Genomic DNA, 57671 nt, shown 5'->3' with positions numbered 1-57671 from the left:
AATCGCCCAGCGTCATTTCCTGCCAGAACCGCACCGACAGGCGGGCGGCGTTAGGGGCCAGGCCCAGAATGTAAAAGCGCGTGGCTGGATCGACGGTTACGGATGCCCGTTCCACCGGCATCCCCTTGGCCAGCTTTTCCAGCGCGTCGCCGACCTTGCGTGCCTCCTGCGCATCGGTCGGGATGTCGTCATCCTCATCCGCGAACCGGGGGGCCAATGCTGCACCGGCCAGTGCTTCCGCCTCCCTGGCGACCGCGATGCCCGACGCATCGGCCCAGAAGGCGACGGAGGTATCGCCCACCTGCACCCGGTTCTCGCTGCCCTTGGCCAACAGCGCGTTCAGCGCCGTGCCATAGCCGAAGGCCGCCGCTTCCGACACCGGCGCATTGCCGCCCTGTTCCTTGGCGTAGGAGGTAAAGGCATCCAGATTGAACGACACCAGCGAGGCGCCGGAGCTTTGTGCGCCCCAGACCCCCTTGATGGCCGGATGCAGGCGGGCAGCGGGGGCCTGTTCGCCCGTGACCAGACACATCTGTTTGTCGCTGGCGGTGGCCGCCAACTCCCGACGCCAGATTTCCTGCGCGGCGGGGCGTTCATGCAGGAACTGGCCGGGATAATCCTCGTCCAGCGCGAAGACGATATTCTGGTCCAGAATCTCCGTATCCCAGCCCTGATCCGTAAATGCATCCGGGTTCCAGGCCCGCAGAAAGGCCAGCAGGGCCTGCAGGCCGGGATCATCGCTTTGGCCCAGGGCCGCCTCATGCTTTTCCCGGAACGCGGCCAGATGCGCGGGATAGGTGGCAAGCCCGCCGCTGGCCTTGTCCTTGCCCAGCCCTAGCACGAATTTCGTATTGTCCCACAGGAAGAAGGCGCGGGGCGTCACGCCGGGCCGTTTGAAACTGGCGGGGACGGGCAGGGGCGTGGGCGGGCGCTTTTTATCGGTGCCGCGCAGATCATCGGGCGGGCGGGACAGGGTGCCATCCCGGTTCAGCACCAGACAGAAGCCGATGCCCTCGGTGGTGAAGCCGAAGGGCGGGGCCGCCCCCTCGGCCAGCAGCCGGTCATAATGCCGGTTCAATGCCACCAGGATGGTCATGACCGCACCTCCCCGCTATGCCGGTCCGGGACACTCAGCACGCCGTCGGAAAGCTGCGCCCGGAAGAACAGCGGCACACAACGGTCGTCGCAGCGATGCCCGCCCGGATCGCCATGGTGATCCATGTCCAGCAGCATCCAGCCCAGATCCTTGTCGGCCTGTTCCGCTGGCAGATTGTGGGCGGGGACAGGGTCGGTCCATAGCTCGAACGACGCCGGAAATTCCCGCGACCCGAAACAGGGTTGCTGGAAACATTGCCCGGTGGCGGCGCGGCGGTTGAAGATGTCCAGATGCTTGCCGGGATTGTCATCCGGCCCGGCCCGGTCGGTCATCTCGAAATGCGCTTCGATGATGTAATCCACATCGCGCAGCAAGGTGGCGGCCCGCTGCTGCCGGTCCTGATCGGCGCGGGTGTAAAGGTCGGTGACATGCCCGGCCTTCATCGCCTGTTTCACCTTGGCCACCGGCACCTTGGATGCCACCTCATTGCGGCGGATCGACATGAACTGAATGGGATTCAGCACATGGATGCGATCCACAACCCAGGTGATGGCTGGTTTCCAATGCACCGCCTCCAGAATGCCGCGCGCGGCAGAAGGTGTCAGGATGTCGTAGGACACCCTTTCCACCTTCATTTCCGGCCTGGAGAAACAGGCAAAATCACCCCGCACGCGCAGTTTCACGCCGAATGGCATTCGCCTTTTCCTCCCCTCACATGAATCCATTGCCAATGTCCCGATAAGTCGGATCATCCCAACGCAGACCCGCCTTCGCGTCATAGAGATCGCTGTTGGTCAGCAGCACGAACTGATCCCCGTAAAGGTCGGGCCGCACATACTCTGCCGCCTTCGCCTCCCGCAGCTTGTCCCGCGCCCTGATCGGCACCTGCACCATGTAGGGCTGGAGCTGGCGGGCGATGGCACCGGGGGAGGAGACATAGGAGAGGTCGCTTACCAGACCGGCGATCTTCTCCGCCGCTGGCTTGTACGGCACGATCACCGGGGCCTGGGCATCGTCGATCAGGCGGAACAGCCGGGCCACGGTTTCATAGGGGAACAGCAGCGTGTCGGCCCGGTCATCCAGCATTTTCAGGATGTTATGCTTGTCCAGCGCCCCGGCCAGCCCCTTTCTCCAATAAAGTTCCTGGAAATAGGCACGGATGGCATCCAGGCCCAGCGGGTCATCGGTGCGCGACAGCACCCGGGCCGCCGTGTCGGCGAAGACCTTCAGATCGGCGGGCGGGCGGTGGCCTTCCTCATCCGCCGGATTGAACAGCAGGACACGCCCGCCCTCGCGCCCATGTTCGCCATGGCGGTTACAGCGTCCTGCCGCCTGGGCCACGCTGTCCAGCCCAGCCAGCGCCCGCATCACCAGCGGAAAGCTGATATCCACGCCCGCTTCCACCAGGGAGGTGGCGACGACGCGCACGGGCCGCTGTTGCGCCAGATCCTCCCGGATGTCGGCCAGCACCGCGCGGCGATGTTCCGCACACAGCGCCGTTGTCAGCAGGCGGGGTTCCGCCCTGTCCGCTGCCTTCAGGGCGGCATAGAGGTCGGCGGCGTGGCGGCGGCTGTTGACAATGGTCAGGCATTGCGGCGCGCTTTGCATCGCCGTCACCAGGGCGGCCACATCGGGCCGGCCTTCCATGGTTTCCACCCGCACACGCTTCAGGGCCTGATACAGCCCCGCCGGGTCTGGTGCCAGTTCCCGCACATTATCCAGCCCGTCTGCGAACAGCTTGCTGCTGTTCACAGCAGGCTGGGTGGCGGTACACAGCACCAGGGTGCAGCCGAAATCTCGGGCCAGCGCATCAATCAGTTTCAGGCAGGGGCGCAGCAGCGGCTGGGGCAGGGTCTGTGCTTCATCCAGGATGACGACGCTGCCGGCAATGTTATGCAGCTTGCGGCATTTGCCGGGCCGGTTGGAAAACAGGCTTTCAAAGAACTGCACCGCTGTGGTCACCACCACGGGCCGGTCCCAGTTTTCCGCTGCCAGCCGCGCCTTTTTGCCACCATCCGGGGCCTCGGCATCGCTGACACCTGTCTCTTGTCGTTCGGAGCCGCCGTCAAAGCCGCTGTGATGTTCCAGGATGGCATCATCATCCCCCAGCGCCTTGCGGAACACATCCGCTGTCTGCTCCACAATGCTGGTGAAGGGGATGACATAGATGATCCGGCGTTTGCCCCAGTGCTGCGCATGGTCCAGGGCAAAGGCCAGCGACGCCAGCGTCTTGCCCCCGCCGGTCGGGACCGTCAGGCTGAACAGGCCCGGTTCCTGTGCGGCACCGTTCCGCACATGGGCCAGGACCTGCGCCCGCAGGTCGTTGATGGTCCCCAGTGCCGGATTTTCCGCCACATCGGCCCGTGCCTTGGCAGCCAGGGCCACCAGATGATCGGTCAGCCGGTCCCGCAACATCCCAAGACTGGTATCGCACCCGCGCTGCACGGGCTGCTGGTTCAGGTGGGCATAAAAAGCCTCCGTCGCCAGCCGGTCGGCATCGATCAGGGTGGAGAACAACATGCGGCCCAACAGGGAGCGGCGCAGGCCGCTATCCAGATGCTTGATGGAACTGCGCACCTGTTCCGGTGCTGGCGGCTCCGCCCCTTCCGCACAGGTCAGGTTGCCTTTATACCGGTCCAGCCGGCTTTTCAGGCTGCTGAGCTGTCCCTTCTCGCCATCACCATCGGCCAGCCCTGCATGGTGCCCAGCGATGGAAGCCGCCAGCAAGGGGCCCCATGAGCGCCCATAATGCTGACAGGCGATGGCCGCACCGGCCGTTGAATGATCCGGGCTGGGCCCCTGACCCCGGATATAGAGTTGATAGGCTTGCGCCATCTTCCCCACATCATGCAGCAGCCCCAATGCCTTACCCGCCACCTCGTACCCAAAGGCCCCAGCAAACCGCATTGAAAGGGTAGCGACACAGAGGAGATGATCCACAAGAGGTTCCCAGGTTCCATAGTCACCTTCACGACCGGAATGGGCGAAAATCATTACGGTGGTTTCCTTTAGTGGAAAATATATACAGTACACAATCAAAACGGATTAATCTATATCCATAAACAATTTAATGGATTTGTTTTTGAAGTTCAACTTTGAATGTGTACATCATGTCCGCCTGCTCATCCCGTCCGTGATGGCTATGGGCGCAAGGCACTTCCGTTCGCGCTGTTATTTCCGCCTGATTTGTAAAAGCATGGACTTGATCTGATGCGCACCCTGATGGCTGCCAACAGCCTTGCCGCTTATGATCTCATGCTGTTGTCCACTGCCATGGGGGCATATTCATCCATAACGGCGGACGACAACCGAACCGGGGAACCTTTAAACTGCTACCGAAAGGCCAGGAAGAAGCCGCCCCGCTGATGGCCATGTGTTTCGATATCCGTCGCGTCGATATCCAGGATGATCCGCTCCGGCGCTGTCGCATAACTGCCGGTGAACAGCTCGACATACAGATCCTGCAGACGCGACGGCTGCGCGGTGAATTTGTGATAACGCTGGTCAGCCTCCTCGAAGCTCCGCTCCAGCCGACCCAGCGTCGAACTCCCGGCCAGCGCCGGCAGCGGCGCGCCACCCGGCACCCGGGGCCTGGCTACCGCCGTCACCTTCAACAGCGGATCGTTGCGCACCAGGTCGTGATCCTTGAGGTCTTCGTACCCCAGCGCCATGGCGATGACCCGCTGAGCCAGCAGATCGGGCAGTGGATGCGTCACCTGCTTACGGTTGCGCCGGTCGTCGAAGCACGCCGCCATCCGTCCGAACAAATTCAGCCGACCGGCCACCTGACGCAACAGCAGCCCGCATGAAAAAGGGTCACAGACGGGCAATGGCCTGTCTGTGACCCTTCAAGATGCATCACCGGGCCGGGAAGCCCCGGCCTGGCCCGCCGGTCAGGCGCTGGTATTCACATGCGCGGCCCCGGCCTCGCCCTTGGCGACACCGACGATGGCCTCGCGCAGCAGGCGGCCATGGATCGTGTAGCCGGCCTGAAGCACCTGCACGACGGTGCCCGCCGGCTTTCCGGTGCCTTCCAGTTCCATCATGATCTGGTGGAAATTCGGATCAGCCGGGGCCCCCAGCGCTTCCATGCGGGCAATGCCTGCGCGTTCGAACGCGGCGCCCAACTGGCGTTCCGTCGCTTCCACGCCCGTCAGCAGGTTGCCGACGGCCTGGTTTTCCTCCCGCACTTCCGGCGTCACGGCTTCCACGGCGCGGCGCAGGTTGTCGGCCACGGCCAGCAGGTCCTTGGCGAACTTGCCCACGGCATATTTGGCCGTATCCTCACGCTCGCGTTCGGCCCGGCGACGGACATTCTCCGTCTCGGCCAGGGCACGCAGAAGCTGATCTTTCAGGGACGCGACCTCCGTCTCCAGTTGGGCGACGCGGGCCGTATCGACGGCCGGCCCGGTCGCCTGGGCCACCGGCTCCGCGGCGGCGTTGGGGTCGCTTTCATGGGTGTTGATCGTGTCGGTCATCGCGGAACAAGCCTTTGGATGAGGTACTGGAACAGGCGCCGGCCGGACAGGACCGGCGGCCCTCTGGTTTAGGCGGGAACGCCCCGCCTGTCGAGCCTTGTCGCCAAGAGAGATAGGGTGCCGGCCCCCGGTACCGCAAGGGGGTCAGCCCATCAGCCGGCCGATCACCTTGGCCGTATAATCCACCATGGGGATGATGCGGGCATAATTGATGCGGGTCGGGCCGATGACGCCGATGGCGCCGACGATCTGGTCCTTGGTGTTGGCATAGGGGCTGACGATCATGGAACAGCCGGCGTGGCGGAAAAGGTCGTTCTCCGCCCCGATAAAGATCTGCACCCCTTCGGCCCGGCCCGTGGCGTCCAGCATGCGCATCATCTGCTCGCGGGTTTCCAGCGCTTCGAACAGGGCGCGGATGCGTTCCAGGTCGGACAGGGCCGTGACATCCTCCAGCAGCCGCGCCTGACCGCGCACGATCAGATAGCCCTGGCTGCCGCGCGTGCCCGACCAGGTGGCCAGCCCCGTCTCCACCACCTTGCGGGTCAGGCTGTCGAGCTGGGTGCGCTGTTCCTCCATCTCCTTCTGGATCATGGCGCGCGCTTCGGACAGGGTGCGGCCCACGACCCGCGCGTTCAGATAGTTGCTGGCCATCTGCAGGGCCGATGGCGGCAGGCCCACGGCCACCTCCACGACGCGGTTCTCCACCAGCCCGTCCTCGGTCACCAGCACGACAAGGGCGCGGCCGGGCCCCAGATTGACGAACTCGATATGTTTCAGCGGCCGGTCCGTCTTTGGCGCCAGCACCAGCCCGGCGCAGGATGACAGGCCCGACAGCAGGTTGGTCGCCTCCTCCAGCACCTCCGGCAGGGAGCGGCCGCGTGCCTGACAGCCGGCCTCGATATCTTCGCGCTCCCGCTCCGTCAGGTCGCCGATCTCCAGCAGGCCGTTGACGAACAGGCGCAGCCCCGCTTCCGTCGGGACGCGCCCGGCCGAGGTGTGGGGCGCCATCAGCAGGCCCAGTTCCTCCAGATCGGCCATGACATTGCGGATCGTGGCCGGCGACAGGTTGGTCGTCAGCCGCCGCGAGAGTGTGCGCGATCCCACCGGCTCCCCGGTCTGGACATAGGCTTCCACGATATGGCGGAATATTTCCCGCGACCGCTGGTTCAGCTCGCTGATCATCCTGGCGCCGCCGGCCCTCTTGCCATTGCTCCGTCCCATGAAAGATTAGTGGGCGGCACGGCGCAAATCAATGGACGGACGCGGGGAGCAGGGATGGACGAAGGCTGGCAGGGTTGCTATGACCCTGCCTGTCCGATCATCGATGGAATATTGCTCATGTCCCGCCCCTCCGGCCGCCTGGCCGACCAGCTCCGCGCCGTCAGCCTGGAAATCAATTTCTCCCGCCATGCCGAAGGCTCCTGCCTGGTGAAGTTCGGCGACACGCATGTGCTGTGTACCGCCAGCGTGGACGAGAAGGTGCCGCCCTTCCTGCGCGGCAAGGGCCAGGGCTGGGTGACCGCGGAATATGGCATGCTGCCCCGTTCCACCCACACCCGCACCGACCGCGAGGCGGCGAAGGGCAAGCAGTCGGGCCGCACGCAGGAAATCCAGCGCCTGATCGGCCGCAGCCTGCGCGCCGTCACCGACCTGAAGGCCATGGGCGAGGTGCAGATCAAGGTCGATTGCGATGTCCTCCAGGCCGATGGCGGCACCCGTACCGCCAGCATCACGGGCGCCTATGTCGCCCTGCATCTGGCCTTTCAGCATCTGGTGCGGACCGGCACGCTGGCCCGGGTGCCGCTGACCGATCAGGTCGCCGCCATTTCCTGCGGCATCCATAATGGCCAGCCCGTGCTGGACCTGGACTATATCGAGGACAGCAATGCCGGGGCCGACGCCAATTTCGTGCTGACCGGCCGCGGCGGCATCGTGGAAATCCAGGGCACGGCCGAGGATAAGCCCTTCGAGGAAGCCGAGTTCATGGCCCTGATGGCCCTGGCCCGCAAGGGCATCGGCGAGTTGGCGGCGCTGCAGCGCGCCGCCCTGGGCGTCTGAGGGGGGGCCGCATGACCGTCCCCCGTCCCTTCACCGGCGATACGCTGGTCATCGCCACCCACAATAAGGGCAAGGTGCCGGAAATCGCCGCCCTGCTGGATGGCTTGGTGCGGCACTTCCCCAGCGCCGGGGAACTGGGGCTGGGGGAGCCGGAGGAGACGGAGACGACCTATGTCGGCAACGCCATCCTGAAGGCACGGGCGGCCGCCACAGCGTCCGGCCTGCCGGCGCTGGCCGACGACAGCGGCCTGTCGGTGGAGGGGCTGGACGGGGCGCCGGGCATCTTCTCCGCCCGCTGGGCCGGGCCGACCAAGGATTTCCGCATCGCCATGGCCAGGGTGGAAGAGGCGCTGAAGGCCAGCCCGGACCGCCGGGGCGACCGGGCCGCCTTCATCTGCGCCCTGGCCCTGGCCTGGCCCGATGGGCATGTGGAGACGGTGGAAGGGCGGGTGGACGGTCACCTGTCCTTTCCGCCGCGCGGCACCAATGGTTTCGGCTACAATCCCATCTTCATCCCGCTGGGCGACACGCGGACCATTGCGGAGATGGACCCGGCGGAAAAGCAATCGATCAGCCACCGGACCGACGCCTTCAACAAGCTGAAGGCACGCTGTTTCACCCTGGCGGGGAAATGACTCGAACTCGATCAAATGTTCCTGTAATGTTCTGATCATGCCATGCGGCATGGGTCCGTGCCGTCCGGCATGGACAAGATCATGGGGGAAAGAATGATTGGGTATGTGACGTTGGGCACCAACGACCTGGCCAAGGGCGCCACCTTTTACGACGCCATCGCCAAGGAGTTGGGGACCGGCCGGATGATGGAATTTCCCACCGGCATCGCCTGGGGTGATCCGAATGGCGGGGCCGGCATGGCCCTGATGAAGCCGTTCGACGGCAACGCCGCCTCTGTGGGCAATGGCGTCATGGTTGCATTCGAGGCCAAGGACAAGGAACAGGTCCAGCGGCTTTACGATCTGGCCCTGTCGCTGGGCGGCACCTGCGAAGGCCCGCCCGGCCCGCGCGGCGACAATTTCTATGCCGCCTATTTCCGTGATCTTGATGGCAACAAGCTGAACGCCTTCGTCATGACCATGCCGGGTTGATGCCCGCGTGTGTCCGGGACGGCCCGCATCGTCCCGGACAGCCTGGGCTCAACCCGGCAACCCGCCCGTCCGCACCGGATGGGGGCGGCGGGGATCATGAAATCCCGGTGCCGGCCCGCCATCGCCGGCATGATCACCTTCGGCGGACGTTCCCCTGGGCGGACGTTCCCCCGGCCTGCCGCGCAGGGGGCGTTTCCGGTCTCCGGGAAACCTGGTCCACCCCTTGCAGCGCCGCCACCGTCATCTGGTGGAGCATGCCTCACCAGATGACGGTCAGTGAATTTCCGCCACCACCGTGGACGTTAACGACGTCAAGTCGTCTTTTTATTCTCTACGCTCGCCAAAACCCAGCCGTCTTGCCGTCCGCCATACGGTGTCATGCGTCACCAGCAGCCCGCGCCCGGCCAGTTCCGCGGTGATCCCCCGGATACTCATGCGATCGCGTCCCGCAAGCCGGCTGCGCAACCATTCCAGGTCGTCACCCGCGATGACCGGTTGGCGGCGGCCACCAACCCGGTCGGGCAACAGGCTGGCTCCGGCCTGTTGCTTGCGGCACAGACGGCGAGCCGTGGATATGGAGATGCCGAATCGTCCGGCCACCGCCGTCATCGCCTCCCCCGCCTCGATGGCGGCCACGACACGCAGGCGCAGATCAATGGGGACGGCCCGCACCATGGCTCATTCCGCACGCGCGCCGTCGACACGCGGCACCCCGATGGACGCGGCGTCGCCAATGTCGATGGGCACCAGCCCGAAGTGCATGCGCCACGGCGCCGTCGGGTCGTTGCCGAACATCGTGTACCAGTAGCGGCCCTGCTTATCCCTGAAGGCCGTGCCGTGGCCGCCATGGGGGGCACCGATGCGCCGCTGGCTGTAGGGACCGAACAGGGTTCTGGAGGTGCCATACATCATGTCGTAGGTGCCATGGGTGCGCAGCGGTCCATGCCATTCCGCCCCGGTCAGGAAATAGACCCCGTTCACCTTGATCAGGCCATTGCCTTCATATCCGACATGGTCACCATCCACATCGACCAGTTGCCGGACTGGCCCGTCGAAGCCGTCGCGCCGGTCGTTCAGCCTGCCGATGCTGCCGCCGCCCCACAGGAAATAGAGACCGTCATCATCTTCGAACGGGAACCCGTCGATGCCCTTAACCAGATAGCTCTTGCCCGTATTCTCGTATGGTCCCTCCGCCTTGCCGGTTCTGGAGCGGTAGAGCCAGGTCTTGCCGCCGACACCACGTTCCATGACCGAGAAGGCCAGATAGTAGGTCTTGTCGCGTTCGACCCATTTGATCTCCGGCGCCCAAAGCTCGGCAATGTTGTTGGCGAAATCATAGCCCATCCCTTCCCAGCGGAAGATGAAGCCGGCATCGTCCCAACGCTTCATATCCGCCGACCGCCAGAGCTTCACCCCGCCATCCGGACGGTGATAGCCATAGCCGTCCTGGGTGCCGACCAGATAGTAATAGCCGTCGCCGCCCAGCGTCACCGATGGGTCACGCATCATCTCAGAGGTTAGCAGCGGTTGGCGGGCGGCGACGGCACTGTCCTCGGTGATCACCGAAGCCGCCTGGCGCAGACGGCCGTCGGGCGCGCGCTCCAGCGGGACCAGCCCGACCTGTTCGCAGAACAGGGCGAAACCATCCTCGCATTTGGGATTGTAGGCGGTCGCCAGGCGACCGTCATCCAACCGGACGACAGCCCCCTGCCCAGCATGCGGCACGGCCAGCATCCGCATGCTGAAAGGACCGTAGGGTGTCGGCCCCTCCGCCATGAACAGATCCTCCGTCGCGGTGCGCATGCGTCCGGTGACCTCGCTGGCGGCCAGGACATAACGGTCGCCGTCGCGGAACATCGTCGCCCCCGACATGCCCACCCGCACACGCACGGGCCAATCCTTGCCCACGGGCGGATGCTTGGCGAACAGGGCCTGATCCGGCTTCAGGAACCTTGGTGTCTCGGCCAGTCGGTCGAAGCCAGCCGACAATTTGGCGATATTGCCGCCACCCCACAGCAGATATCCCGTCCCGTCCTGATCGACGAAGAGGGAGATATCGGCGGCATCATCGACAAGACAGGCAGAGGCGGTGAAGGTCCCGTCCGGGCGTGCTGCCTGACCCACGGCGACGCGGGCGCAGCCGGTCTTGTCGGCAAAGGCCAGATAGAGCCGGTCGCCGGCCACGGTGACCGATGGCGCCAGATACCGTTCCGATACGTCCCCCGGCTCGATCCCGCTGCCGGTGATCCGCGCCGGACCCCAGCCCTTCCAGGCCTTGCCATCAGCGGAGGTCCAGAGCTGTACCCCATGGCGGACCCCCGTGCGCAGGACCGTACCGGTCAGCACCCAGCCGCCATCGGCCGTGCGGGCGAGGGATGCATCGCCGATGGCCCGTTCGCTGAAGAACGGGGTCACCGGTTTCGCATCAGCCGACGGCATGACGACCGCGTTGCTGTCCATCGACGGGTGGTCGGCGAAAATATCGTCGGCCACAGCCTTCTTGAGCTGTTGCTGCTGTGCCGGTGCCGGCCCCGCCATCAGGGTGGCAGAAAGCAGGGCCAGGATCGAAAGGTGCTTCTTCACTGGCATCAGTCCTTCTGCAAGGCGCGGAAATCATCGATCCAGGCATAGTTGGCCGCGGCACTGCCATCGGCATTGGGCCTGATCGATCGGGGGGCAAAGACGCTGTTGATCAGCCAGGGCGTCTTGTCGGGACCGAAATCGGCCGCCATGGAGCTTCCCTGCTTGAAGCCATAGGTGGCAACCGCCAGACGGCCCGTATCCCGGAACATCTTCATCTGATTGACCAGATAATGTTTGCGGGTTTCGAACCAGGGGCTGAGCGACAGGTAATCGTCCCATTGCTGCTTGGTAAAGGGCTGCTCCAGGGCGGACTGCATCACCTGCCAGTTCCGGGATTGCGGCGACACGCCGTACTTCGTCGCGAAGGCCGGGGAGACCGGTTCGCGCATCTGCTTTTTCCACCACCAGACCAGGGAGAATTCCGTGACAAGGAATTTCTGCTCCGGCCGCATGCGCGGCAGGATGTAATCCAGGAAGGGCTGCGAGGCCTGGATCGACGGAATGTGGGGATGGATATCCACCCCGTCGATCTCCGGTGTCGCCTTGACATAATCCATCCAGCGCGCGACAGACGGCGTGAGGTTCTTCTTCAGGTCCAGGCGGTTCAAGGCGCCCATGTAAAGCCGGGTCCGGCAGTCGCCACCGCATCGGCTCGCGCGATACTGTATGATCCGGGCGGCCATCGCCTCATAGAAGGTGTTCAGATCAAGGTCGCGATCCTCTTCCCGGCTTTCGATATAGGGCTCGTTGCCGATCACCAGGATGTCGATCCTGTCCATCACCAGCGGCAGCAGGGCATCGAGACGCGCCAGTTCCTTCTGAAAGGCCGGTGTGCCTGCCTTGGGAAAGTCGCTGCGCGGAAACGGCCATTTCAGCGACAGGATGGTCTTGTAGCCGTGTTCGCCCGCCGCCAGAACCGATCGCACCGCGCCATGGTCGGCGGCACCCTTGTCCAGTTGCGGCATCGGGACGAACAGCCGGATCCAGCGCGCCTGGGCTTTTTCCAGGTCGCGATAATCCACATCCTCGAAATGTTCGTTGTAATTGGCCCCCAGCGCCGATTGGGCCAGGACCGGCGTGGGTCCGAGGGCCAGGGCCGTCAACAGCAGAAGGGTCTTGCGCATCGTCGATCTCCCCAGTTTGGATATTATGATTGGCCGGAACCGGATAATACCGGCTCGCGATGAGTGGAATTCATCGCAAGCTGGTCCGGCGGCGACCGCCACAGCACCGCTCGTGCGGCGCGCCCGAGCCAACGAATGTTGGCGCCGGCGGTTGAGGGCTGAGGGCTGTGATCAGAGCCAACAGGTTCTGATCACAGCAAAATAGTAAAAGGTCGTCCTTCACGGCGCTGCGGGGCGGCTTCGCCCATCGCGTTCGATCCTGTCCAGCAAGGCGGCCATCCGGCCTGCCAGGTAAGGCATTGTGGCCGCCAGATTTCTGGTCTCGCCGGGATCGCCGGCCAGGTCGTAAAGCTGGGGGCCGGGCGCGGTACCGATCGGGTTGCCGTGGAACGGCGCGGCATCCACGCTGGCCCGGATGAATTTCCAGTCCCCCTGGCGCAAGGCCAGAACACGCTCGCCGCTGCCGGCCACCATGGCCCCGCTGACCACCATCAGCTTGGTGTCCTCCACCACATGCGTGCGCCCCTGATCGGTCTTGCCCAGCAACGGGTTCAGCATGTCGAAACTGTCCAGCGCCCCGTCGCGGGGCAGTTCCTGTCCCGTCAGCACCGCCAGCGACGCGACAAGGTCCACATGGTCGACCAGCGCCGACGACACATGGCCCGCCCGGACCTGACCCGGCCAGCAGGTGATCATCGGCACGCGGGTGCCGCCTTCCAGGATGCTGTATTTCCCGCTGCTGAACGGGCCGGACGGGCGGTGGTCACCCGCCAGTTCCACGGCCCCGTCGTCATAGCCGTCGAACAGGATGGGGCCATTATCGCTGCTGAACACCACCAGCGTGTCGTCGGTGATGCCCATACGGTCCATGGCGGCCATCATCTCCCCCACGGTCCAGTCGAGCTGCAGGATGGCATCGCCGCGCGGCCCCATGCCGGACCTGCCGACGAAACGCGGGTGCGGCGCGCGGGGCACATGCGGCTCATTCACCGCGAAATAAAGGAAGAACGGATCTGTCCTGCTTGCGGACATGAAGGAAACGGCCTTTTCCAGCAACAGATCACTTAGATCCTCGTCTTTCCAGCGGGCCGCCTTTCCACCCGTCATATAGCCGATACGGCTGATACGGTTGGTGATGGTGCCGGAATGTTCAGGATCGGCACCCATCTGCCGCTGGTCAGGATTTTCGGTTCCCGTGGGTTCCGTGCCGATCTTCCGCTTGTAATCCACCGTGATCGGGTCCGTCGGGTCCAGATTGACCACCCGACGATTCTCGATCAGGACGGTGGGCACACGGTCCAGGGTGGCAGGCATGAAAAATCCGTAGTCGAAACCGACATCCAGCGGCCCCGGCCCGATCTCCCCATTCCAGTCGACCTGCCCGTCGCCCAGGCCCAGATGCCATTTGCCGACCAGCCCGGTCCGGTAACCCGCCTTCTGCAACATGGATGGCAGGGTGAAGCGACCGGGGCGGATCAAGGCCGGGGCGTCACCCGGCAGGATCTGCGTGCCCGACGCGCGCCAGGCATAATCCCCGGTCAGCAGGGCATAGCGGGAGGGCGTGCAGGTCGCCGACGGCGAATGGGCGTTCACGAACCGCGTGCCCCCCGCGGCCATGCGGTCGATGTTCGGCGTGTGCAGGCGCGTGCCCCCATAGGCGCTAAGATCCCCGAAACCGAGATCGTCGGCATAGATGACGACAATGTTCGGCCTGCGCCGCGCGCCCGTCAAAGCCAGGGCCGGCATTGCCAGGGTGGCTGTCGCGCTCCCCAGCAACAGCGCGCGACGAGTCATCCGCGCATTCATCCGTGCCTGTCCCGGCGGTTACGGTCGCCCCGGTCGCGGTCCCCCGACGGCGCGCCGGCGATCAATATCGTCTTGGTACGCACCTTCATTCCTTCCCGGCGTCGATTGCTGTGCTGGCGCCACCGGGTTTGCGGGCAGGGCAAGACATTCGCGCGGCCATGCCGCGACGTCTTTGACCGCCCGAGCCCTTGCGGTGACATGAATGCAGCGTCGGCAACGCGGCGCGGCTTCGTCCAACGGTGTGGACTGTAACAGCCCCACCGTGGTTCGCAATATAAATCATATCTATTAGATAAAAAAGCGCAGACCCTTCAGCAGCAGGGCTGCCGGTAGCGGCCTAAGCAGATTTTCCGAACGCCGCCCACAGATGGGCGGGCTCGGAAAATCTGCAAACAATGGAGTTGGCAGGTTCCTCCAGGCCGGGCCATGTGTGGCCCGATCTGGAGGAACCTGCTTAGCCGCGCGTCAAGCCCTTCACCATGACGGCTCGCGCCGCAATCAGCAGGTCGCGGGATGCGGCGGCGGCGGCTTCGGGGTCTCCGGATTCGATGGCGAGCAGGACACGTTCATGCCTTGCCAGCTTGATGTCAGCGGTGCGCGTCTGATCATCCGTATAACGGATCGAAAATAGCAGGGCAGCTTCAATCAAGTGCTTCAAACGGTTGATGAAACGGTTGCCGCTGGCAGCAAGGATCGCCAGATGGAAGGAGATATCGGAATCCAGCGGATCATCATCGCCCCGCAAGGCAGCATGCATACGGGTGAAGGCCACACGTATGGCAGCCAGCGCGACAGGATCCGCCCTTTCTGCGGCACCCGCCGCCGCCTGTGGCTCTATGCCCAGGCGAATATCCGTGAATTCGACCAGCAGCGGCAGAGAGAAATCCCCCATCAATATCCAACGCAGGACATCGGCATCCAGCAGATCCCAGGAGGTCTTGGGCGTTACCGAGGTGCCTTTGCGCCGGCGCGCCGTGACCAGACCTTTCGCACTCAGTATCTTCACCGCTTCACGCAGGACGCTGCGGCTTGCCTGATATTTCTGGGCTAAATCCGCCTCCACCGGCAGAATTTCACCGGACGGATATTCGCCAGAGACGATCGCCGAGCCGATATCTTCAACGATACCCAATGTTCGTTGACCGAGTTCCGCGTCCGGATGCCATAGACGGCGTTTGACGATCGATTTCATTTTCCCACATGGGTTAAGATCAGCCCTGTATCATCAAGGCGGTAGTTATCTTAGCAATATGATAAATGTTAGTCGAGCATCAGTGCCCCCGCCCGTCAGACCCATGATCGACCCGGAATCTCAGATAGCGCAGGTGCGGCAAGGTCGTGTTTTATGATATATTAATGCGATAAATATAAAGCTAATGAGGGAGAGAGCCGGGGCATGCTCAACCGATATCCGACAACATCATACGCCTGCGCGGGTTCCGCCAATCCCGAAACGTCCTTGGGAACATGACAAGCCTGTCGCAGATTGATCTGGTGGTGGTGGTGATCTATGTCATCGGCATTTTCGGCCTGGCCCAGTGGGTCAGCCGGGGAAAGGCCAGCCATGCCAAGGATATGTCGGACTATTTCCTGGCGTCGAAATCCCTGCCCTGGTGGGCCATCGGCGCCTCGCTGATCGCCGCCAACATCTCCGCCGAACAGATCGTCGGCATGTCCGGTTCCGGTTATGCGCTGGGTCTTGCCATCGCCTCCTATGAATGGATGGCCGCCCTGACCCTGCTGATCGTCGGCAAGTATTTCCTGCCGATCTTTCTGAAGAACGAAATCTATACCATGCCGCAGTTCCTGGAACAGCGGTATGGGCGCGTCCTGCCCGTGCTGATGGCCGTGTTCTGGCTGGCGCTTTACATCTTCGTCAACCTTACCGCCATTGTCTGGCTGGGCTCCATCGCCGTCAACAAGGTGGCGGGCGTGGACCAGAACGTGGCGCTGGTGGCACTGGGCGCCTTCGCGCTGCTGTATCAGCTCTATGGCGGGCTGAAAGCCGTGGCGCTGACCGACATCGTGCAGGTCACGCTGCTGGTGCTGGGCGGGCTGGTCATCTCCTACCTGACCTTGCAGGAGATCGGCGACGGCCGGGGCGTCATCGCCGGCTTCCAGGTCCTGACCGAGCGCGTTCCCGGCCATTTCGACATGATCCTGGAGCCCGACCATCCGTTCTACAAGGATCTTCCCGGCATCGCCGTGCTGGTCGGCGGCATGTGGATCGCCAATCTCAGCTATTGGGGCTTCAACCAGTATATCATCCAGCGCGCGCTGGCCGCCAAGAGCCTGGGCGAGGCCCAGAAGGGCGTCGTTTTCGCCGCCTATATCAAGCTGCTGATGCCCGTCATCATCGTGCTGCCCGGCATCGCCGCCGTGGTGCTGGCCCCCGACCTGTCCAAGCCGGACGAGGCCTATCCGACCATGATGCGGCTGCTGCCGCCCGGCCTGCTGGGCCTGGTCTTCGCCGCCCTGATCGCCGCCATCATCGCGTCGACGGCGTCCAAGATCAATTCGGTGGCCACCATCTTCACCCTGGACCTCTATGCCAAGGCGCGCGGCATCAATTCCAAGGCGGAAGCCGGCCGGGGCGGGCATGAAAAGCACCTTGTCCTGGTCGGGCGCATCGCCGCCGCCGTCGCCGTCATCATGGCGCTGGCCACCGCCCGGCCGCTGCTTGCCAGCACCGATCAGGCCTTTCAGTTCATCAAGGAATTCTCCGGTTTCTTCACGCCGGGCATTACGGTGATCTTCCTGCTGGGCCTGTTCTGGAAAAAGGCCAATGAGGCCGGGGCCATTGCCGCCGCCCTGGCCTCGGTCCTGCTATCCTATGCCTTAAAGATCGGGGCGCCGCATATCCCCTTCATGAACCGGATGAGCATCGTCTTCATCGCCAGCCTGCTGCTGGCCGTGATTATCAGCCTGGCCCTGAAAAGCCGGGGCGGCGCCAATCGCATCTCCATGCGGGGCGTGTCGTTTGCCACACCCTCCACCTTCAATATCGCGGGCATCGGCGTCATCCTGATCCTCATCGCCCTTTACGCGACCTGGCACTGATACCAGGTTGCGGTGAGCTGAACTCATCGCAACCTGGCTGGCGCGTTGAGCGCCCGCGCGCTCATGCGCCCATGCGCGCGCGTGCCAAAGCCGCCGGATGGCGGCGCCCGGCGCATGTGGGATGCCTTGATCAGGATCATAGGGTCTGATCAAGGCAGATACGTATGAAATCCTGGCGTCACTGCATCGCCTTTCCCACGGCCGGTCCCGGTGTCGGCAATTTGGCGATCCAGGCCGACAGTTTGGCCGACAGGCGCTTCGTCACGTCCGCGTTTTGCGTGACGCGGTCATCCTGTTCACGCGGATCATCATCGATATTGTAAAGCTCCATGCCCGACCCGTCGGCATTCATCAGCAGTTTCCACGCACCCGAACGGATCGAATAGAGCGGACCGAACTGGGCTTCGGCTGCCGGCCGCGCAACATGCATGTAAAGGTCGGGCCGCTTCATCAGCGGGGAGCCCCGCCATGCCCTGCCAATGTCGATGCCATCCACGCCTTCGGGCGCCGCGGCGCCGGCGATGCGGGCCAGCGTCGGGAACAGGTCAACCGCCTGCGTGACGGTGGTGGCATCCCAGCTACCGGGCTTCACCTGCCCCGGCCACCGGACGATCAGGGGCTGGCGCACGCCACCTTCATAAAGGCTGGCCTTGCGGCCGCGATAGGGACCGGCGGAACCGGGCGTCTGCGCCCCCACCGTCGGACCATTGTCGGAGGTGAAGACGATCAAGGTGTTATCCAGCGCGCCCGCCTGTCGCAGCCCCTCCATCAGGCGGCCGATCTGGGCGTCCATGGCGACCAGCACGGCCAGGAACCGGTCTTCGGCCTCATTCTTGCCCTTGCCCTTCACGGCGGCAATCTGTTCGGCATTCGGCTTCCAGGGCGTATGCACATCGTCCAGCCAAAGCTGGGCGAACCAGGGCCCATCACGGTGACGGCGGACAAAGTCCAGCGTCTTGTCGACAAAGCGCGCCGTCACCTCGGCCCGCGGCGCCCAGTCGATGGGCCCCTGTCCCAGTTGCGCGCTCTGCCGTGCCAGGTCGCCATCAAGATCGTTGGGCAGCAGGCGCGGCCCCAGCCCTTCGAACTGGGTGTAGCTTTCATCGATGCCATAGGCCGACGGCAATGGGGCATCGCCGATATCGCGCCCGCCGCCCAGGTGCCATTTGCCGAAATGGCCGGTGGCATAGCCCACGGATTTCAAGGCACGCGGCAGCACCGGAATTTGCGGATCAAGCCAGTGCGCTTGCCCGAACTGCTCGTTACGGCGGCGATGGGCGATGAAGGTGACAAAGCGGTTGGCCGCCGGAAACTGCCCCGTCATGAAGCCCGCACGCGATGGCGAGCAGATCGGTGCCGCATTGTAGAACTGCGTCATCACCATGCCGTCGCGGGCCAGCGCGTCGATATTGGGCGTGGCCACCAGCCGGTTGCCGGAGATGGAAAGATCGGCAAAGCCCATATCATCCACCAGGATGAACAGGATGTTGGGTTGCCGGACCGCAGGGGATGCTGCGGCCGATAAGGCCGGTGCGCTTCCCGTCAGCATCAGGGCCGCCGCCGCCGCCCCCATGCGCAATGCCGCGCGGCGCGTTGTTCGCCAGGATGTCATGTCGCTCCCCCCGTCTGGTGTTTCCTCGCCTCGACCGGATCAACCGGCCTTGCGCGGCTTTTTCGGCTTTACAGGTTTGGCGGCCGGGTGGGTTGCAAGGATGGCGGCGAGCCGGTCCCGCAGGGCGGGTTCTGCATCGGCCAGATTGCGCGTCTCCTGCGGGTCGGTGACCAGATCGTACAGTTCGAAACTGCGTTCACCGAGGCGCTCGTTGTTCCACCGGACCAGACGGTACCGATCCGTTCGGATCGCCTCTCCCAGCCATTCACCGCGCGGATAGCAGTGATAGGCGTGATCGCGGACCCGGCGCGCCGGATCGGTCAGGACCGGCATCATGCTCATGCCGTCCTTGGGCTGCGGGCCGGACGGTGCGCCCGTCCCGGCAAGGGCCGCCAGGGTCGGGAAAATGTCCACCGTTTCGGTCAACTGACCCGTCACCTTGCCGGCCGCGATGCCCGGACCGGCGAAGATCAGCGGAATGCGCGTTGCCTGCTCGAAATTCGTATGTTTCGTCCACAGGCCATGGTCTCCCAGATGGAAACCGTGGTCGCCCCACAGGACGACGACCGTGTCCTGCGCCAGTCCGCTGCGGTCAAGCTCGTCCAGCACCTTGCCGATCTGCCGGTCGACATAGGTGACGCTGGCATAATAGCCGTGGATGAGCGTGCGTTTCAGTTCATCGGGGAAATCCTTGCCGGCGACCCCGGCGGGAACCTCGCGATAGGCCTCGATCTCACCGCCGACCTTGCCCGCATAGCGCGGCGCGCCCTCCGGCAACTGCTCAAAACTTGCCAGAGGCAGACGGGCGGGATCGTACATGTCCCAATAACGCCTGGGCACGGAGAAAGGCAGGTGCGGCCGGGCAAAGCCCACCGCCAGAAAGAAGGGCTGGCCACCGCCCTTCAGCGCGCGCAGCCTGCCGATCGCGTAATCGGCCGTGCGTCCATCGGCATAGGCATCATCGGCAACGTCGGGCTTTTCCCACGCCGCACCCTTGGCCAGCGTGCGGGCATAGGCAAAGGGATCGCCATCGTCGCTGGGAACCTCCTCGAACAGGGCCTCCTCCTGCGTTGGCAGGCCGCCGGTGCTGGCTGTCTCCACATACTCGATCAGCTTGTCCTTATGGTGCGGCACGGACCAGCCGGCCTTGTCGTCCTTGGTGCCATGGCCGATATGGTACACCTTGCCCATGCTTTCGGTCCGGTAGCCCGACGCCAGGAAATGTTGCGGCATGGTCACGGCATCGGGCAGGTAGTCGCGCAAGTTCATGCCGAAATCATAGATGCCGGTGGAGGTGGAGCGCGAACCGGTCATCAGATTGATCCGGCTGGGCGCACAGACGGCCTCGTTCGCATAAGCCGCATCGAACCGCGTTCCACGCGCCGCCAGACGGTCCAGGTTGGGCGTGATCGCCATGCGGTCGCCATAGGCGCCGATCAGCGGCTTCAGGTCATCGACCAGGATCAACAGGATATTGGGCTTTTTGCCTGTCCTGGCGTTCACCGAACCGGTGGCCGCCCTGGCTATGCTGCCCGTGCAGCCACTCAACAGCGCTCCCGCCATGGCAGAGCCCAGCAAGCGCCGGCGTGTCACGTTGCACATCCGCGTCCCCCTTTTCACTTTCATTCTTGCCCCGAAACATAAGCCTAATAAATCTGATTAATCAAGTCACGATGCAACGCTACAGTCACAGGTCGTCATTCTGCGCATAACAGGAACACGCAAACTCATTCTGGCGTCGCGCGCACCGATCCTGCAGAGGAGCAGGACTTTGCCGTATGCCGACCCTGCGGGGCTCGCCGGTATCCTTGATACGGTGTCATGGCGATCGATCCGGTGTGCGGCCATGGCGCAAGGGTATGTCAATTTGTGTTAAATCATATTATTGCCTTGCTGACCGCTATATATCATATTATTGAGATAGATAATTCAAAACCAAATTTGGGAGGCAACTAAAGTGCGCACCACGCATCGTGCCCGGTTGGCCGCAACCACTTCGCTTCTGGGGCTGATGGCGGTCACGCCCGCCTTGGCACAGAACGCCGGGAGCTCAAGCCCCAGCGCCACCGGACAGACCGCGGTCATGGAAGAAATCGTCGTTTCCGGCATCCGCGAGAGCCTGGAATCCGCGCAGGCATTGAAGCGTCAATCCGATCAGATCATCGAGTTGGTGGTGGCCGAGGATATCGGCAAGCTCCCTGACGTGACCGCGTCGGAATCCCTGGCCCGTATCACGGGCGTCCAGGTGGAGCGCAACAACGGTGCCGCCCAGGGGGTCCGCATCCGCGGCCTTCCCGATCTGGCCACGACATATAATGGCCGTGAGATGTTCACGGCCGGCGGCCGTTTCGTGCAGTTGCAGGATTTCCCTTCCAACAGCATCGCCAGACTTGATGTATATAAGTCCGCCAGCGCCAATCTGCAGGAGGCCGGGCTGGCCGGCCTCGTGGATGTCCGCTCCCGCCGGCCCCTGGATTTCAAGGAGGACCGCGTCGCCGGCGGCATCAGCCACCTGCACTGGTACCAGGCCCGGCAGAATGGCATCGACGCCAATCTGCTGGTGAGCAAACGATGGGAGACCGGTATCGGCGACATGGGCTTCCTGGTGGAAGGCGCCTATGCCGACACGAAATTCATCGATTCCTCCCGCGCTGTCAGCCAGACCATTTCCAACCGCCGCCTGACCCCGACGGCCGATCCGATCCGCTATCCTACCTTCGTCAATATCGACTATGTGACGGCCAAGCGCTGGCGTCCCAATGCCGCGACCGTCTTCCAGTGGCGTCCCCGCACCGACCTTGAATTCTATATCGATGGTCTGTTCCAGGGATACCGCAGCAAGGGTGGCGGCCGTAATCTGAATGTCGGCACGGGCGATCTCGCCAACCTCACCGATATCGTCCTCTTCCCCGACAGCAATCTGGTCAAGAGCTTCACGGCCACCGCCGGCGCCACGCCCAGCGGCGGGCAGGGTGTGGTCGACGGAAAGACCGATACCTACCAGACCGGCAGCGGCTTCATCTGGCATGGCGATGACCTGCGGCTTACCGGCGATGTCGCGTTTACGGACTCCACCTTCACCACGACGAATTTCCGCGCCAATTACACCTTGCGGTCACAGCCCAACCGGTCGTTTGATTTCGACACGGATGCCGGTGTCGGCGGCGGCACGGTCACCTTCACGAATTTCGACCTGACCGACCCCAACAATTATCGCCTTACCGGGCTGGCGGAGACCGGAGACCGCACGCACGGGCGTAGTGTCCAGGCCCGGATGGATGCCGATTATGCGCTTTCCAGCCCGTGGATCAGCAATCTTCAGGTCGGCATCCGCTACAATACACAGGAAAACGAAGCCTATAATTTCTCCCGCAACGGCACCGCGCCCGCCGGACAGTTCTATCCGCTGCTGCCGCTGGAATACTCCATGGTGCCGCCTGGCTTCCGCGGGGATGATGCCACATCGATCCGTACCTTCCTGACCCCGACAACCGGAAGCCTGACCGCACATGCGGACGATCTTCGCGCACTGGTGAATGTTCCTGCCGGGCGCCCGGCCTGGGGCGACGCGATCTATGAAGGGGAGGAGCAATCATACACGGCCTATCTCCAGGCCCGGTATGATTACGAGATCGCCGGCATGCCGATCGACGGTCTGGTGGGATTGCGCGCGGTGCGAACCGAGAACGCTGTCACCGGCACCGCGCGTTCCACCGAACAGGGGCCCGGCGGACAGGTTGTCGTGGTCCAGCCGGTCACGCGCAAGAACGCCTATAACGACTTTCTGCCCAATGTCAGCGCCCGCCTGCGGATGACGCCGGAACTGCAATTCCGCACCGCGTTCACCAAAACCCGCACCAAGCCGGGTTTCGGCGCGCTTGATCCGTCGCTGACGATCAACCTGCCGCCGCCGGTCTGCATCGCCGATCCCGCCGTGCCGGAAAACGGCCCCAATCATCCGGACTGCGTTCGTTCCGCCTCGGGCGGCAACCCCGACTTGAACCCGGTCAAGGCGACCAACTACGACGCATCCCTGGAATATTATTTCAGCCGCTCCGGCGCCATCACGGTCGGCGTCTTCCGCAAGGATATCACGGGGTTCATTTCCAACTTCACCACCGAAGTGCGCGACCCCGAGTTCAACCGCCTGAACGTCAACCGTCCGGAAAATGGCGGTGAGGGCCGGATCCAGGGGATCGAGGCTGGTGCGCGAACCTTCCTGAGGGCGCCATGGCTGCCCAACTGGCTGGAGAATGTCGGCGGCATGGTCAATTATACCTATCTTGACCATGCGTCCGAACTGGCACCGGGGCTGGCGGCGACCCTGCCCGGCAAGCAGCCGATTGCCGGCGTCTCCGACCATGTCCTGAACATGTCGGTATTCTATGACACCCGTCCGCTGTCGCTGCGGGTTTCCTACAATTACCGGTCCAGCTATGTCGTCAGCTATGGCCAGGTCCAGGATCCGGCCCTGGGGGCCAATGTGCTGGGGCCGACCCTGCCGGTTAAGGAGAATGGGCGCGGCACACTGGATTTCTCCGCCACCTTCAGCCCGGTGGAGGACATCACCCTTTCCTTCAACGCCACCAACATCCTGCACACCCCGACCCAGAACCGCCGCACCTTCAACGCCCAGGGCCAGTCCTATCCGTGGCAGACCCGGTTCCTGGAAAGCGTCTATCGCGTCGGCATGCGGTTCCGCCTCTGACGAGGCCTTGTGTTCCCGCCCTGGATGATGGCATCGCAGCCATCATCCAGGGCGTGTTCTTTCCAGGTTGTACCAACTTGCGATGAGTAGAACGCATCGCAAGTTGGTCCGGCGGCGACTGCCACAGCACCGCTCGTGCGGCGCGCCCGAGCCAACGAATGTTGGCGCCGGCGATTGAGAATGATGTTCGGGGTCCTGGATGTGACCCTGCCGCCGCCACTGTTCGCCGGCGGCGCGAACGCCACCCCAGCGGCAAGCGGCACCGTGGAAGCCAGCAGCGATTTCAGAAAGGCACGTCGCCCCAGATCGCCACGCGCATGATCCTTCAAGATGTTCATCATTCCCCCGTTTCCTGAATGGCAGGGGCCGTGCAGCCTCTCATCCTTGCCATCGCGCCATGACAGCATGGCTTGACGGCAAGGAGCCATTTCATCATCATATATATCATATTTATTATGACCGTTGCCCGGGGAATCTGCATGTTTTTCGCCGCACGCCGGAACCGTGAAACGGGCAACCGCCCGGCCCACATCCTTTGTCTGGTGGGGTGCCTGCTGGCCACGCCGCCCTCACCGGCCCAGCACAAGGTTGTGGATGACATCTTCCTGGACCACCCGTCGATGGACCGCAATGCCACGACCCTGCCCACCGCCGATGCCAGGCCGGTGCAGGCGATCTTCCGCGAGCGTGCGCTTCAGGACGCCTCATTGGCCCGCGCCGTTGACGGCACCCTGTTCCTGACCGGCACACCCCAGCGGGACGGTCCCAAAGACGGTTTCCGTCTGTGGGTGTCAGCTGATGCCAAGCAGTGGCGGGCACTGGGGGCCGTCCATGCGCAGGGACGCCGGCTGCTGTCGCCGGAGGTCGCAATCCGGGGGAATCGGCTGTACCTGACCTTCCAGGACCAGGATGGCTGTGCCCGCATCGCCGTGGGGCGGGTTGCCGAACCGACGGCACCTTATCAGGAAAGCCCCTGCCTGGTGGAGAATGCGACACATCCGTCGCTGTTTATCGACGATGATGCCGCCTATCTGTTGTGGGAGGGCGGCATGATTGCCCGCCTGACCCCAGATCTACAGGCACTGGCGGAGCCCCCCCGCTTCCTGAAACCCGATCCGTCCCTGTTTGGCCAGTTGCCGGAGGGGCAGGACTGGCCCGTCCGGTCACGGATCGGTGAAAAGGGGGCGACGATGTTCAGGGACGGCGACCGCTATGTCGTCGTGGCCAGCGAGGTGACGGGCCGCATGCGGGCCCCGACGGAGGACGTGTTCATGGCCACGGGTCCGACACCCTATGGCCCCTTCAGCCGGCGTTTCCTGGCGGTCCCCCATGCTGGCCGCATTTCGGTCCTGCGCGACGCGGATGGGCGCCTGTTCGCCAGTTACAATCCGCAATGTGCCGATCATCTGGCCCATATATGCGAGCAGGTCGGCCTGGTCCCGTTGGACCGGACGGAGGGCGGCCGGTTGCGGCCGGCGGCATCGGTGCTGACGGAGAACAGCCCCGTGGCCCATGCCAGGCCGGCCCTGCCGGAAACCGCGATCCGCGATCCTTCCGTGACGATGGCGGCGGACGGGACCTATTATCTGGTGGGCACCACCAGCCGCAACCGGGAGGCCGACGGTGTCCTGGCGCTATGGCGGTCCGACGACCTGCGGGAATGGACGCAAACCAGCCTCCGCTTCGATCGTGACGGGCTTGGCGTCACCTTCCGCAATCTGGCTGCCCTCTGGGCACCGGAAATCAAATGGGTGGCACGGGACCGTACCTTCTATCTCGCCTTCTCCATGATGGAACGCGACGTGGGTGGGCGGACCTGGCTTTACCGCAGCCTCTCCGGCCGGGCCGAGGGACCCTATCGGAATGTCGCCAAAGCCAATCTTGTGACCGGCATCGACGGTTTCATCTTCGAGGATGGGGACAATCTCTACCTGTTATGGGGCGGTGGCCATCTGGGCCGGCTGAATGCCCGGCGGGATGGGTTCGAAGAACCGCCGGTCCGACTGCTCGATACCGACGGGGAGAAGGTGGGCTATGAAGGCAATGGCCTGATCCGGCTGGGCGACACCTATTTCATCACGGGTGCCGAATGGAACGGCCCGCTGCGCACCCATGGCACCTACGACATGATGTATGGCGCGGCCCGCTCGGTGCTGGGGCCCTACAGCAAGCGACAGGTGGGGGCGCCCCATGCCGGACATGGCACCTTGTTCCAGGACCGGGGCGGCCAATGGTGGACCACCATGTTCGGCAACGATGTCACCGCCCCCTATCGCAAACGGTTCGGCCTGGTGCCTCTCCGGTTGGATGAAGGACGGATCATGGCGGATCATCCCTGATGATCCTTGCCCGCACTCCGGAAACTGGACATCCTCAGGGCGCCAGATCAGGGGCGGTACAATTTCAATGCCCCGCCGTTGCGCCGCTCGTGCAAAATAGTATCAAATCGGGGGTGAGCTGCTGAGGCGATCGAGGCATTTGGCGACAGCAAACAGGCATGCCTCTCGCCCCTTGGCCGCGGCGAACTGTACCGACAAGGGCAGCCCCGTATGGGATAGGCCGGCAGGCAGGACGATGGCTGGCCAACCTGTCAGATTGAAGACGGTTCGGGCCTGCAGGCCGTATCCCCGGGTAATCGCGTCGTCGTCGTCGAACCGGGCCGGGACATCCATGCTGCTGGCTGTCATCACCACATCGCAGGCCGCGGCAGCCTCCGTCAGTGCATCGGTCAGCACTGCCTTCTCCACACGCGCCGCGTCCAGTCGGCCGGCCTCTATGCCCAGGCCCGGCAACAGGGCGGCGCGGGTGCGGGCGGCGAAAATTCCGGGTGCGTTACGCAGGCGGTCGGCATGGATTGCGGCGGCTTCGGCCTGCATGATCGTCAGATTGGCGGCCGCGAACCGGGTCAGTGCCGGAACGTTGATCCCGGTGACGATGCAGCCTTCCGCCGACAGGCGATGTGCGACATTCTCCAGTGCTGCCGCCACCTCTGGTGTCGCCGGAATGTCGCGTTCATGGAAGTGGCGGATGAAACCGATGCGTAACCCCTGGACCGACGGCAATGGGGGTACAGGATCGCCGGACAGGACGGAGAGCAGCAGGAGCGCGTCGGCCACGTTGCGGGTCATGGGGCCGGCATGGTCGAGGCTGGGGGCCAGCGGGAACACGCCGTCCAGCGGCACGGCGCCGTAAGCGGGCTTCAGTCCGACAATGCCGCAGCCGCTGGCCGGATTGCGGATCGATCCCGCCGTATCGGTTCCGATGGCGGCGGGCATCAGGCCGGCGGCTACCGCTACGCCCGACCCGCTGCTTGACCCGCCGGGGTGGTGATGGCGGTTCCAGGGATTGCGGGCGGGCGGGAAGGGCAGATCGAAGCTGGGGCCGCCGATGGCGAATTCGTGGGTCGCCAGCTTGCCCATGATAATGGCGCCCGCCATCCGCAGTCGCGAAACAAGCGCGGCATCATGCCGGGCGATATTGCCCAGCATGAAACGGGAATGGCAGGTGGTTGGCTGGCCTGCGACATCGATGATATCCTTGATGCCGATGGGCACGCCATGCAGCGGTCCCATCGGCCGCCCGGCCTTCAGTTCCGCCGTGGCGGCTCTGGCATCTTCCAGCACCTGCCGGCGATCCAGATGCACGATGCTGTTCAGCAGCGGGTCAACGCGATCGATCCGGTCGATCAGCGCTTCCACCAGCCGCAACGGCGTCAATGTTCCCTGGCGATACGCGGCCTGGATGCCGCCAATATCCAGCCAATGCGGGTCGATGACGGCCATGGCGGTCAATCATCCAGCGCCTGGCCGCCATCGGCCGCCGGAGCGAACAGCCGCGTTGTAGTGAAGTCCAACCCGACCGGCGCGCCCACGACCGGTGCGTCGGCGACCGCCACACGAGCGGTCAGGGTGCCGCCATCCTGCCGGTCGATGAGCAGCAGCGATGCATCGCCCAGGAATTCCACGGCGCGGACCCGGCCCTGCGCCATTGAGGCGGCGGGCCCGGTCAGCCGGATGGCTTCCGGCCGCACGCCCAGAATGGCGGGTCGCGTCATGTTGCTGTCGGCAGGCACGACCATACCGGGCGCCGTGAACACGCCGCCGGACAGTTGGCCATTAATGAAGTTCATGGGCGGCGCCCCCAGGAAACCCGCCACGAACAGGTTGGCCGGGCGATGATAGACATCGGCCGGTGTGCCGATCTGCTGGATACGGCCCTTCTCCATCACCACCACCCGGTCGGCCATGGTCATGGCCTCGACCTGATCATGGGTGACATAAATGGTGGTGATGCCCAGGTCGCGCTGCAGGGCGCGTAACGTGGAGCGCATGGTGCCACGCAGTTTGGCATCCAGGTTCGACAGGGGTTCGTCCATCAGAAACAGTTTGGCCTGGCGCACAATGGCGCGGGCCAGGGCCACGCGCTGGCGCTGCCCCCCCGACATGGCAGCGGGGCGGCGTTCCAGATAGGGGGTCAGTTCCACCCGCTCGGCGGCTTCCGCCACGCGCCGGGCGCGTTCCGCCTTGGGAACACCGGCCAGCTTCAGCGGATAGCCGATATTCTCCGCCACCGTCATATGCGGATAGAGCCCGTAATTCTGAAAGACCATGGCCACGTCGCGGTCGCGCGGCTCCAGATGGGTGACGTCGCGGCCATCAATGCGGATGGTGCCGCCGGTCGGTTCGTCCAACCCGGCGATCATTCGCATGGTCGTGGTCTTGCCGCAGCCGGATGGGCCCAGCAAGACAAGGAATTCACCGTCGGCAATGTCCAGCGACAGCGGGCTGACAGCCGTGACCGCGCCCCAGCTCTTGGCGATATTGTCCAGATGGACGGTGGCCATGTGTTTCTCCTCTGCCGGGTCGGCCGGATCAGCGTGACGAACCTGCGGTGGACCCGCCGGTGAAATGTTTCTGGATCAGAAGGGCAAGCCCGATCATCGGCAGCATGACCAGCAGGCCGGCGGCTGACAGGAAGTGCCAGAAGTCCCCCTCGTCGGTGGTCAGCATGGACAGCGCGATGGGCAGCGTCACCGCATCGCGCGAGGTCAGGATCAGGGCGAACAGGAACTCGTTCCAGGCCATGATGAAGCAGAAAATGGCCGTGGTGATGATGCCGGGCAGGGCCATGGGCACCACCATGTCGCGGATGACGCGCAGCGATGCGGCCCCATCCACGCGGGCGGACTCCTCGATCTCGATGGGAATGCCGTCGATGAAACCCTTCAGCATCCAGACTGCGAACGGCATCATCATGGCCACCTTGATGGCGACCAGCGCCGTCCTGGTGTCGAGCAGGCCCAAATCGCGGAACAGCAGGAAAAAGGGCAGCACCACGACCACCGAGGGCAGGAACTGCGTCGACAGGAGCGCGAACAATATCAGCCGCTCGCCCGGCAGCCGGTATCGCGACAGGCTGTAGGCGGCCAGGAGGGCCAGCGGAATGGTGATGATCACGGCCCACAGCGCCACGATCAGGCTGTTGGCCATCTTGTGATAAGCCAGGAAGGGCGCATCGGCGATGGCGCCGAAATTATCCAGCGTCGGCGTGAACAGGATGCGGAGCTGGAAAATGTCGACCAGCTGCTTGAAGGCGCCGGACGCGATCCAGATGACCGGCAACAGGATGGCGAAGGCCATGAAGGACAGGAACAGGCCGCGCAGCAGCGGGGTCGCCTGCGGGCGCCGTGCTGCCGGGTTGGGACGGGTGATCGTGGCCATCAGCGTGCATCCCGTTGGCGGGCGGAGGATTGCAGCAGGATCTGCCGCGTGTAGAAGAAGACCAGAGCCGCCATCGGCAGGACCAGCAGCCAGGATAGGGCGGATCCATAGCCCAGGTCATAGAAGCGCATGCTCTGGGTATAGATGTAATGGCTCAAGGTCTGGGTGGCATGGCTGGGGCCGCCATTGGTCAGCAGAAAGACCTGATCGAACATCTTCAGGCAAAAGATGGTCTTCAGCACCATGGCGACCAGCAGCACCGGCTTCAGACAGGGCAGGGTGACGTCGCGGAACACCTGCCACGGCGTGGCGCCATCGACGCGCGCCGCCTCCTGCGCCTCCCGCGGGACGGTGCGCAGCCCGCCCATGATCATCATGGTCATGAACGGGAACCAGCCCCAGGCATCGCACAGGATGACCACGACAAGGGCGGCGACCGGATCAGCCAGCCAATCCACATGTGCCAGTGGTTCCCAGACCAGGCCCAGCAGCGCCGGCACCACGCCGAAATCGGCGTTGAACATGTAGCGGAAGGACATGCCGATCAATGCCGGGCTCATGGCGAAAGGCAGGATCAGCAGCACGCGCATCAGCCTGGTGGACCGGCCCGGCACTGACAGGGCCATGGCGAAGGCCAGCGACAAGGCCGTGGTCAGGATCACGCTGGACAGCGTGAACAGGCCCGTGACCATGGCCGAGTTCCAGAATAGCGGGTCGGTCAGCGCGCGTTCATAATGCGCCAGCCCGATGAATTTGGTCGGTCCCGGCGCCCGGTTCAGGCGCCAGACGAACAGGCTGCCCATCAGCGATTGCAGCAGCGGAAAGGCGGCCAGGGCCATGACGATGGTCAGGGCCGGCGCCACCAGCAGATATTTCAGTTTCTTTTCGATCCAGCCCATGGCGTCACCCGTCGATGTCCAGGCCGCCGCGGCGCAGCGTGGCGGTTACATCCCGCTGCGCCCGCTCCAGCAGCCGGTCGATATCATTGCCGTTGGCGGCGCGCGTGATCATGTTGGACAGCGTCTCGCCGATCTCCGGCCAATCGGCTGTCTGTGGACAGACGCGGCCCGTCTCCAGCGCCTGCGCGGCCAGCGCCAGCGTGCCGCCATTGGCGGCGCTGATGGCGGGATCGGCCAGGTTGGCGCGCTGCACGACGATGTTATTGTCCAGCGCCTGCCCTGAAACCTGCTTTTCCATGGCGTTGCGTCGTTCCAGGTCCGGGTCGGCCAGCCATTTCAGATAGGTCCAGGCCGCTTCCTTGTGCCGGGAGTAACGGTTGATCGACATGGGGAAGACATTGGCATAGGCGACCGGGGGCCGTCCCGCCGTGGCCGCCGGCATATTGGTGAAACCGATCTGGTCCGGTGTCAGGACCGACCGTGACCGGTCCATGAACTGTCCGATATTCCAGGACCAGAGCGGCGACATCGCCGCCTTGCCCTGGGCGAAGGAGATGGCGGCATCCTTCTCCACGAACGATACGGCGCCCCGGTTGGTGATGGTGTGGCGGCGATGCAGGTCGATATAGAAACGTGTGGCTTCGGCGACCACGCCGCTGGTCAGCAGGGGCGTGCCGTTGGGGGCGAACAGGTCGCCGCCGGCACTCCAGATCAGGGACAGCCACACGAACAGGTTCTGCTGGCTGCCATCATTGCCGTAATACAGGTTCAGCGGCGCCACGCCGGGTTCGGCCTGTGCCAGAACCTTGCCGGCCTGGACCACGTCGGCCCAGGTGGCGGGGGCCGGCAGTCCGTGCCGGTCGAACAGGTCGCGGCGGTAATAGAAGGTCTGCGCCGCACCACGGACGGGCAGGCCGGTGATCCGGTCGCCATCACGGCAGGCGGGATGGAAGGCCGCCGGATAGCGATCCAGCCCCAGACCGTCGCGGGTCATCATCTCCGTCAGATCGGCATACCAATAGGCATTGGCCGGTCCCCAGGCATCCATGTAGGTGACGATATCCACCGTGCCGTCATGGGCGACGCCGACGGCCGACACCTTCTGCTGCAGGTTACGGAACGGGGTGGTGAGATACTCCACCTCGATGCCCGTGGTGCGCGTGAATTCCGGCGTGCGCAGTTCCAATCCCCGGAACTGTGACGCCGCCACGACCATCACGCTGATCCGTGACCCGGCCAGCGCGCGGCCCCGCCGGGGCAGGGCGGCCAGCATTCCCGCCGCCAGCCCGCCGGCCAGCAGGCTGCGCCGGCTCGGGCCCTCTTTTGTCCCCACCATCCCATCCTCCTCCCCCACGGGCCCGGCCGGTTACACGCCCAGCGCGTTGACGGGGGCATGCACCTGCATCAGCACGGAGATTTCATCCCAAACCGTCCATTCCTGCACGATCAGATCGCCCTCGAAACGGAAATGGCTCATGCCCAGGATGGAGATCGGGTTGCCGCTGGGCGAGCCGAACATGCCGTTGCCGGAATGGGTACCGTTCAGTGTCCAGCGCACCGCCGCGATATAGCCGTCGGTTTCCTGCACGTCGCAGAAATGGTCGAAGCTGATCGAAGCGTTGGGCATGGTGGCCAACAGGCGGATGATCTGCCAGGTGATGCCGTTCAGCCCCTGGATGTCCCGACCGGGGGCCGTATGGACATAGGCGTTGGGGGCATAGAATTCCTTCAGCCGGTCCAGGCGGCGGGCATTCCAGATCTCATGGAACATAACACGCAGCCGTTCTTCCGCCGACACGCTGGTAGCCGGCAGATAACGGGAGGTGGGCAGGCGCTGGCCGGGCTCGCGCTCCGTCAGGCCATGGCGAACGGGATCGCTGCCGCGGGCCACCTCCGCTGCCGCCATCTTCCTGGCCACCTCATGCGGGTCCAGGCCGATCTGGCGGACCAGGGCGCCGTTGTCCCGCACCAGCCATTCCCGGGTGATGCGGTTGGCCACCGATTCACAATCGGCAATATGGCGGATGCTGACCTTGCGGCCCGTGGCCGGGCCATAGGCGGACGGACCCAGATTGGTCATCCGGCTCTGGCCCAGATGCGAGGTGTAGAAGCCCTTCCGGTCATCGCCACACCAGGCCACATTCACCAGACGGGAGGAACGGTCCGGGAAGGACTGCATCATCTGCAAGGTGCTGGCCACCACATCATCCACCCCGGAGGAAGTGCCGTAGGGCGTGTGAACCAGGCAGGCCGGATCGTAATGATCATAGATCAGGCCGATGCCCTTCTCCGCCCAGATGCGATGAGTGCAATAGGCGATATAATGGACGATATCGGAATAGCATTCCTGATAGCCGTTCAACGATTGCCGCCGATCCGTCCGCGGGCTCAGCAATTCGTTGATATCGATGTGCCGCACCCGCGACACGCCGTTCGTGGCGCTGGCTGTGGCCCCGCCCGGGATGCCGCGCGCCAGCGCCGTGGTTGCGGGTTTGGCCACTGCCTCTTCTCCGTCCGCCATAGGTCGTTCCTGTCGATGGGTCGGCATCGCATGCCGTGGAGAGGGACGATAAAGGCCTGTGAATGCGTATGCAATGAAAAATTCAAAAACTTGAAAGCCTGATCCGATGCGGGCTGGGAAGGGCGGCTTGATTGGCGTATTGATGAAATAGGCCATAATTTCCAAGGGAGATATCATGGAACGCGAAAAGGGGCGGGGGGAGCGGGCACGCCCGGCCGAGAAGCCGGCGGGTGCCGTCACGGCCCAGGATGTGGCCAATTTTGTCGGCGTTTCCCAGGCAACGGTGTCGCGCGCATTCACGCCGGGCGGAAAAGTGTCGGCGCCGTTGCGTGAACGGGTGATGACGGCGGCGCGGGAGTTGGGGTACCAGCCCAACATCCTGGCCCGCGGCCTGACCAGCGGCCGGTCCAATCTGGTCGCCATGCTGATCGAGGCGCGGACCAACCTGCTTTATCCCGAACTGCTTTATGAGGTCAGCGAGCGGCTGGCCGAGCAGGGATATCACGTGCTGCTGTTTACCACCGGCGCCGACCGTTCCATCGCCGATGTCGCCGACCGTATCCTGTCGCACCGTGTCGACGCGGCCCTGACCACGGCCGCCATTACGGCCGAACTGGCGGAACGGTTCGATGAACGGGGCATTCCGCTGGTGCTGTTCAACCGCGTGCTGGAGGCGCAGGCATCCGCCATCTGCTGCAATTACCGGGAGGGCGCGCGCTCCATGGTCGGGCGGCTGCTGGCGGGCGGACATCGGCGGTTCGGGATCATTTCCGGTCCTTCCAGCTCTTATATCGGGGAAGAGGCGGTGGCCGGTGCCGTGACGCGGCTGGCCGCCGCCGGCATCGATGACCCCGTCATTGTCCGGCTGCCCTATGTCTATAGCAGTGCCGGGCCGGCGCTGGATCAGGTGAAGGCGGCCATGGGCGGGCTGCCCGACGCGCTGGTCTGCGTCAATGACGCGGTGGCGCTGGGCTGCATAGACCGGCTGCGGGCGGAGGGGATTGGCGTGCCGGACAAGGTTTCGGTGACCGGGTTCGGCGTGGTCAATCCCGCCCAGGGGCTGAATTACCAGCTTACCTTCACCCGCCAGCCTGTGGAACGGATGGTGGCTGCCGCTGTGGATCTGCTGCTGGCCCGGATTGAGGACCCGACCCTGCCGGCAGAGCAGCGCTTCTTCTTCGGGGAGTTCCAGGCCGGTCGCACGGCACGGCTTGGTTAGCATGCGAATGCATGAACTATATATATGATATTAAAAGGAAAAATGAGTATATTCAAGAATCTTCCGGAATTTTGATGCAATATCATTGCATGCGCAGTCATTTCAGATTAGCGTTCAAGCCATCGCAGTGATAAATGCCGAATGGCGAACAGAGGGGACTTCGGGGATGTATAATCAGATGAACGCTTCCATCCAGACCAGCCGCCGCGCCCTGCGCAGCCGTTGGCTGGCTGGCCTTTCGGGTCTGGCGCTGACGATACCGGCGGTTCCGGTGCTGGCGCAGTCCCAAGATGGCGCGTCGTCCGGCATTGTGCTGGAGGAAATCATCGTGACGGCGCAACGCCGGGCGGAGAACCTGCAGGATGTTCCCGTGTCGGTAAGCGCATTCACCGCCGCCGCCATGGAAGAGCGTGGCCTGACCGATATTTCACGCCTCGAAGGGGCGGTGCCGGGCTTCAGCTTCGCCCGGTCGGGCAGCGACGCCCGCCCGTCGATGCGGGGCGTGCGCACCGACAATGTCGCCATCAATGGCGATACCACCATCGGCTTCTTCATCGATGGCATCTACCAGTCGCGTTCCAGCCAGGCCATGGCCGGCTTCGTGGATATCGCACAGCTGGAAGTGCAGCGCGGCCCCCAGGGCACGCTCTATGGCCGCAACACGTTCGGCGGCAACATCGTGCTGACGACGCAGGCGCCTGAACTGGGTGTGCTGGAGGGGGGCGCCGACCTGACGCTTGGCTCCTATGGCAAGATCAAGACCGAGGGCTTCATCAATGTGCCGCTGGGCGAAAACGCCGCCTTCCGCGTGGCCGCCCTGCGCGATGAAAGCGATGGTTGGGTGAAGAACGACAATCCCGCCGGCAGCAACCTGTTCGATGATGACAGCAAATATGTGCGCACCTCGTTCAAGGTGGAGCCGGCGGAGAATTTCACCCTGACGGCACGGGCCGATTACAATGAGCAGGGTGGGGCCGGCGGTTCGGCCTTCGGCTACAAGCAGCGCGGCACCTATGTCTATGGCCAGACCTGCCAGCCATTGTTCAATGCAACACCCGTACTGGTGAATGGCCGACCCGGCAACCGCGACGGCATCGCCGATTGCACGACGTCGGCCGGTGTCGGCGTCGATCTGGGCGTGCCTATCTACAAGTTCGACGATCCCTATCGCATCGACACCGATTACAAGACCTTCCTGGATCTGGAGAAATGGTCCACCTCACTGGATCTGGCCTATGAACTGGACGGGGTAACCCTGAAGTCCATCACCGGCTATGTCGATTTCGAGGCGGTGCGCACGGCGGACAGCGATTTTTCCGGCAATACCGTCGCCATCGACGCCTCGCTGACCGCCGCCAAGACCTTCAGCCAGGAAATTCAGGCCTTGTCCAACGGTGACGGGCCGCTGAAATGGGTCACGGGCCTGTATTATTTCCATGACAAGCTGGAAGGCGCATTCATCAACCAGCAATTCGCGCGCATCATTCACACGCCCAACGGTGTGCTGAATCTGCCCCCGGCGTCGGGTGGTACCTATGACGCACAGCGTGCGACCACCAAATCGCTGGCCGGTTACGCCCAGGCCTCCTATCAGGTGATGGAGAGGCTGAACCTGACCGCCGGCGGCCGGTACACCCGCGACCGCAAGGATTTCGCCTTCGCCAATGCCAGCCTGATCCTGCCGCTGCTGACCAGCCCGACGGGCGTGCAGACGCCGGATACCAGTGCCATCACACTGGACATGCTGCGCCGTATTCCCGACAGCTCGTTCGGCACGCGCGGCACCACCAACTGCACCTTCGCTGGTGCGGCCCCCGGCTTCGCCTGCGCACCCTACAACACCAATGTGCTGACGGGGGCCTCATACAATCCCAAGAACTTCAAGGAATTCACCTATCGTCTGGCTGCCGACTACGAGGTGGCCGACGATCACATGCTCTATGCTTCCTATTCCACGGGCTTCCGTTCCGGCGGCTTCAATTCCGGTCAGGCGGCGGCGGGTCTGGCCCCCACCTTCGATCCGGAAACGGTCAAGGCGCTGGAGGTCGGGTCCAAGAACCGCTTCCTGGATAACCGCCTGCAGCTCAACCTGTCCTTCTATTACAACTGGTACAGCGACCTGCAGGAACAGCGCGCCGTGCCGGTGGGCGGTTCCACCATTTCCGGTGTGTTCAACGCCGCCCGCGCCCGCACCTATGGCCTAGAGACGGAACTGCAATGGCAGGTCACTTCCGATTTCAGCCTGACCGGCACCCTGTCGCTGATGGATGCGGAATATACGCGCTTCCCCGATACGCCGCTCTCCTTCGGTACGACACTGTTGCTGCCCAACGGTACCCGCATCTTCGCGCCTGGCTATGATTGTGGCCTGGTGGCAGGCACGACGGGCACCTATGGCTGCGACCTGTCGGGCAAGGAAATCCCGCACCAGCCGAGCTGGACCGGCTCCGTCACCGCCAAATACGGGATGGATGTGGGGAGCGAGGGCCGGTTGACGCCGCTGGCCACCGTCACCTTCTCCGATGGCTATTACGGCACGCCGTTCAATTCCCCGATGGATTACCAGAAGGGCTACGCCAAGATCGACCTGCGCCTGATCTGGGATGTGAACGACCAGTATCGCCTGCAGGCCTTCGTGGACAATGTCACCGACAAGGCCGTCGCCAACCGCTACGTCTATGGCGCCGGTGCCCTGCAGGCCAGCTACGCTCCGCCGCGCCTGTGGGGTTTCAAGGGCAGCGTCCGCTTCTGATCTCCAACCTTATGGGGCGGTCCGCTGGCCGCCCCGTTTCCTTCCTCAACACGGCCCACCGGAGGGCCCGAACCTGATGTCCATTCCCGATGCGGCCTCCCTGTCCGCCCGCCTGGTCCGCTATGCCGACCTGCGCCCCTGCACGACGGCCTTCATCGATGCCCGCACGCCGGGATCGAACCGGAAGGAGAATTTCACCATCATCGGTCCGGGCGTGGCCGAAAACCCCGACCAGCATGTCCATATCGGCGAACCGCACGGTTTCAATATCGGTGGTGCGCGGCAGCCGCCACATTGTGTGAATTCACAGCACAGCCATGAAACGGCGGAGGTGTTCGCCGTCTTCTCCGGCACCTGGGCCTTCACCATGGGCGTGGACAAGAAGGACAGCACCATCATCCTGAAGCCGGGCGATGTCATTTCCATTCCAACCAACTGCTTTCGTGGTTTCGAGAATGTGGGGACCGACACGGGGTTCCTGTTCGCCGTACTGGGCGGGGACGATCCCGGCCGCGTGACCTGGGCACCCGACGTGATCGAGCGCGCACGCGGTCACGGGCTGGTGCTGCTGGAAAATGGCGCGCTGGTGGATACGGCTGCCGGGCGCACCGTGCCACCGGGTATGCGACCCGTGCAGCCACTGCCGGCGGAAGCCCTGTCCAGCTTCGACCGGATCGATACCATCGCCCTGGAAACCTGTGTCGTGCGTGCCGACCGTGCCGTGCCTCAGGTTGCCGGTGCCGGTATGCCGGAGGCGGCTCTGATCGGGCCGGACGCTCCGCTGTCCGGGCCGCACGGTTTCATCCTGCGCCGCCTGGTCCTGACGCCCGGCGACGGCACCGACCTTCATGCACGGGCGGAGGTGGAGGTGCTGTTCGTGATGTCCGGGACGGCGGCTTTGCGCTGGGACGGCGGCGAACTGCATCTGGGGCCGGGCGACACGTTCAGCGTGCCAAAGGGCCTGATGCACAGCCTGCACCAGCAGGGCCAGGACGATTGCATCCTGCTGGCCGTGCGTGGCGGCGACACTCCGCTACCGGTTCTCGCGGCCTGATATCCGGCGCATGAATGAAAAGGAAAGGGGTGCGGCCGTCATGGCAGCACCCCTTTCCCGTTTGTCATTGCAGGGCGGCCGTGACATCCGTTGCCAGCCGGGCTGCCCCTTGTTGCAGGAACCCCTGGTCGGAGCCCAGCAGGAACAGGCTGGCACCCAGAGACCGCCAGTGCGGCAGTTCTGTCAGGTCGGGCGTGAACAGTCCGACCGGCTTACCCGCCCTCTTCGCCGCCGCGCAGATATGGTTGCAGGCTGCCAGCACTTCCGGCGCCTTCGGGTCCAGCAGACCCAGCGAGATGGTCAGGTCGATGCGGCCGATGAACAGGGCATCGATGCCCGGCGTGCCGGCGATTTCGTCCAGATGGTCCAAGGCTTCGGCATCCTCGATCTGAGCGATGGCGCAGGCGGCTTCCGTTGCCCGCTGGAAATGCAGGGGCAGGGGGCGACGGCCCAGATCGGCCGATCTGGTATGACCGGCAAAGCCACGCCCCCCCGGCCCGAACCTTGTCCAGCGGGCGGCGTCGGCCGCTTCCCGCCCATTGCGGATATGGGGCAGCAGCAGGGCGTCGGCCCCGCTGTCCAGGGCTGACAGGATATGTTCCGGTGTGGCCGCCTGCGGTCGCACGATGGCGGGCTTGCCGACGGCCCGCAGGACCATCAGCGCCTGATCCAGGCTGGCGCGGTCGAACGGTCCATGTTCGGCGTCCAGCACCAGACAATCCAGCGGGCTGCCGCCCAGCACTTCGATATTCTGCATCGACGGGATCTTGCAGAAGCAGCCGGTCAGAAGGTCGCCCCTTTTCAGGCGTGCATGGAAAGCATCATCGCTCATGGATTGGCTCCGGTCAGGAAGGGGCGGATTGCGGCGGCCAGCGCCTCGGGGCGTTCCAGGGGGGCCATGTGGCCGACACCGCCGGTAACCACCAGCCGGGCGTCGGGCAGACCGGCGGCGATCTCCTCGTGCCGGTCCACCGGGCACAGCGCATCATGTTCGGCCGCCAGGACCAGGGTGGGGCAGGTTATGGCGGGCAGCAGCGGGCGGGCATCGGCCCGGTCGCGCAGGGCGCGCATCTGCCGGGCGAAGATATCTGCGCCCATCTCCACCCCCATGGACAGCACGAGGGCGGCCAGATCGGCGCGGTGGACAAAATCGGGCCCGAAATAGAACGGCAGCATCTCTTCGCGCAGCAGGCGGGACAGGTTCCCGGTGCGGGCTTCGCCCACCTGCCGGTCACGGATCTCCCGGCGATGGTCGGGGTCGGGCCGGGCTGTGCTGTTCAGGATCAGCAGATGGCTGACCCGTTCCGGCGCGCGGGCGGCCAGATGCAGGGCGACGATGCCGCCCATGGAATAGCCGGCCAGGGCGAACCGTTCCGGCGCATCGGCCAGCACCCGGTCGACCATCGCATCGATATTGTCATCCCGTGTCAGATCGGCCGTGACGCTATGCGCGATGCCCTTCATCTCCAACGCCAGCCCGGCCCATAATCGCGCATCGCACAGCAGGCCGGGCAGCAGGATCAGGGGCGGGATGGTCATCGGCTTTTCCTTCCGGGATGTTCACCCCAGCCGGGCCGACCCTCCCTGGATCAGTTCCCCGGCATAGAGGCGGGTTTCAGGTTCCATGTCCGGCGTGTCGATGCGCTCCATCAGCATCTGCACGGCGGCTTCCGCCATGCGCCGTACAGGCTGGCGGATGGTGGTCAGGTCATAGGACAGCCAGCGGGCGGTGCCGGCCCCGTCGAACCCGACGATCGACACCTGTTGCGGCACCGACAGCTTGTAGTGATGGCGGGCCGCATCCACGGCCCCGATGGCCATGGCATCGTTGGCGCAGATCACGGCATCGGGCGGTCCCGCCAGCATCTCCACCAACTGCCCGAATGCTTCTCCACCGCTTTCATAGGTATAGGCGCCGCGTGCCGCGGCCACCTGGTCCAGCCCGTGCTGGCGCAGCCGGGCCAGGGCGCTTTCCATGCGTTCCACGCTGACGGCATTGTCGGCGGGGCCGCTGATCAGGCCGAAACGGCGATGGCCGGCCTTGACCAGGCGATCCACCAGCCGCCTTTCACCGTCGGCATGATCCACGCTGACGGCGGTGACGGCGCAGTCGGGCAGTACGCGATTATACAGCACCAGGGGTACGCGACGGGTGGCGAACTCTCCCACCTGCTCGGCCGACAGTCGGGCGGCGCTGATGACGCCGTCCACCTGATAGCGCCAGAGCTGCTCCATCGCAGCACCGATCTCCGCCTCGCTTTCCAGCGCGAACAGCAGCACGCGGGAGCCGGAGGCCGAAATACGCCGCGACAGTTCGAACAGCACCTCCGGGTAGATCAAATTGGTCGCCTGCCCGATCATCAGCCCGATCAGGTCCGACCGGCGGGTGATCAGGCTGCGGGCGATGGCATTGGGCTGGTAGCCCAACTGCGCCGCCACTTCCAGCACCCGCTGTCTGACATCCTCGGAGATGCTGGCCCCGGATGTGAAGGCCCGGCTGACGGAACTCTGGCTGACATTGGCCATCCGCGCCACGTCATAGGAGGTGGCGCGGCGGTTGCCCATGTCCGGCAAGGTTTCCGCCACCGGCTGCATGACCCTGTTCTTAGGCGGCCTTCCCGCCATATCGTTCCACCCTGATGTCTGCCTGCGCCTTGTGCCCGGCAAAGCCCTCCAACGCGCACAGGCGCGAGCAATATTCCCCGATCAAGGCCGATGCTGCCGGGGTGAGGACACGCTGGTAGGTGCAGGTCTTCATGAATTTACCAACCCAGAGACCACCGGTGTAGCGCGCCGCCTTGCGCGTGGGAAGGGTGTGGTTGGTTCCGATCACCTTGTCGCCATAGGAAACATTGGTCATGGCCCCCAGGAACAGGGCGCCATAATTGGTCATGTTGGCCAGGAAATAGTCCGGGTCGCGCGTCATGACCTGGACATGCTCCGATGCGATCTCGTCAGCGATGGCCACCATCTCCGCCTCATCCGCAGCCAGGATCACCTGGCCATAAACCTCCCAGGCCTTGCCGGCGATGGCGGCGGTGGGCAGGGTCTGCAATTGCCGCTCGATGGCCGCCAACGTGTCATGGGCCAGCTTCTCCGAATTGGTCAGCAGCACGGCCGGGCTGTTATAGCCATGTTCGGCCTGGCCCAGCAGGTCGGTGGCGCAAAGCTCCCCATCCACGCTGTCATCGGCGATGACCAGGGTTTCTGTCGGCCCGGCCAGCAGGTCGATGCCGATACGGCCGAAAAGCTGGCGCTTGGCCTCCGCGACAAAGGCGTTGCCGGGGCCGACGATCATGTCCACGGGGGCCACGCTGGCCGTGCCCAGCCCCATGGCGCCGATGGCCTGCACGCCGCCGAAGCTGTAGATTTCATCCGCGCCGGCCATGTCCATGGCGACGACGATGGCCGGGTTGGGCTTGCCCTGATAGGGCGGGGCGCAGGCGATGACGCGCTTCACGCCTGCTACCTTGGCCGTCACCACGCTCATATGCGCCGATGCCACCAGCGGATACTTGCCGCCGGGGACATAGCAGCCGACGGAGTTCACCGGCAGGTTCCTGTGGCCCAGCACGATACCGGGCAGTGTTTCCACCTCCACGTCGCGCAAGGCGTCGCGCTGCACCTGGGCGAAATTGCGGATCTGGGTCTGGGCGAAGCGGATATCGGCGATCGTCTGTTCCGACAGGGTGGCATAGCAGGCGTCGATCTCCGCCCGGCTCAGCCGGAAATTCTCCGGCGCCCAATTGTCGAACTTCTGCGAATAGCGACGGACGGCTTCATCTCCCTCGGCGGTGATCTCCGCCAGGATGCCTTCCACCGTCGCCCGCACCTTGGCGTCGTCGGACGCCACCATCTCCGGCTCTGCGCCCTGCTTCAGCCACCGCGCCATGACCCTGCTCCCTTCCTGTTCAGTTTTCCGGCAGCCGCCGGTACGGATCGGGTGGAGCCTATAAAGGAATGAATGCGTATGCAATATGGATTAATGGCTTTATAAGCGAATTTTTTCACTTTCAATCCGCAGTGAAAGCCGTCTATATCGGCTTTGGATTGCATTCGCATACATAGTGCATTCGCATACATAGTGCATTTGCATACACAAGGTGAGGTGACGCATGTCCATCCCTCCGCAGGATCCGCTGGCGGCCTACCGCCTGGAAGGGCAGGTCGCTCTGGTCACCGGTGCCGGACGAGGGATCGGCCGCGCCTGCGCCTTGCTGCTGGCGGCGGCCGGTGCGCGGGTGGTGGCCGTGGCGCGAACGGCTGCCGATCTGGACGAACTGGCCGCTGCGGCGCCCGCGGGCGGTATCGATCCCTGGGCGATGGATGCCACCGACCCGGCCTTCATGGCGCGGGTGGAGGAAATGGACCGGCTGGACATCCTGGTGAACAATGTCGGCGCCAACCGGCCACAGCCTTTCACGGACGTGACACCGGAAACCCTGGACCATCTATTGGGTCTGAATGTGCGCACGGCCTTCCTGGTCGCACAATCCGCAGTGCGGGCGATCAGACGCGGCGGCCGGGGTGGCTCGATCGTCCATGTCTCTTCCCAGATGGGGCATGTCGGTTCCCCCAACCGCACTGTCTATTGCATGACCAAGCATGCGCTGGAGGGGCTGAACAAGGCCATGGCCGTGGAACTGGCGCCGGCGGCGATCCGGGTCAATTCCGTCGGGCCGACTTTCATCGAAACGCCGATGACGGCGCCCATGCTGAACGATCCTGCCTTCCGTGATTTCGTGCTGAACCGCATTCCCCTGGGCAGATTGGGTCAGGGCAGCGAGGTGGCGCAGGCCGTGCTGTTTCTGGCCAGCCCCGCCGCCAGCCTGGTTACGGGGGCGGCCCTCCTGGTCGATGGGGGGTGGACAGCGCAATGATGGCTGCGTTGAGGCCCGTGCCCTGACGCGGACGCAGGATTCATGTCGCCATGGCCTGGCTTCACGCGGCATTTGCCGCGCGGCGGCGGTCGCCGCCGCAGCGGTTTCCAGTCAAGGGAAAACCGCTGGCAGCCAGCATGGCGTTGATCGTGGTCAGCGGCCATGCTGCCCCTAGCGCCGGTACTGAACAGGAGCGACCGCATCAACCCTGCGCAATGCGGGCATAGCGGCCGTCGACATAGACCAACGGGTCGGGCTCGCCGTCCGTAAACACCTCCACGACGTCACCGATGAATATTCCGTGCGTGCCGTGCTCCACCTGCTTGACGTTGCGGCAGACAATGCTGGCCTGCGCGCTGGCCAGGCGGGGGACGGACAGGGCGGCCTCGCGCCAGTCCCCTTCGGCGAAACGCGCCTCGCCCTTCGCCTGCCCGGCGCATAGCCGGGCGATGCGTTCGTGATCATGGTGCAGGATGTTGATGGCGAACGGCGCACCGGCCGCCAGCACGGGGTGCAGCGAGGCGGACCTGTTGACACAGATCAGCATCGAACAGGGATCGAAGCTGATCTCGCTGACCGCCGTGGCCGACATGGCATGGCGGGTGCCTTCATGGGCGGCGGTGATGACGACGACCGCTTTCGCCAGCCGGCGAAGAGCCATCTTCAACAGATCGGGGATAGTGTCTTGGGTCATGGCGGGTTCCCGGCAGCCGGTCATGCCGGCATGGGTTGAAGAAAGGATGCTGCTGCCAGTCCCCGCCGCGTCAGGATCCCCCGGCATTCTCCGGATAGGCGCGGGCGAAGTTCTGGGCGATGGACGCGCGGCTTTTCAGGATGTGTTCCCGCATCAGCCGTTCGGCCGAGGCGGCGTCGCGGGCGCGAATGGCGGCCAGAATCTCCTCGTGGTCCCGGCAAGAGCGGCGCATGTCCCCGCTTTCGAACAGGCGGCTGACGCGCGAGACGTTCTGCAGCCGCCGCTCTGAATTGAAGATCAGCGGCAGGCGCTGGGTCTGCGCAATGGTAGCGGCCAGCATCTGGTTGTCGGCCGCGGCGATCAGCAGCCTGTGGAAATGGAAATTCAGGTCGAAGCAGCGCAGGCTTTCTCCTTCCCCCCAGACCGTGCTGAAGGCGACCCGCCCCATTTCCGCGACATTGTCCAGCAGCGCCGTCTGCGTCTCCCCGTCCAGGCCCTTGGCGGCGGCGATGTGGCAGACCATGCCTTCCAGCATGGCGCGAACCTCGAAAGCATCCAGGATGTCCTTCAGGCTGAAGCGACGGACGACGTAGCCGCGGTTGGGGGAATAGATCACGAGCTGTTCGCGCTGCAAAAGCTTCAGCGCCTCGCGGACCGGGGTGCGCGAGGTGCCGGTCAGGTTGCCGATGACCTGTTCCTGGAGATGCGTGTCGGGCGGGAACTCGCCATTGACGATGCGCTTGCGGATCCATGCTGCCACGGCCTCGCCCCTCGTGCCCGTCCCCGGTTCGATCATCTGTTCCTCGTGGCAGCGCGGGCGATCCCGCCGGGATTGTATAAGCGCGTGGGCCGGGTCGTTCAATCGGCGGCACAGCGCCCCGGGCAAGGGCGGCCATCATTCATCACGTTTCCAGGTCACGGCGCCGGAATGGGTGACGGCGCCCAGATGGGCGGGGCCGACCGTGGCCCGGTATTTCTCCAGCAATCCGCCCAGCCGGGGCCGCTGTCTGGCAGGTGTGGTGGACCGGCGTTCGGCCAGTTCCGCCGACGGCAACTCGATATCCAGCCGTTGCTCGCCTGGCCGGGCGTCGATGCTGACGATATCGCCATTGCGGATGAAGGCGATGGGCCCGCCATCCGCCGCTTCCGGGCAGACATAGCCGATGCACAGGCCCCGTGTGGCGCCGGAGAAGCGGCCGTCGGTGATCAGCGCCACCTTCTCCCCGTTGCCCTGGCCATAGAGCAGGGCGGTGATGCCCAGCATCTCCCGCATGCCGGGGCCGCCGCGCGGACCCTCGTTGCGGATGATGATGACGTCGCCGGGCCGGTAGGCCATGGATTTCACGGCCTTCAGGCATTCCTCCTCATTCTCGAACACACGGGCGGGGCCGCGATGGGTCAGCGTCGTCAGCCCCGCGACCTTCAGCAAGGCCCCCTGGGGCGCCAGGCTGCCCTTCAGCACGGCCACGCCGCCCGTGGGGGCAAGGGCATCCTGCGTACCGCGCACCACCTGCCCGTCGGGGGCGGGGGCGCCTTCCAGTTCCTCTGCGATCGTGCGGCCGGTGATGGTCAGGCAATCACCATGCAGGTAACCGCCGGCCAGCAGCGCCTTCAGGATCACCGGCGCGCCGCCGGCATGGAAGACATCCAGCGCCAGGAAGCGGCCGCCGGGCTTCAGATCGGCGATCAGCGGCGTGCGGGCGAACACCGCGGCCACGTCGTCCATGGTGAAGGACAGGCCGGCTTCATGCGCGATGGCCGGCAGATGCAGGGCGGCGTTGGTCGATCCGCCCGTGGCGGCCACCAGGGCGCAGGCATTTTCGACCGACCGGCGGTTGACGATGTCGCGGGGCAGGGGGCCGTCGCCGGTCACGGCCGCCATCAGCGCGCGGGCACCGCGCCGGGCCAGCGGTGCGCGTTCGGAGAAGATGGCAGGCACCATGGAGGAACCGGGCAGGGCCAGGCCCAGCGCTTCGGACACCATGCCCATGGTGTTGGCCGTGTACTGGCCGGCGCAGGAACCGGGGGCAGGCAGGCAGGCCCGTGCCATGGCTTCCAGTTCCGATACGGGCTCCGTCCCGGCCAGCACCTTGCCGATCATCTCGTAGGTGTCGACGATGTTGACGTCGCGCCCGTGCCGGCGGCCGGGCAGGGCGGACCCGCCATAGAGGAAGACGGAGGGCACGTTGCAGCGGACCATGCCCATGATGATGCCGGGAATGTTCTTGTCGCAGCCGCCGATGCCGAAAATCCCGTCCCATTGATGGCCGCGCACCGTCGCCTCGACGCTGTCGGCGATCAGGTCGCGGGAGATCAGGGAGAAGCGCATGCCGGAATGCGCCACCGACAGGCCGTCGGACACCGAGACGACGGGGCATTCATGCGGCGTGCCGCCATGGGCATGGATGCCCGTCTTCGCATGCTGGGCCTGGGCCTGCAGGGTCAGGTTGCAGGGGCTCATCTCCCCGCCGGTATGGATGACGCCGATATGCGGCCGGGCGATATCCTCGTCATCCTGGCCCAGGGCATAGAGGAAGCTGCGTGTCGTCGTTCGGACGATGCCGCTGGTGATGGTGGCGGAGCGGTAAGGCGGCTTGGCCAAGATGGTGCCTTTCTCAGACGATGCCGTCCAGCGGCCTTCCGGCGTGGAAAGCCAGGATGCTGGTAACGACATGGTCGAGCATGGCCAGGCGCGCATCGCGCGTGGCCGAGCCGACATGCGGCGTCAGCAGCAGGTTGGGGGCGGCCAGCAGGGCGGGCGACACATCGGGCTCGGTATGGAAGACATCCAGTGCCGCGCCGGCCAGACGCCCTTCGGTCAGGGCGGCTGCAAGGGCTGCTTCGTCCACGATGCTGCCGCGCGCGATATTGACCAGCATTCCGGCGGACCCCAGGGCGTCGATGACAGCCCGCCCGACAAGTCCTGCCGTTTCCGGTCCGCCGGGCAGGGCGATGATCAGCAACTCCGCCCACCGCGCCAGATCGACGGGCGTGTCGAAGCGGGGATGGGGGCTGGCGGCGGCCGGGCGGCGTGCATGGTAGGCGATGTCCATGCCGAAGGTCCCGGCCCGGGCGGCGATGGCCTGTCCGATCCGTCCGAAACCCAGAATGCCGACCCTCCGCCCCCGCGCGCCGCGGCCCAGCGGCAGGGGACCCTGCCGCCAGTGTCCCGTCCGCACGAAAGCGTCGGCACCCGCCGTGCCGCGCAGCAGGGTCAGGACCTGCCATATCGCCAGGTCGGCGACGTCATCGGCCAGGACCGCGCCGGAGGCGGTGACCATGATGCCCCGCGCCCGCGCCTGTTCCAGGTCGATAAGGTCGGTGCCCGCGCCGAAATTGGCGATCAGCCGCAGGTTGGGCAGGCGGGCCAGCAGGTCGGCCGATGCGCCCCGCATCGCATGGGTGATCAGGCACTCCACCCCGGCCCCCTGTGCTGCAAGCCAGGCATCCCCGTCCGGCAACGCATCCAGGATGGGGACCGGGTGGCCCAGCCGGTCGGCGGGCTGCTGCGGGACGGGCAGACGCGCCGTCTGCAGGATGATCCGGTCAGGCATGGCGGCGGTCGATCTCCATCCATGCATCCATGTCCATGATGCTGGTCAGGGTCTGGAAGGCGGGCAGCGGCCCCTCGTCGGCGAATTCGCCCCGGCGGAGTGCGGCCAGCGTCCGTTCGAACAGCCCCACCATGCGCAGCAGCAGGGTGGCCGGGTAGAGGATGATGGAAAAACCCAGCTCGCGATATTGTTCCGGCGTCAGCACGGGCGTCCGCCCGCCCTCGGCGGCGTTGACGATCAGCGGCACCGTGAATGACCGGCCGATCCGCTCCAGTTCCTCTACCGACGTCGGCGCCTCCACGAACAGGGCATCGGCCCCCTGGGCGATATAGCGGTGACCGCGGTCGATGGCGGCGTCCAGCCCTTCGACCAGGCGCGCGTCGGTGCGGGCGATAATGGCCAGGTCCGGCCGCCGCCGGGCCGCCACGGCCGCCGCGATCTTCTTTTCCGCCACCGTTACCGGCACCACTTCCCGCGTCACGGCGGCATGGCCGCATTTCTTGGGGCTGACCTGATCCTCCAGCACCAGGGCGCTGATGCCCATCTCCTCATAGGTGCGCAGTGTGCGTACCACGTTCTTGACGTCGCCATAGCCGTCATCGCCATCGACGATCAGCGGCAGGCCGGTGGCAGCGGCGATGTCGCGGACGGCGGTGCTGATCTCGCCGAAGCTGGCCAGGCCCAGGTCGGGCAGGCCGGTGCGGCAACCGATGATGCCGAAGCCGCCGATGGCGGCGGCGGCAAAGCCGGCGCGCTCGATCATCCGGGCCGACAGCGCATCATGCGCCACCGGCAGCAGCAGCGGCTTTTCGCGGGCCAGCAGGTCAGCGAGCGGGGTGAAACAGGTCATGCCGTTCTTCCTTCCACCTTGTAGACCCAGGGGCGGCGCACGGCGTCGGCGGCCTGGAAGGCCGCGATCTGTGGCTCGCGCTTGCGGGTTGCGTCGATGGCGTCCAAGCCCTCCAGCAGCCTCTCGCGCTGCAGGTCCGGAATGTGGAAGCCGTATTCCCGGCCCGAGGGCGACCGGATGACCTGCCGCGACAGATCGACTGTCATGATGCAGGCCTCTGGCGTGATCTCCGCCGCCAGGGTGCTCACCGCGTCTTCCGGCAGGGCGATGGGCGCCACGCCGTTCATGTAGCAGTTGCTGGTGAAGATGGCGCCGAAGCTGGGGGCGATAACGGCGCGGATGCCAAAGTCCCGCAAGGCCCACACCGCGAATTCCCGCGAACTGCCGCAGCCGAAATTGGTGCCGGCCAGCAGGAACCTGGTTTCGCGGAACGGCGGCCGGTTCAGGATGAAGTCGGGATTTTCGCCCCCGCCGGGCAGATAGCGCCAGTTGAAGAACAGGCCCTCGCCAAACCCCGTCTTCTGTACCTTCATGCCGGTATGGCCCGGCGTGATCTGGTCGGTGTCGATGTTGTTGCGCATCAGGGCGGCGGCGACGCCGGTCTCGACGACAAAAGGCTTCATGCTCATGGGTCAATTCCCCTCCGTTGGGGCAAGGTCCCGCGCATCGGCAATGCGGCCGGCGATGGCGGAAGCGGCCACGGTCACGGGACTGGCCAGGTGCGAGCGGACATGCGGCCCCTGCCGGTCCTCGAAATTGCGGTTGGTGGAGGCGATGACGCGGGCATCACGGGGAAAGCTCTCCCCGCCTGTCGCGCCGCTCATGCACAAGGAACAGCCGGCTTCGCGCCACTCGAACCCGGCTTGCCTGAAGATCAGGTCCAGCCCCTCCGCCTCCGCCTGCAGCTTGGTGGCGGTGGAGCCGGGGACACAGATGGCCGTGACGCCGTCCGCCACCTTGCGGCCCTTCAGGATGGCGGCGGCGGCCCGCAAATCGTCGATGCGGCTGTTCGTGCAGGAGCCGATGAAGGCGCCGCTGATGGGCAGGCCCTTCACAGCGTCGCCTGGCGCGATCTCCGCGTAATCGGCCGCCCGCTGGCGGGAATGGCGGGCAACCGCTTCGGCGGCGTCCTGCGGATCCGGCATTACGCTGCCGATGGCGATGCTGTGTTCCGGACTGGTGCCCCAGGTGACCTGGGGTTCCAGGGTGGAACAATCCAGCTCATATTCCATGTCGTAGACGGCATCCGGGTCGCTGGCCAATGTGCGCCAATAGGCAACGGCGATGTCCCAGTCGTCCCCCTTCGGTGAGAATTCACGGTCCTTCAGATAGGCGAAGGTGATCTCGTCCGGGGCCACTGTTCCGGTGCGACCGCCGAACTCCACCGCCATGTTGCAGAGCGTCAGCCGACCATCCATGGGCAGCGATCGCACGGCTTCCCCTGCGAACTCGATGGCATAGCCGGTGCCGCCATTGGCTGTGTACTTGGCGATCAGGGCCAGGATCATGTCCTTTGCATGGACGCCCGGTGCCAGCTTGCCTGTGAAATTGACGCGCAGGGTCTTGGGCTTGGTCAGGATGGCCGTCTGGGTGGCCAGCGCATGCTCGCTGTCGCTGGACCCCACGCCCCAGGCGAAGGCGCCGACGGCGCCGACGGTGCAGGTGTGACTGTCGCCGCAGATGAAAGTCATGCCGGGCAGGATGGCGCCCAGTTCCGGGGCGATGACATGCACGATGCCCTGGCGTGGATCGTCCAGGCCGAAGAAGCGGATACCGTGCGGCCCGATCCGTTCGGTGAACTCCCGCAGGAAGTCGTTTCCGCCCGGCATGCGCGTGGTCATGCCGCGGCCGGGCACGGTTTCCAGCACATGGTCGACGGTGCCGAAGGTCAGTTCCGGGTTGCGGACCGTGCGTTGGCGGCTGTCGATCTCCTTCAGCGACACCGCCCCGCTGACCTCGTGCAGGAAATGGCGGTCGATATGGATGAGGAAGGCGCCATCGCCGAGATCGGCGACAACGTGGTCATCCCAGATTTTCTCGAAGAATGTTCTTGCCATGAGGGCGACTCCGGGTAGGGGCCGGGAGAGGAAGGGCGGGCGCAGAAGGGAATGGGCTGGACGATCCGCGTCCTTTCCGGACCACAGGATCGCTGTGGACGGTCCGGGCAAACGGGTAAGCGGATATCGGGCCGGGAAGGGATGCCAGTGATGGGCATCCGCGCGTCGAGATATGTATGCGTGTATACAATTTGGCTGTCAAGCGGTGTTCGCGACCCCGGCGGGAGATTGTTTTCATCTTCCGCAGACGGCCTCTCCCATCCTTTGGCATTGACCGAGCGGCGATTTGGCGAATAGCTGTGGCCCCATGCATGACATGTCGCAGCGTGCCCGCATGGGGATGGGCCCGCATGGGGATGGGCCCGCATGGGGATGGGCCCGCACGGGGATGGGGATGAAGGACACGACGGAAACGCTGGCGGCTCCGGTTGCCGCCGCCGCGGATCAGCCATCACAGGCCAAGGCTCCCCGGCGCAGCAGGGGCGTGAAACGGGTCGAAGCCTTGCTGGCGGCGGCCGAGCAGCTTTTCGCTGAAATCGGCTATGGCGCGACCTCAATGAATGCCATCGCTCAGCGTGCCGGTGCGCCGGTAGGGTCGCTCTACCAGTTCTTTCCCAGCAAGGTGGCGGTCGGCGGCGCCCTGGTGGACCGTTACGCCGCCGACCTGCAGCAGGCTTGGCGGCAAGCCTGCATGCAGGTGCCGCGCAGGGACTGGCCGGCCTTTGCCGATGCCCTGATCACGGCAACACTTGAGTGCATAGGCCGCCATCCGGCTTTCGCCACGCTGGACGAGGCGCAGGCCCAGGTCCATCTCCGCCCCGAATCCCAGGGCGAGTTCGAGGTTGAACTGATGAAGCTGGTTGCCGCCACGGCTGGGGAAGAACCGGACGAGCGGCATCGGCTGGTTGCCATCGTCGCCCTGCAGATCCTGAAATCCGCCTATGCGCTGCACCGGCGGGGGGCGGGATCGCTTCAGGATGTCCGCGACGAGATCGCCCTGATCATGAAATCCTATTTCCAGGCGAAGTTTGCGGATGCGTGACGGCGCCACCGATCGGGCTCAAAGTTTTGCGAGACATCACTCATAAAACATATTGTAGTTTCATGAGTGATCATTCATAAATCCTCCCAACGCAGATCCGGCCCCCAGCCGGACATCGGGAGGAAACATGATGCATCACCGCAGAAGTGTGGGCGGCTTGATCGTTGGGGCGCTTTTGGCGTCCAGCGCATCGGCCGTGGCCCAGAACGCGCCCGCAGCCAGCACCGACGAGCTGGTGGAAATCATCGTCACCGCGCAGAAGCGCTCCGAACGGTTGCGCGACGTGCCGATGTCGATCAGTGCGGCCACTGGCGACCAGTTGAAGCTGCAGGGCATCACCAACGCCGAACAGTTGGACAAGCTGGTGCCCGGCTTCACCTTCCAGCGCACCGTCTATGGCCTGCCGGTCTTCTTCCTGCGCGGCATCGGCTTCAACGACACCACACTGGGCGTCAGTCCCGGTGTGTCCGTCTATATCGACCAGCAGCCCCTGCCCTTTTCCGCCATGACGCGCGGCGCCATGCTGGACCTGGAACGGGTGGAGGTGCTGAAGGGCCCGCAGGGAACCCTGTTCGGGCAGAATTCCACGGGCGGTGCCATCAACTACATCGCGGCCAAGCCGACCGATGACCTGCAGGTGGGGGCGGAAGCGTCCTATGGCCGCTTCAACGCGCTGACGGGGGAGGCCTTCATCAGTGGCAACCTCGCGCCCACCCTGACGGGCCGTCTGGCCGTGCGGGGCGAGCGCCAGGATGACTGGCAGCAGGGCTACACCAACGGCGACAGTATCGGCAAACGGCGCTTCATCAACGGCCGCGCCACGCTGGCCTGGGAGGCGACTGACACTATCCGTGCCGAACTGGTCCTGTCCGGATGGCGCGACACGTCCGACACGCAACAACCGCAGACGGTGGCCTATACGCCGCTGGTGACGGGACCCACCGCCCGGCCCCTGCCGTTCCCGCTGGCCACCTTCCCCACGGCACCCGACAACCCGCGCGCTGCGGCCTGGGACCCGGGTGTCGATTTCGCCCGTGACGACCGGCTCTACCAGATCGCCGGCCGGATCGACGCCGATCTGACCGAGGATGTCTCCCTGTCGTCGCTCACCTCCTACGCGCATTATCGGCAAAGCATACCGCTCGACCTTGACGGCACCACATACCCCTCGGGACGCAGTGATGACCGGGGCCGCATCCGCACCTTCTCACAGGAACTGCGCCTGAACGGTACGGCGGGCCGGGGCGTGCGCTGGATGATCGGCGCCAATTATCAGGATGACAGCGTCTTCGAGCGCCTGGAACTCAACCCGCTGATCACGTCGGGCACGGCGGTCGGCCCCATGGTCTTCGACGAGGTCTTCGTCGACAATGATCAGGAGATCAAGTCGAAGGGGATCTTCGGCAGCCTCGATGTGCCGCTGGCGGACAGCCTGGTGCTGCAAGGGTCCGTCCGCTATACCGACCAGGATCGGGATTTCGGCGGCTGCGTCCGCGATACCGGCAATGGCCAGATCTCGGCCGCCCTCGGGCTGCTGGGCACATTGATCAGCGGTCAGCCGCAGACGGTGCCGCTGGGCGGTTGCGGCACGCTGGGGCCGGCCGGTGTGCCGTTGCCCCTGGTCACCGGTTCGCTGAACGAGGACAACCTGTCCTGGCGCGGCAGCCTGAACTGGAATGTCGACAGTAGCAGCCTCGTCTATGCCAATGTGACGAAGGGCTACAAGTCGGGCAGCTTCCCTACCCTGCCGGCTTCCGCCTCCGTGCAGCTTGCGCCGGTGCCGCAGGAATCCGTGCTGGCCTTCGAGGCCGGCACCAAGCTGGCTTTCGGTCGCGCCGTGCAGGTGGAGGCGGCAGCATTCTACAGCCGCTATACCGACAAGCAGCTTGTCGGCTTCCTGGTCGATCCCGTGTTCGGCCCGCTGCCCAGCCTGGTGTCCATCCCCAGGAACCATATCCAGGGCGGGGAGATCACGGCCACCCTGCGTCCGGTGGACGGGCTGATCATCGCGGCCAGCGGCACCTATGTCGACACGCAGGTCGATCGCAACCCGATCAATCCCACCGGCCCCTTCGGCACGCCGGCCGATTTCGAGGGCCAGCGCTTCCCCTACACGCCGCGTTGGCAGGGCAGCGTCGATGCGCAATACGGCTTCCCCGCCTTTGACGGGTTCGACGGTTTCATCGGCGGCACCCTGACCGCCCGCAGCAACACGACGGGCACCCTGCTCAGCGGTGATCCGGCCGTCGCCGCGCTGGAAGACAAGCTGAAGATCGCCGGCTATGCCCTGATCGACCTGCGTGCCGGGATCGAGGCGGAAGATGCGCGCTGGCGGCTTGAACTGTGGGGCCGGAACATCACGAACCGCTTCTATGTCGGCGGCGTGTCCCGCAATTCCGACTTCACCACCCGCTTCGCCGGCGCGCCCGCCACCTATGGCGTGACCCTGCGCTACCGGTTCCAGTGACATGGCCGGCAAGCGCAAGCGGACCGCCGGTTTCAAACCCAAGACCAGCCTTCCCATGGAGACCAGAATGTCGCTTACCTTCGATATCGCCCAGACCATCGTCAGCAACGCCGTCAAGGCCGGTGCCGGTCAGGGCGTGAATGTCGCCGTCGTCGTCGTTGACCGTGCCGGCCGCGTCGTCGCGTCGGGCCGCAGCGAGGCCGCCGGCTTCGTCAATCTGACCGTGGCCGAGCGCAAGGCCGTCGCCTCGGCCAGCTTCGGCGCGCCCACGCTCGCCGTGCTGGAGATGGTGAAGGGTGACCAGATCCTGCTGTCCTCGGTGATGGGCGAGACGAGCCTGTCCATCCTGCCCGGTGGCATGCCGATCACCCTGGACGGTCAGCCGGTGGGTGCGGTCGGCATTGCCGGCGCGCATTATTCCCAGGATCATGCCATCGCGGAAACCGTGGTCGGACGTCTGTCGCAGGACTGACGCGCGCTTTGCGGGCACCCGTCGGCGCCGTCCGGGCGCCGACTCCTTCCACCGTCTCCATGGGAGCAGCCAGCCATGAGCAAACCCGCCGATCGCCATGATTGTGCGACCACCGGCCCCCTGTTCAGCCGGAACAAGATGAAACTGGGCGTCTTCGGGCTCAACGTGTCGAGTGCCGGGGCGATCACCACCTCGCCCGACCGCCACCGCATCAGTTGGCCGCAGAATGTCCGTCTGGTCCGTATGGCCGAGGAGGCCGGCATCGAGGCTGCCGTGCCGTTCGCCCGCTGGCGCGGCTTCGGTGGTGCCACCAACCCCTGGGGCGAAAGCTTCGAAACCTTCACCTGGGCCGCCGGCCTGGCCGCCGTCACCAGCCGCATCGCCCTGGTCTGTACCGTCAACATGATGACGATGCCGGTAGTGGCCGCCGCCAAGCAGGTATCGACCATCGATCACATCTCCAATGGCCGCGCCGTGATGAATGTCGTGGCCGGCTGGATGGAAACGGAAATGAAGATGTTCGGCGTCGGTGCCCTGGGCCATGCCGAGCGCTATGCCCAGGGTGCCGAATGGATGGAGGCGCTGACCAAGCTGTGGACGCTGGACGAGCCCTTCGACCTGCATGGCAAATACATGACCGTCGAGGGTGGGTTCCAGCTGCCGAAATCGGTGCAGACGCCGCGCCCGCCCTTGATGAACGCTGCCTTCTCCGCCACTGGTCACGCCTTTGCCGCCCGCTGGGCCGACATCGCTTTCATCTCCCCCAATCCGGACAAGCCGGAAAGTGCCGTGGAGCAGGTGGCGGCGCTGAAGGCGAAGGCTGCCGAGCAGGGACGGGACATGCAGGTCTGGGTCGCCACCAGCATCGCCGGCGCGCCCACGTCGGAAGCGGCGCGCGCCTATGTGGAACATTACAGCGGCGCCCTGATCGACCGGGAGGCAGTGGAAAACTTCACCCGTCTGATGATGGGCGGCACAAACATGCCCGACGAACAGAAGGCCGTCATGCTGCGCCATGTCGCGGCCCATATCGGCGGCTATCCCCTTGTCGGTTCCTACCAGGAGATTGCCGATAAGATCGGTGCGCTGGCCGACGCGGGTGTTGACGGGCTCTGTCTGACCTGGATGGATTACGAGCGGGGCCTGCCGGACTTCATCGGCAATATCCTGCCCCTGATGGAGAAGGCCGGGCTGCGCCTGCCGGCCGGGACCGGAGCGGATGCATGATGGACTTCGCGGACAAGGTCGTCGTCGTTTCCGGCGGCATGGGTGGCATCGGCCTGGAGATATGTGAACTGTTCGGGGCGGCCGGTGCGCGCGTCGTCGCCGTCGACCGCCGCAAGGACAGGGACGGTTCTGTAGAGGGCGGCTTCCGCCAGCGCGGGCTGGACGTCCGCTTCCGGGCGGTTGATGTCACCAGTGCCCTGCAGGTGTCCACGCTGGGCCAGCATATCCGCACGCAGTACGGGCGGGCGGATGTGCTGATCAACAATGCCGGCATCCTCAGCTTCTCTCCGCTTCTGGCTGCCGATGCCAATGAATGGGACCGGGTGCAGAAGGTGAACTGCAAGTCGGCCTTCCTGATGATCCGCGCGATTGCCCCCCTGATGCAGGGGACCGGCGCCATCGTGAATGTCTCCTCCTCCGCGGCGCAGAAGCCGACGGCAAACACCGCCGCCTATTCCATCGCCAAGGCCGGGTTGCTGACCCTGACCCAGATCGCGGCGCTGGAGCTGGGGCCCGGCATCCGGGTCAACGCCATCTGCCCCGGCCCCCTGGACACGGACATGCCCCACAATTACCTGCGGGGCCATCCCATGAAGGATCAGATCATGCGGGACATGATCGACCGCACCGTGGTGAAGCGGCTGGGCCATCCCAAGGAAATCGCGAAAGCCATCGCGTTTCTGGCCGGCGATGCCGCCTCCTACGTCACGGGTGCCGTCCTGTCGGCTGATGGCGGCTTCATGAACTGAGCATCCCTCTCGTTTGAGCGGCGCGGGATGGACGGGGGCGAAGGCTCGTCTCCGAAGGCGGCCGGCTGCGCCCGAGGTGTGCCCGATCAGGAAAGGTCAAGGATATGGATTACGGTCCCCGGTCCATCGAAGAACTACGGCGTCTCCAGTTGGAGCGCCTGCGCTGGACCGTCGAACATACCTGGCGCAACGTCGCTTCCTTCCGTGCGGCCTGCGCGTCGACGGGGGTGGAGCCCACGGATATCCGCACCCTGTCGGACGTGGCGCGCCTGCCCTTCACAACGAAAAGCGACCTGCGGGCGGCCTATCCGTTCGGCCTGTTCGCGGTGCCGGAAACGGAGATTGTGCGTATCCATGCCTCTTCCGGCACGACCGGAACGCCGACCGTGGTCGGTTATACGAGGCAGGATATCGACACCTGGGCCGGGTTGGTGGCCCGCTCCATCCATGCGGCGGGCGGGCGGGCGGGAATGCGGGCCCATATCGCCTATGGCTATGGGCTGTTCACAGGCGGGCTGGGCGCCCATTACGGGGCGGAGGCGCTGGGCTGCACCGTCATCCCCATGTCCGGCGGGCAGACCGAGAAGCAGGTGAAGCTGATCCAGGATTTCCGGCCGGATATCATCATGGTGACGCCCAGCTACATGCTGGCCATCCTGGACGAATTCCGCCGGCAAGGCATCGACCCACGCAGTTCGTCGCTGCGCGTCGGCATTTTCGGGGCCGAGCCCTGGTCGGAACCCATGCGCCGGGAGATCGAAACCGCCTTCGACCTGACCGCTGCCGACATCTACGGCCTGTCGGAGGTGATGGGGCCGGGCGTGGCGCAGGAGGTGCCGGGCACCCCCGGCCTCACCCTCTGGGAGGATCATTTCCTGCCGGAGATCGTCGATCCGCAAACGGGCGAGCCCCTGCCGGACGGGGCCGAGGGGGAACTTGTCCTGACCTCGCTGTCCAAGCAGGCCTTTCCCATCATCCGCTACCGCACGCGCGACCTGACGCGGCTGCTGCCGGCCGACGGGCTGCCCTATCGCCGCCTGGCCAGGATCGTCGGCCGGTCCGACGACATGCTGATCATCCGCGGCGTGAATGTCTTTCCCACCCAGGTCGAGGAGCAGCTGCTGAAATGCGACGCCTTCACCCCGCATTTCGTCATCGAGATCACACGGCCGCAGCGCATGGACGAGGTCAGGGTGCAGGTCGAGCCGCGACCGGGGGTCGATGCCGCGCAGGCTGAACGTCAGGCAGCGGTGCTGGCCGGCCTCATCAAGGAGAATATCGGCGTCACGGCACGGATATCGCTGTGCCCGCCGGGCGGCCTCGCCCGCTCACAGGGCAAGGCGTCGCATGTGCGGGATCTAAGACAAGACCGGTGAACGGAAGGTTGGAGGGGGGGGGAACGATGGAGAACCAGGCATCGGTGCAGGAACGTCCTGTCTGCGACCTTCTGGTGGTCGGCTCCGGCGGCGGCGGCATGGTCGCGGCCCTGGCCGCCCGGCATCTCGGCCTGGATGTGATCATTGCCGAGAAGGAGGCGGTGTTCGGGGGAGCCACGGCGCGGTCCGGCGGCTGGCTGTGGGTACCGGGCAGCAGCCTGGCCCAGGCGGCGGGCATTCGCGACAGCGTAGAGGAGGCGCTGGCCTATCTCCGGCATGAGGCGGGTCCCTGTTTCGACCCGGCGCGGGCTGAGGCCTATGTGAAGGCGGCGCCGGAGATGCTGGATTTCATCGTCCAGAACACGCCCGTCCGCTTCACGCTTTTCAAGGAGATGCCGGACTACCACCCCAATGCCCCCGGTGCCAGCAAGGGTGGCCGCTGCGTCTATACGCGCGCATGGGACGGCCGGCCCCTGGGCAGGGACCTCCACCGCCTGCGCAAGCCGC

Annotated in this window: 48 protein-coding genes (2 of these 48 cut by a window edge); 17 read left to right on the top strand and 31 right to left on the bottom strand. The window is 65.0% G+C overall.

The window, feature by feature from the left end; all coding sequences use genetic code 11:
• From cas8c to hrcA, 6 genes are all read right to left on the bottom strand, one after another.
• Positions 1 to 1096 carry the 5' portion of a type I-C CRISPR-associated protein Cas8c/Csd1 gene (gene cas8c, locus ABC728_RS14595; RefSeq protein ID WP_416621954.1) on the bottom strand. Its footprint begins 731 nt before the window's first position, so 1096 of the gene's 1827 nt are visible here — the first part of the coding sequence; its start codon is at positions 1094 to 1096; its stop codon lies beyond the left edge, outside the window.
• Positions 1093 to 1791, bottom strand: a complete 699-nt coding sequence (gene cas5c, locus ABC728_RS14590) for a type I-C CRISPR-associated protein Cas5c (RefSeq protein ID WP_416621953.1) — start codon at positions 1789 to 1791, stop codon at positions 1093 to 1095. The genes cas8c and cas5c overlap by 4 nt, the downstream gene beginning before the upstream one ends.
• Positions 1792 to 1807: 16 nt before the next feature.
• Positions 1808 to 4003, bottom strand: a complete 2196-nt coding sequence (cas3, locus tag ABC728_RS14585; RefSeq protein ID WP_445376583.1) for a CRISPR-associated helicase Cas3' — start codon at positions 4001 to 4003, stop codon at positions 1808 to 1810.
• A gap of 425 nt (positions 4004 to 4428) precedes the next feature.
• Positions 4429 to 4881: a transposase gene (locus ABC728_RS14580; protein WP_445376646.1), complete on the bottom strand. Its 453-nt coding sequence runs from the start codon at positions 4879 to 4881 to the stop codon at positions 4429 to 4431.
• A gap of 108 nt (positions 4882 to 4989) precedes the next feature.
• Complete coding sequence (grpE, locus tag ABC728_RS14575; protein ID WP_416621950.1) at positions 4990 to 5574, bottom strand: nucleotide exchange factor GrpE; 585 nt, start codon at positions 5572 to 5574, stop codon at positions 4990 to 4992.
• Between the two features lie 144 nt (positions 5575 to 5718).
• Positions 5719 to 6756 (bottom strand): heat-inducible transcriptional repressor HrcA, encoded by a 1038-nt coding sequence (gene hrcA / locus ABC728_RS14570; RefSeq protein ID WP_416621949.1) that lies wholly within the window; start codon positions 6754 to 6756, stop codon positions 5719 to 5721.
• Between the two features lie 156 nt (positions 6757 to 6912).
• On the opposite strand from hrcA, the gene rph reads away from it, so the two are divergent.
• The 3 genes from rph (at position 6913) to ABC728_RS14555 (ending at position 8738) form a co-directional block, all read left to right on the top strand.
• Positions 6913 to 7632, top strand: coding sequence for a ribonuclease PH (gene rph / locus ABC728_RS14565; RefSeq protein ID WP_416621948.1), 720 nt, complete (start codon positions 6913 to 6915; stop codon positions 7630 to 7632).
• An 11-nt stretch (positions 7633 to 7643) separates the two neighbouring features.
• Positions 7644 to 8267, top strand: a complete 624-nt coding sequence (gene rdgB, locus ABC728_RS14560; protein WP_416621947.1) for an RdgB/HAM1 family non-canonical purine NTP pyrophosphatase — start codon at positions 7644 to 7646, stop codon at positions 8265 to 8267.
• Between the two features lie 93 nt (positions 8268 to 8360).
• Positions 8361 to 8738, top strand: coding sequence for a VOC family protein (locus tag ABC728_RS14555; protein WP_416621946.1), 378 nt, complete (start codon positions 8361 to 8363; stop codon positions 8736 to 8738).
• A 324-nt stretch (positions 8739 to 9062) separates the two neighbouring features.
• Here the strand turns inward: ABC728_RS14555 and ABC728_RS14550 are convergent, their stop codons facing one another.
• From ABC728_RS14550 to ABC728_RS14530, 5 genes are all read right to left on the bottom strand, one after another.
• The gene (locus tag ABC728_RS14550; protein ID WP_416621945.1) at positions 9063 to 9413 is read right to left on the bottom strand and encodes a helix-turn-helix domain-containing protein; all 351 of its coding nucleotides are present in this window, start codon (positions 9411 to 9413) and stop codon (positions 9063 to 9065) included.
• A gap of 3 nt (positions 9414 to 9416) precedes the next feature.
• Positions 9417 to 11327, bottom strand: a complete 1911-nt coding sequence (locus tag ABC728_RS14545; protein WP_416621944.1) for a family 43 glycosylhydrolase — start codon at positions 11325 to 11327, stop codon at positions 9417 to 9419.
• Entirely contained in the window at positions 11327 to 12445 is a 1119-nt protein-coding gene (locus ABC728_RS14540) for a hypothetical protein (RefSeq protein WP_416621943.1), read from the bottom strand. Before ABC728_RS14540 ends, ABC728_RS14545 begins: the two co-directional genes overlap by 1 nt.
• 219 nt (positions 12446 to 12664) lie before the next feature.
• A complete protein-coding gene (locus ABC728_RS14535) occupies positions 12665 to 14239 on the bottom strand; it encodes a sulfatase family protein (RefSeq protein WP_416621942.1) in 1575 nt (524 codons plus the stop codon).
• 466 nt (positions 14240 to 14705) lie between these two features.
• Positions 14706 to 15443, bottom strand: coding sequence for a FadR/GntR family transcriptional regulator (locus tag ABC728_RS14530; protein WP_416621941.1), 738 nt, complete (start codon positions 15441 to 15443; stop codon positions 14706 to 14708).
• 275 nt (positions 15444 to 15718) lie between these two features.
• Between ABC728_RS14530 and ABC728_RS14525 the strand changes: the two genes are divergently transcribed.
• Positions 15719 to 17311, top strand: a complete 1593-nt coding sequence (locus tag ABC728_RS14525) for a sodium:solute symporter family transporter (protein ID WP_445376582.1) — start codon at positions 15719 to 15721, stop codon at positions 17309 to 17311.
• A 178-nt stretch (positions 17312 to 17489) separates the two neighbouring features.
• On the opposite strand, the gene ABC728_RS14520 is transcribed toward ABC728_RS14525, so the two are convergent.
• Positions 17490 to 18923 carry a sulfatase-like hydrolase/transferase gene (locus ABC728_RS14520; protein WP_416619055.1) on the bottom strand — a complete coding sequence of 478 codons (1434 nt, stop codon included), beginning with the start codon at positions 18921 to 18923 and terminating at the stop codon, positions 17490 to 17492.
• Between the two features lie 39 nt (positions 18924 to 18962).
• Positions 18963 to 20516, bottom strand: coding sequence for a sulfatase (locus ABC728_RS14515; protein WP_416619054.1), 1554 nt, complete (start codon positions 20514 to 20516; stop codon positions 18963 to 18965).
• 490 nt (positions 20517 to 21006) lie between these two features.
• On the opposite strand from ABC728_RS14515, the gene ABC728_RS14510 reads away from it, so the two are divergent.
• Complete coding sequence (locus ABC728_RS14510; protein WP_445376581.1) at positions 21007 to 23631, top strand: TonB-dependent receptor; 2625 nt, start codon at positions 21007 to 21009, stop codon at positions 23629 to 23631.
• On the opposite strand, the gene ABC728_RS14505 is transcribed toward ABC728_RS14510, so the two are convergent.
• A complete protein-coding gene (locus tag ABC728_RS14505) occupies positions 23601 to 23972 on the bottom strand; it encodes a hypothetical protein (RefSeq protein ID WP_416619052.1) in 372 nt (123 codons plus the stop codon). The genes ABC728_RS14510 and ABC728_RS14505 overlap by 31 nt on opposite strands.
• A 138-nt stretch (positions 23973 to 24110) precedes the next feature.
• On the opposite strand from ABC728_RS14505, the gene ABC728_RS14500 reads away from it, so the two are divergent.
• The gene (locus tag ABC728_RS14500) at positions 24111 to 25970 is read left to right on the top strand and encodes a family 43 glycosylhydrolase (protein ID WP_416619051.1); all 1860 of its coding nucleotides are present in this window, start codon (positions 24111 to 24113) and stop codon (positions 25968 to 25970) included.
• Positions 25971 to 26072: 102 nt separating this feature from the next.
• Here ABC728_RS14500 and ABC728_RS14495 read toward each other — a convergent pair whose 3' ends face one another.
• Genes ABC728_RS14495 through ABC728_RS14470 form a run of 6 tightly spaced genes read right to left on the bottom strand, consistent with a single transcriptional unit; the run spans position 26073 to position 32771 of the window.
• The gene (locus ABC728_RS14495; RefSeq protein ID WP_416619050.1) at positions 26073 to 27413 is read right to left on the bottom strand and encodes an amidase; all 1341 of its coding nucleotides are present in this window, start codon (positions 27411 to 27413) and stop codon (positions 26073 to 26075) included.
• A 5-nt stretch (positions 27414 to 27418) separates the two neighbouring features.
• Positions 27419 to 28474 carry an ABC transporter ATP-binding protein gene (locus ABC728_RS14490; RefSeq protein WP_416619049.1) on the bottom strand — a complete coding sequence of 352 codons (1056 nt, stop codon included), beginning with the start codon at positions 28472 to 28474 and terminating at the stop codon, positions 27419 to 27421.
• A 28-nt stretch (positions 28475 to 28502) separates the two neighbouring features.
• The gene (locus ABC728_RS14485) at positions 28503 to 29351 is read right to left on the bottom strand and encodes a carbohydrate ABC transporter permease (RefSeq protein ID WP_416619048.1); all 849 of its coding nucleotides are present in this window, start codon (positions 29349 to 29351) and stop codon (positions 28503 to 28505) included.
• A complete protein-coding gene (locus tag ABC728_RS14480; RefSeq protein ID WP_416619047.1) occupies positions 29351 to 30250 on the bottom strand; it encodes a carbohydrate ABC transporter permease in 900 nt (299 codons plus the stop codon). The genes ABC728_RS14485 and ABC728_RS14480 overlap by 1 nt, the downstream gene beginning before the upstream one ends.
• A gap of 4 nt (positions 30251 to 30254) precedes the next feature.
• Entirely contained in the window at positions 30255 to 31586 is a 1332-nt protein-coding gene (locus ABC728_RS14475) for an ABC transporter substrate-binding protein (protein ID WP_416619046.1), read from the bottom strand.
• 30 nt (positions 31587 to 31616) lie between these two features.
• Positions 31617 to 32771, bottom strand: a complete 1155-nt coding sequence (locus tag ABC728_RS14470) for an ester cyclase (RefSeq protein ID WP_445376580.1) — start codon at positions 32769 to 32771, stop codon at positions 31617 to 31619.
• Positions 32772 to 32946: 175 nt separating this feature from the next.
• On the opposite strand from ABC728_RS14470, the gene ABC728_RS14465 reads away from it, so the two are divergent.
• The 3 genes from ABC728_RS14465 (at position 32947) to ABC728_RS14455 (ending at position 37796) form a co-directional block, all read left to right on the top strand.
• Positions 32947 to 33990: a LacI family DNA-binding transcriptional regulator gene (locus ABC728_RS14465; RefSeq protein WP_416619044.1), complete on the top strand. Its 1044-nt coding sequence runs from the start codon at positions 32947 to 32949 to the stop codon at positions 33988 to 33990.
• A gap of 178 nt (positions 33991 to 34168) precedes the next feature.
• Positions 34169 to 36742 carry a TonB-dependent receptor gene (locus ABC728_RS14460; RefSeq protein WP_416619043.1) on the top strand — a complete coding sequence of 858 codons (2574 nt, stop codon included), beginning with the start codon at positions 34169 to 34171 and terminating at the stop codon, positions 36740 to 36742.
• Positions 36743 to 36818: 76 nt separating this feature from the next.
• Positions 36819 to 37796, top strand: coding sequence for a cupin domain-containing protein (locus tag ABC728_RS14455; protein ID WP_416619042.1), 978 nt, complete (start codon positions 36819 to 36821; stop codon positions 37794 to 37796).
• A 64-nt stretch (positions 37797 to 37860) separates the two neighbouring features.
• On the opposite strand, the gene ABC728_RS14450 is transcribed toward ABC728_RS14455, so the two are convergent.
• Genes ABC728_RS14450 through hisD form a run of 4 tightly spaced genes read right to left on the bottom strand, consistent with a single transcriptional unit; the run spans position 37861 to position 41688 of the window.
• Entirely contained in the window at positions 37861 to 38628 is a 768-nt protein-coding gene (locus ABC728_RS14450) for an HpcH/HpaI aldolase family protein (RefSeq protein WP_416619041.1), read from the bottom strand.
• The gene (locus tag ABC728_RS14445; RefSeq protein ID WP_416619040.1) at positions 38625 to 39335 is read right to left on the bottom strand and encodes an alpha/beta fold hydrolase; all 711 of its coding nucleotides are present in this window, start codon (positions 39333 to 39335) and stop codon (positions 38625 to 38627) included. Before ABC728_RS14445 ends, ABC728_RS14450 begins: the two co-directional genes overlap by 4 nt.
• A 21-nt stretch (positions 39336 to 39356) precedes the next feature.
• On the bottom strand, positions 39357 to 40391 hold the full coding sequence (locus ABC728_RS14440) for a LacI family DNA-binding transcriptional regulator (protein ID WP_416619039.1): 1035 nt from the start codon (positions 40389 to 40391) through the stop codon (positions 39357 to 39359).
• A 10-nt stretch (positions 40392 to 40401) separates the two neighbouring features.
• Positions 40402 to 41688 (bottom strand): histidinol dehydrogenase, encoded by a 1287-nt coding sequence (gene hisD, locus ABC728_RS14435; protein ID WP_416619038.1) that lies wholly within the window; start codon positions 41686 to 41688, stop codon positions 40402 to 40404.
• Between the two features lie 223 nt (positions 41689 to 41911).
• On the opposite strand from hisD, the gene ABC728_RS14430 reads away from it, so the two are divergent.
• Positions 41912 to 42676, top strand: coding sequence for an SDR family NAD(P)-dependent oxidoreductase (locus tag ABC728_RS14430; protein WP_416619037.1), 765 nt, complete (start codon positions 41912 to 41914; stop codon positions 42674 to 42676).
• A gap of 202 nt (positions 42677 to 42878) precedes the next feature.
• Here the strand turns inward: ABC728_RS14430 and ABC728_RS14425 are convergent, their stop codons facing one another.
• From ABC728_RS14425 to leuC, 7 genes are all read right to left on the bottom strand, one after another.
• Positions 42879 to 43370, bottom strand: a complete 492-nt coding sequence (locus tag ABC728_RS14425) for a flavin reductase family protein (protein ID WP_416619036.1) — start codon at positions 43368 to 43370, stop codon at positions 42879 to 42881.
• A gap of 70 nt (positions 43371 to 43440) precedes the next feature.
• On the bottom strand, positions 43441 to 44166 hold the full coding sequence (locus ABC728_RS14420) for a GntR family transcriptional regulator (protein WP_445376579.1): 726 nt from the start codon (positions 44164 to 44166) through the stop codon (positions 43441 to 43443).
• Between the two features lie 99 nt (positions 44167 to 44265).
• Positions 44266 to 45972 (bottom strand): dihydroxy-acid dehydratase, encoded by a 1707-nt coding sequence (gene ilvD / locus ABC728_RS14415; RefSeq protein WP_416619034.1) that lies wholly within the window; start codon positions 45970 to 45972, stop codon positions 44266 to 44268.
• 13 nt (positions 45973 to 45985) lie between these two features.
• Entirely contained in the window at positions 45986 to 46924 is a 939-nt protein-coding gene (locus ABC728_RS14410; RefSeq protein WP_416619033.1) for an NAD(P)-dependent oxidoreductase, read from the bottom strand.
• Complete coding sequence (locus ABC728_RS14405) at positions 46917 to 47774, bottom strand: isocitrate lyase/PEP mutase family protein (protein WP_416619032.1); 858 nt, start codon at positions 47772 to 47774, stop codon at positions 46917 to 46919. Before ABC728_RS14405 ends, ABC728_RS14410 begins: the two co-directional genes overlap by 8 nt.
• Positions 47771 to 48403, bottom strand: coding sequence for a 3-isopropylmalate dehydratase small subunit (leuD, locus tag ABC728_RS14400; RefSeq protein WP_416619031.1), 633 nt, complete (start codon positions 48401 to 48403; stop codon positions 47771 to 47773). Before leuD ends, ABC728_RS14405 begins: the two co-directional genes overlap by 4 nt.
• Positions 48404 to 48406: 3 nt before the next feature.
• Positions 48407 to 49831 carry a 3-isopropylmalate dehydratase large subunit gene (gene leuC, locus ABC728_RS14395; RefSeq protein WP_416619030.1) on the bottom strand — a complete coding sequence of 475 codons (1425 nt, stop codon included), beginning with the start codon at positions 49829 to 49831 and terminating at the stop codon, positions 48407 to 48409.
• A 394-nt stretch (positions 49832 to 50225) separates the two neighbouring features.
• On the opposite strand from leuC, the gene ABC728_RS14390 reads away from it, so the two are divergent.
• The 7 genes from ABC728_RS14390 to ABC728_RS14360 all read left to right on the top strand — a co-directional run.
• Positions 50226 to 50873, top strand: a complete 648-nt coding sequence (locus tag ABC728_RS14390) for a TetR/AcrR family transcriptional regulator (protein WP_416619029.1) — start codon at positions 50226 to 50228, stop codon at positions 50871 to 50873.
• A 127-nt stretch (positions 50874 to 51000) separates the two neighbouring features.
• Complete coding sequence (locus ABC728_RS14385; RefSeq protein WP_416619028.1) at positions 51001 to 53340, top strand: TonB-dependent receptor; 2340 nt, start codon at positions 51001 to 51003, stop codon at positions 53338 to 53340.
• A 67-nt stretch (positions 53341 to 53407) separates the two neighbouring features.
• A complete protein-coding gene (locus ABC728_RS14380; RefSeq protein ID WP_416619027.1) occupies positions 53408 to 53812 on the top strand; it encodes a GlcG/HbpS family heme-binding protein in 405 nt (134 codons plus the stop codon).
• A gap of 75 nt (positions 53813 to 53887) precedes the next feature.
• Positions 53888 to 55039, top strand: coding sequence for an LLM class flavin-dependent oxidoreductase (locus ABC728_RS14375; RefSeq protein ID WP_416619026.1), 1152 nt, complete (start codon positions 53888 to 53890; stop codon positions 55037 to 55039).
• Entirely contained in the window at positions 55036 to 55788 is a 753-nt protein-coding gene (locus ABC728_RS14370; RefSeq protein ID WP_416619025.1) for an SDR family NAD(P)-dependent oxidoreductase, read from the top strand. The genes ABC728_RS14375 and ABC728_RS14370 overlap by 4 nt, the downstream gene beginning before the upstream one ends.
• 104 nt (positions 55789 to 55892) lie before the next feature.
• A complete protein-coding gene (locus tag ABC728_RS14365) occupies positions 55893 to 57164 on the top strand; it encodes an AMP-binding protein (protein WP_416619024.1) in 1272 nt (423 codons plus the stop codon).
• A 26-nt stretch (positions 57165 to 57190) separates the two neighbouring features.
• A protein-coding gene (locus tag ABC728_RS14360; RefSeq protein WP_416619023.1) for an FAD-dependent oxidoreductase crosses the window boundary here: on the top strand, positions 57191 to 57671 show its 5' end (the start). The gene runs 1331 nt beyond the window's last position; the window shows 481 of its 1812 coding nt (coding positions 1–481); its start codon is at positions 57191 to 57193; its stop codon lies off the right edge, out of view.

It is taken from the genome of Niveispirillum fermenti, from assembly GCF_052474395.1.
This window is presented reverse-complemented; position numbering and strand designations above follow the sequence as displayed.

Bases quoted from the DNA above. Each gene is read 5' to 3' on its own strand.
- cas5c (WP_416621953.1), bottom strand. From the start codon at position 1,791: ATGCCATTCGGCGTGAAACTGCGCGTGCGGGGTGATTTTGCCTGTTTC.
- cas3 (WP_445376583.1), bottom strand. From the start codon at position 4,003: ATGCGGTTTGCTGGGGCCTTTGGGTACGAGGTGGCGGGTAAGGCATTG.
- grpE (WP_416621950.1), bottom strand. From the start codon at position 5,574: ATGACCGACACGATCAACACCCATGAAAGCGACCCCAACGCCGCCGCG.
- hrcA (WP_416621949.1), bottom strand. From the start codon at position 6,756: ATGATCAGCGAGCTGAACCAGCGGTCGCGGGAAATATTCCGCCATATC.
- rph (WP_416621948.1), top strand. From the start codon at position 6,913: ATGTCCCGCCCCTCCGGCCGCCTGGCCGACCAGCTCCGCGCCGTCAGC.
- rdgB (WP_416621947.1), top strand. From the start codon at position 7,644: ATGACCGTCCCCCGTCCCTTCACCGGCGATACGCTGGTCATCGCCACC.
- ABC728_RS14555 (WP_416621946.1), top strand. From the start codon at position 8,361: ATGATTGGGTATGTGACGTTGGGCACCAACGACCTGGCCAAGGGCGCC.
- ABC728_RS14550 (WP_416621945.1), bottom strand. From the start codon at position 9,413: ATGGTGCGGGCCGTCCCCATTGATCTGCGCCTGCGTGTCGTGGCCGCC.
- ABC728_RS14545 (WP_416621944.1), bottom strand. From the start codon at position 11,327: ATGCCAGTGAAGAAGCACCTTTCGATCCTGGCCCTGCTTTCTGCCACC.
- ABC728_RS14540 (WP_416621943.1), bottom strand. From the start codon at position 12,445: ATGCGCAAGACCCTTCTGCTGTTGACGGCCCTGGCCCTCGGACCCACG.
- ABC728_RS14535 (WP_416621942.1), bottom strand. From the start codon at position 14,239: ATGACTCGTCGCGCGCTGTTGCTGGGGAGCGCGACAGCCACCCTGGCA.
- ABC728_RS14530 (WP_416621941.1), bottom strand. From the start codon at position 15,443: ATGAAATCGATCGTCAAACGCCGTCTATGGCATCCGGACGCGGAACTC.
- ABC728_RS14525 (WP_445376582.1), top strand. From the start codon at position 15,719: ATGACAAGCCTGTCGCAGATTGATCTGGTGGTGGTGGTGATCTATGTC.
- ABC728_RS14520 (WP_416619055.1), bottom strand. From the start codon at position 18,923: ATGACATCCTGGCGAACAACGCGCCGCGCGGCATTGCGCATGGGGGCG.
- ABC728_RS14510 (WP_445376581.1), top strand. From the start codon at position 21,007: ATGGAAGAAATCGTCGTTTCCGGCATCCGCGAGAGCCTGGAATCCGCG.
- ABC728_RS14505 (WP_416619052.1), bottom strand. From the start codon at position 23,972: ATGATGAACATCTTGAAGGATCATGCGCGTGGCGATCTGGGGCGACGT.
- ABC728_RS14500 (WP_416619051.1), top strand. From the start codon at position 24,111: ATGTTTTTCGCCGCACGCCGGAACCGTGAAACGGGCAACCGCCCGGCC.
- ABC728_RS14495 (WP_416619050.1), bottom strand. From the start codon at position 27,413: ATGGCCGTCATCGACCCGCATTGGCTGGATATTGGCGGCATCCAGGCC.
- ABC728_RS14490 (WP_416619049.1), bottom strand. From the start codon at position 28,474: ATGGCCACCGTCCATCTGGACAATATCGCCAAGAGCTGGGGCGCGGTC.
- ABC728_RS14485 (WP_416619048.1), bottom strand. From the start codon at position 29,351: ATGGCCACGATCACCCGTCCCAACCCGGCAGCACGGCGCCCGCAGGCG.
- ABC728_RS14480 (WP_416619047.1), bottom strand. From the start codon at position 30,250: ATGGGCTGGATCGAAAAGAAACTGAAATATCTGCTGGTGGCGCCGGCC.
- ABC728_RS14475 (WP_416619046.1), bottom strand. From the start codon at position 31,586: ATGGTGGGGACAAAAGAGGGCCCGAGCCGGCGCAGCCTGCTGGCCGGC.
- ABC728_RS14470 (WP_445376580.1), bottom strand. From the start codon at position 32,771: ATGGCGGACGGAGAAGAGGCAGTGGCCAAACCCGCAACCACGGCGCTG.
- ABC728_RS14465 (WP_416619044.1), top strand. From the start codon at position 32,947: ATGGAACGCGAAAAGGGGCGGGGGGAGCGGGCACGCCCGGCCGAGAAG.
- ABC728_RS14460 (WP_416619043.1), top strand. From the start codon at position 34,169: ATGAACGCTTCCATCCAGACCAGCCGCCGCGCCCTGCGCAGCCGTTGG.
- ABC728_RS14455 (WP_416619042.1), top strand. From the start codon at position 36,819: ATGTCCATTCCCGATGCGGCCTCCCTGTCCGCCCGCCTGGTCCGCTAT.
- ABC728_RS14450 (WP_416619041.1), bottom strand. From the start codon at position 38,628: ATGAGCGATGATGCTTTCCATGCACGCCTGAAAAGGGGCGACCTTCTG.
- ABC728_RS14445 (WP_416619040.1), bottom strand. From the start codon at position 39,335: ATGACCATCCCGCCCCTGATCCTGCTGCCCGGCCTGCTGTGCGATGCG.
- ABC728_RS14440 (WP_416619039.1), bottom strand. From the start codon at position 40,391: ATGCAGCCGGTGGCGGAAACCTTGCCGGACATGGGCAACCGCCGCGCC.
- hisD (WP_416619038.1), bottom strand. From the start codon at position 41,688: ATGGCGCGGTGGCTGAAGCAGGGCGCAGAGCCGGAGATGGTGGCGTCC.
- ABC728_RS14430 (WP_416619037.1), top strand. From the start codon at position 41,912: ATGTCCATCCCTCCGCAGGATCCGCTGGCGGCCTACCGCCTGGAAGGG.
- ABC728_RS14425 (WP_416619036.1), bottom strand. From the start codon at position 43,370: ATGACCCAAGACACTATCCCCGATCTGTTGAAGATGGCTCTTCGCCGG.
- ABC728_RS14420 (WP_445376579.1), bottom strand. From the start codon at position 44,166: ATGATCGAACCGGGGACGGGCACGAGGGGCGAGGCCGTGGCAGCATGG.
- ABC728_RS14410 (WP_416619033.1), bottom strand. From the start codon at position 46,924: ATGCCTGACCGGATCATCCTGCAGACGGCGCGTCTGCCCGTCCCGCAG.
- ABC728_RS14405 (WP_416619032.1), bottom strand. From the start codon at position 47,774: ATGACCTGTTTCACCCCGCTCGCTGACCTGCTGGCCCGCGAAAAGCCG.
- leuD (WP_416619031.1), bottom strand. From the start codon at position 48,403: ATGAGCATGAAGCCTTTTGTCGTCGAGACCGGCGTCGCCGCCGCCCTG.
- leuC (WP_416619030.1), bottom strand. From the start codon at position 49,831: ATGGCAAGAACATTCTTCGAGAAAATCTGGGATGACCACGTTGTCGCC.
- ABC728_RS14390 (WP_416619029.1), top strand. From the start codon at position 50,226: ATGAAGGACACGACGGAAACGCTGGCGGCTCCGGTTGCCGCCGCCGCG.
- ABC728_RS14385 (WP_416619028.1), top strand. From the start codon at position 51,001: ATGATGCATCACCGCAGAAGTGTGGGCGGCTTGATCGTTGGGGCGCTT.
- ABC728_RS14380 (WP_416619027.1), top strand. From the start codon at position 53,408: ATGTCGCTTACCTTCGATATCGCCCAGACCATCGTCAGCAACGCCGTC.
- ABC728_RS14375 (WP_416619026.1), top strand. From the start codon at position 53,888: ATGAGCAAACCCGCCGATCGCCATGATTGTGCGACCACCGGCCCCCTG.
- ABC728_RS14370 (WP_416619025.1), top strand. From the start codon at position 55,036: ATGATGGACTTCGCGGACAAGGTCGTCGTCGTTTCCGGCGGCATGGGT.
- ABC728_RS14365 (WP_416619024.1), top strand. From the start codon at position 55,893: ATGGATTACGGTCCCCGGTCCATCGAAGAACTACGGCGTCTCCAGTTG.